Origin of the sequence: Fredinandcohnia onubensis, assembly GCF_002734215.1 — a bacterium.
Classification (GTDB): Bacteria; Bacillota; Bacilli; order Bacillales; family Bacillaceae_L; genus Ferdinandcohnia; species Ferdinandcohnia onubensis.
This window is the reverse complement of record NZ_NSEB01000018.1, coordinates 1-57,671: the sequence shown is the minus strand read 5'-3', so window position 1 is coordinate 57,671 and position 57,671 is coordinate 1. Positions and strand designations below refer to the sequence as shown.

Below are 57,671 nucleotides of genomic sequence, written 5' to 3'. Positions count from 1 at the left end.
ACTGGACAATTTTCATACTTGTTGTTTTTACAGCAATTATTACGGCATCTATCACAATGTATAATCTATACCTGCTTTTGGTGAGGATGCGCAGTCTCGAGCAGAGTTCCGATGGGGAACGATGCAAATGTTCATCTCAATTGCCGTATTAATTAGTTCCGCTTTATTAGCCAAAGGGTGGAAGCGTTTGTTTCCATTTAACGTTCCAATTGCAATCATCCTGCTTGGTTTTTGCTATTTTTTATTCTTTCTTATATTTACAACTGGTTGGGTTGGTTTTCAAGGAATGTTTGGTTTCTTTATCGCTTTCCTACTGGGGGTAATATTAATTATTTTTTATACGGTTGTTAATCGGATAGAAAGAAGAAAGGCTGTAAATAAGAATTAAAGGGTCTGGCTCAAAGTGGCGAGTGCGATAATTCAGGAAGAGTTATCGCTTATTTATGTTGAAGAGAATAAACTTACGAAACAGATTTCTTTAATAAGTCTTGAATGAAAATGAAAGTTTGGAATCCTTATAGGTAGAGTCCACAAATTCATTAATCTTATTTTTGAAAAAAATGCTTTTCTCCTATACTAATAGTCTATTCTTTTTTTACATCTCAGCATAAACTGTTAATAAATAAGGGAAAAGGAGGTGATATAAATGAATAGAAGAGAATCTGCCCCAAATTCAAAGAAAAGAAATACTCATATTTCTCGTGGCGAAGTCAGAGGTATAAGCACATCTACATGCCAACAACTTGCTGATATTATAGGGGGGGTGGTTGTTACAGCAACTCCAGTTTGTGTAGTTCAACGCCTCCGTAATATAAATGCAACCATTTTGGGACTTCGGACTCAATCCCCTTTAGCCCTTCCTTTTGCCCTTTCCTTTGAAAATAACGGTTTAAACTTAGGAGAATCGGTAGTTCTTCAAAGAGAAATTAACCCATTCCTGACAGAATTACGAAAAAGAGGGTTAATAGTCACTGCCGTTCATAACCACTGGCTATTTGATAGACCACGGTTAATGTACATGCACTGGGAGAATGCTGGAGACGATCCGTTTGATTTTGCAACAAAAAGCTTTGAAGCAGCAAGAGCAGCTGGGCTTTTCAAAAAATAAGCAGTAGAATAGATATTCAAACTCCTTAGGTCAAAAAGCGAAGCCTTTTACAAGTTAGTAGTTCTGAAAATGTGGAGAAAATCCAAAATCACAGGCATAAGCAATATAACTATTAAAGCTGCTTTTAAGATTAATGATTTAGCAGAGATACCTTTGAATGTTGATAATATCTGGAATACGGTTGAATCTTTAGAAATAACGTGAGCGATAATTCAGGAAGGATTATCGCTTATTTTGTTGAAGTTGTTAAACGATTGGATAGTTTAGTAAAAATAATGAGAATTGTATTTATATTTTGGTATTGGGATTACTTTAATACTATCAGGAATATTTGTAGAATTCATAATGGTATGTGGCTATGCTGATTTAACTCAAGAAAAACCTGAATCGAAGGCAGACATCGTGTTAATGTCAATAGTCCTTCTTCATATTCCTGAAACGAAAAAAATCGTACAAGAATTGTTCAATATTTTATTATAGATTTTGACAAAAACGATCAAATCTCTCACCCGAAAGTACATAACGGCTTTTCTCATGAAGAACTGAAAAAAGTATTATCCGAGGTTGGATTTACTTCAACTGATATAAAGACATTTTATCATGGAGAACGTATTTTTATAAATAAAGACGCAGCCATGTTTATATCTAGTAGTATAAAGTGAACTTCACAGATTTAAATACGACAAATACACCCGTAAATTACTGTATTTACGGGTGAATATAATAATGCACCATGTTATTAAAACAGGGGTGGAATAAACAACTATAAATAGCAAAATACTATCAAAAAACAGGAGGCCTCTTTGTGAACAAAGACCAATTGGATTTGATAGAGAAAATTAGAAAAGCAGAGATACAACAAAGTGAAAGATGGCTCAATTATTGGACCGAATTTTCCAATTTCCATACATGGCAGTTTTGGGTTGTCTTAGCAATGTTTGTTCTTCCTCTTATCGTATTGCTTCTTTTTATAGACCGAAGAAAAATCTTTCAACTAGGTTTTTATGGATACGGGGTACACATTTTTTTTGCAATTTCGGATGCAATTGGAATTACAAGGGGATGGTGGATTTATCCTTATAAATTACTACCGGGCATTCCGTCTAACGTGGCACTAGATTCTTCTTTCGTTCCAGTTGCGTATATCCTCATGTACCAATTTACCCTGAATAAAAATAAAAATTATTACCTTTGGCTACTCCTTCTTTGCCTTGCTTTTGCATTTTTCATTAAACCCCTATTGCTAGGGATTGGTTTATTTCGTTTTGGAGGAAAGGAGAATTTTTTCCTATTATTTATTTTTTACATAATCGTTGGACTGGTAGCAAAATGGTTAACAGATGTATTTCTGTTCTTAGGTAAAACAAATAAGTGGAGTCTCTTTCATAAAAAAACAAATATTTAATACCAAATTCTATAGGGAAGATTGGTGTGAAGTTGATGGTGCTTATGCTAGCTAAAATTGAGTGCTGGGATGTTATTTAATCTTTTTTGCAATGAGTTCGGTTGCCTTTTTCGGATTAAGCCGATATAAAATGTCCATGATTTTCGAATCGTTTCCGGCTAAGACTCGGTATTTTTTAGTTTCTATTCCTTTAATAATGATGGCAGCTGCGACGATGGGGCTAAGTAGCTTATAAGTAGAATTTTCAGCATCTTCTTTTTCCACTTTGGCTTTTTCTACGAGGTCTGTTTCGACCGCACCAGGAATCACAAGGGTCACACCTACATTGGTTTTTCGAAGCTCGGAGTGAAGGGATTCGGTTAACATCTTAACAGCTGCTTTTGAAGCGCAGTAGATTGTTTGTTGCGGAATCGGTAAGGATCCTCCCATACTCGCTACATTCGCAATATGAGCTTCCGGCCTAGTTAACAGATGTGGTAAAAACGATTTACACATATAAAGCGTTCCATAAAAATTGACATCCATTACCCATTGAATTTGTTCATACTCAAGATCATTTACACTAGTAAAAGGTTGAATGATGCCTGCATTATTGATAATCGCGTCTACGTAACCGTGACTGGCAATGACTTCATCAGGAAGCTTTAGGACATCCTCTCTGTTCGCGATATTTGCGGTGTGAATTGATATCCTTTCGCCATACTCTTCTTTGAATGCCTGCATTTTATCGAGCCCATTTTTGTGAATGATCGCTGCGACATTAGCTCCTTTTTCCAATAGCTGGCGAACTAGCTCACGTCCAATCCCACCCCCTGCACCCGTAACAACAATGACCTTATTGGCTACTTTCATTAAATAACCCCCAACGTATAAAAATGTGCACTCCATATCATATGTAGGTTGCGATTCTTGATGACTTAGTGAAAAAATAATAATTGATATAGTTTTTTGAGTGGTTAAGGAAAAATTTAAAGAATGTTATACAATAAAAGTATGAATCTTCAATGGAGGAGAGGGGAATTAGACAAGATGTTTACTATGAGGAAAGTTCAGACTACAGATTTAGAACAGTTGTTACATATTGAGAATGAAGGCTTTACGGTTGAGGAGGCAGCAACAAAAGAAGCTTTTATAGAGAGAATTCAGTTGATAGCGGATAGCTTTATTGTGGCAGAAGAGGAAGGGAAGATACTCGGTTATATTAATGGACCTGTTATAAATCAACCGTATATAACCGATGATCTTTTTACGGAAATCAAGCAGAACCCAAAAAGAGGAGGATTTCAGAGTGTTTTGGGATTAGCAGTATCCAAAAAGAATCGAAAGCAAGGGATTGCAAAGAGTTTACTAGATAAAATGCAAGAACTAGTAATAGAGAATGATAGAGAAGGAATTACTTTAACTTGTAAACAGGAATTAGTTTCTTTTTATGAAAAGCAAGGATTTGTTAACCATGGCTTGTCCGAATCCAAACATGGTGGAGTGAACTGGTATAACATGGTGAAATTAAAATAGGGACGCTTACGACTAGTCCTAGGTCTTTTGTTAGCAACGTTCCTTGAACATTTTATGAAAATAACGAAATTATGATCTGCTTTTAGGATAAGGTATTATATTTGTAACTATTCATTTGAAACCCAGTCGTTACAATAAGCGTGAAGGATAACAATAATGACGAAATGGGGTATTCTTTTGAGATTTCCACAATTAAAAATAGGTCATATGGCACCAAAGGTTCCAATCATGCAAGGAGGAATGGGGGTAGGTATTTCGTTAAGCGGTCTTGCTTCTGCTGTTGCAAATGCTGGCGGTATCGGAATTATTTCAGGGACTGGAATTAGTTTTGATGAATTGCGATTTCACATCAGGAAGGCGAGAGAATCCATTCAGGATGGCGGCTATATAGGTGTGAATGTTCTTTTTGCGATGAATGATTTTGCTGCAAAAATGAAAGTAGCGATTGAGGAAAAAGTTGATTTCATTATTTCAGGAGCTGGCATTTCAAGAGATATGTATAGTTGGGGCAGAGAAGCTGGAATACCGGTGATCTCCATTGTGTCTTCAGCAAGGCTTGCAAAAATATCAGAACGTCTGGGTGCTTCTGCTGTTGTTGTAGAAGGAAATGAGGCAGGTGGGCACCTGGGTACCGAAAGACCTTTGTTCGATATTTTGCCAGAAGTGGTGGAAGCGGTTAAGATTCCTGTAATTGCTGCTGGAGGGATTATGACTGGAGAAGATCTCGCTCGTGCCATTCGAATAGGGGCTTCCGGTGTTCAAATGGGAACAAGATTTGTTGCGAGTAACGAATGTGACGCACCATTATCGTTTAAGGAAAAATATGTACAAGCGAAGAAGGAAGATACGGTTATGGTAAAAACAACCGTGGGATTAGAAGGTCGTGCAATAAAGAATCATTTTACTGAACTAATATCTGATGATAAAAAAATAAAAATCAAAAAATGTATTGATTGCCTGAAAGATTGCTCTTATCGCTTTTGTACAATGGATTCATTGATCACCTCAATGGAAGGGGATTGCGAGAATGGTCTTGTATTTGCGGGAGCGAGAGTGCATGAAATAAACGAAATCCTTCCCGTCCAAACGATCATCCATAACATTATGAATGAATACAAAGCTTGTATTTAATAATTTGTTTTTAGGAGTAGATCCATGCTTGATTTGAGAAACGAAAAAACAATCTTTGTTGCGCCCACAGATGGAATTTGATTTCCCACTGTGGGCTCTTATTTGTATTAAAAAGAAGATAATAAGGGATGCCAACCCATCGATTTAAGTATGGACTGGGACGCGGGACCTGTCCCTTCGACCCTATTCTACGATAGTGATAATGGGTGGTTTGTGTAGGTAGTGGAAGAAGTTTGCACCGTCTTGTTCCGCTTGTTTTGCTTCTGGGCTGTTAAAGGCCTCCATTAATTTCTCCATGTTTTCGAATTCTAGTATGGTAACCAGATAGAGGTTTAAATCACTCCCTTGGGAATTCACTACACGATGAACAGAATCTTTCATGATATTTGGTATTTTTCTTCCTAGTGGAACATGAACATCGAAATAATGCTTATCAAACTTTTCCTTATCCTTTGGTTCCTCATACATAATGATCATCTTCGCCATAATCTTTCACTCCTCCATTCTAGTAAACTATATTCTTTTTTACTTTTTTATATACCAATGCGATTCATACACATTCTTGTGCTAACGGTGCAGGATAGTGGAAAGAAAATATCGAGGTAGGAGGATAGAGCAAAATAAAAAAGGCTAATCAATACAGATAACCCAAAAGAGAGAATAGAGAAAAGGATCCCTGTTGAGACCCTATTCTTGTGTATTAGATATTAATAATTGCTCAATTTAAGCGTCAAAGTTGTACTGGATTATCTGTTATTTCCTTGGTCGTTGTATTTCCTTCTTAATCCTAAAAGACCAGCTAACCCAAGTAATCCAATCCAGCCCCAATCCATGTCGTCGTCGTCATCATCAGCGTTAGCCGTGTCATTACCATTTTGTGCAAAATGAGTGACTTCGCTACCAGCGTTATCGCTAAAATCTGTGGCTTGGACAGTTGACATACCTAAAAGCATTGCAGTAAAAAGAAAAGTACAAAATGAAAAAAGAAATTTTTTAGACATGGTTTCCCTCCTTTCATATTTATTTACATTAATTTTTTTAATTGCATGAATAATTATTCAAGAGGTATTTAATGTTAATAGATATTGTGAAGCTGTACACTTAATGGGCCAAATTCAAACGTTTGTTATTTATGTAACGAATACATACGATTAGTAATTTATGGGGAAGTTAGTTTTTAGTATAACTTTTTTGGAGGTTACTTATGGAGGGAAAGGGAAGTCAGATCAGGCTAACAGCAGGTGAGATTGCTCAACTTTGGATTCAATACTTAAATGATAGCGCAAGCATATGTGTCCTTTCGTATTTTTTAGAAAAAGCGGAAGATGATGAAACTAAGCCTATCATTAAATTTGCTTTAGAGTTATCTGAATCACATATTCAACAAATCACCGCCATTTTATCAGAGGAAAAACATGTTGTTCCATGTGGTTTTAGTTTAAAAGAGGATGTGGACGTAACCGCTCCTAGGCTTTATTCAGACAGTTTTGCACTAAATTTTATAAACCAAATGTCTAAGGTTGGACTTACTTCGTATGCTGGGAGTGTGGCAGCATCTGTTAGAGATGATATTAAAAACTATTACATGGAATGTCTTAGTGAAGCCATGCAATTATATAAAAAGTCAACCGATTTATTATTGTCAAAAGGAATATTTGTTAGGCCCCCAAGTTTGCCCAATTTGGAGAAGGTTGAATTTGTGAAAAAGCAATGGTTTATGTTAGATGTGGTTGGAGAGAAAAGGCCATTAACGGCTGCTGAAGTAGCTAATTTATTCTTTAATCTCCAAAGAAACGCTTTGGGAGTAGCGACCCTTACTGGTTTCAGTCAAGTTGCAGGAGATAAGGATGTAAAACAATTCTTTTTAAAAGGGTTAGAAGTTGGGAATAAACATATAAAATTATTTAGAGGTAAGTTAGAGGAAAGTAAACTCCCGGCACCTATGGGGTGGGATTCTGAAATAACCAATAGTACAGCGCATACATTTTCCGATAAACTTATGATGTATTTCACATCTGGATTAATTACTTTGAGCGTAGGGTATTACGGTACAGCTGTAAGTCAAAGCCCTAGAGCTGATTTAAGTACCATGTATAACAGGCTATCCTTAGAGGTTCAGTTGTATGCTGAGGATGGAGCTAATATTATGATAAAAAATGGTTGGTTAGAACAGCCCCCGATGGCTTCCGATAGAGATGAATTAATAAGAAGAAAGAAACAATTATAACAACCATTTTAAGTCCTTATGCATATCAGCATAAGGACTTTTTAGATAGATTAGCCTTATCTCCTGATACCTTTGGAGAACTTCTCTTAAACTACAGGATTACCGTTTATACTTGGTAAGTTTCGAACAAACGTAGAAAGTTCGAATTTACCGTACCTTCACATGCCTTGTTTAAGTTTTTCTTTGTAGTATTGTCTAATGTTATTATCTTGGGTGGTTATCAGGATTTTTATGAATTGAAGGATCACTTTTCATTTAAGTATTTTAAACACCCATACAAATAAAGTATGGGTTGCATAGTATGAGTTATTAATGAATTTGGAGGTGACATTTCATGAGTTCAGGTGGATATGGATCAGGATTTGCTTTAATCGTTGTTTTGTTTATCCTTTTAATCATCGTAGGTTCAGCGTATGTTGGATCTGGTGGTTACGGAGGAGGTTACGGATATGGTGGAGGATTTTGGGGTTAATTCTCCATTAAGACAGATCATTTTTTTATGATCTGTTTTTTCTTTTTTGGGCAAGCAGGAGAGGAATGTTTATTTTGTCTTCCATAGTAGTGAAATTTAATTTAAGTGAGGGTAGATTTTGTTTATTCTAGTTGTGTATATCTATTTTACATACCGTGTTCAAAAAATAATCTAAAGAAGAAGGAACCAAGGTGGTTCCTTTGAATTTAATGATTATTTGGGTTTTTTAGTTGAGATTTACTTCCACGTTTGGAGTTATATTCAGTACCTTTATTATTATCACCGCTAGCCATATCTTGGCCAAATTCCGTTTCTAATTTTCCACCATTTCTCGGTGAAGTTTGATTCTGACTACCTTTATTTTTACGTTTTGTCATCATTTACACCTCCATTTCAAATGCATTATTATCATTCCAAGCTTTTTAATTTTCATGTAATAACCGATAATATCTCAAAAAATTAAGCCTTCATGCAAAAAACGCTCAGGTTTCTTGGCGTTTTTTCATTTCCTAAACATCGATCGGTCCAATTGAAAATGACTACTTCCTAAACTCCTTTTGTAAGTTTTTAGGAGATACATTATATTCCTTTTTAAAAAGTCTATAAAAGCTAGAGTAGTCTTGAAACCCACATTTGGTGGCAATTTCTTCGATTGAGAGCTCATTTTGTTTGATTAAGGCAACGGCGGTAGCAAGTCGTTTCAATAATACATAACGATAAAAGGGTACTTTCATGTTTTCTTTAAAATAATGGGAAAAATAATACTTGTTTAAATGAAAATGACTTGAGACGTTGTCTAAATTCATCTCTGAATCCGTCAAATGTTCTTCAATGTATTTGAGTATGGCATGTAGACGCTGATCTGCCTCACTGTTTAGACTACTCATGAGCTCACTACTAGCTGGATTTAAGATAATTTCCATCGCTCGAAATAATAAATAATGGGATGCAAATGAATAAGGGTCACTATTCCCTTTTATGCGATTACTGATTTCTTGGAAGAGCGAGAGAATTTCCTTCAAATTTTTGGTGTGGAGATGGACGACGTAAGAACCCTGCGTTTTATGATGTATGATGCTATCACTCATGAAGGGAGAAATAGATAAGAAATCAGCCAATAATGATTTGCTGATGGTCGATACGATTCTTTCATAGTTGTCGAAATCAAGTACTTCTGCTTTGTGTACAGCATAAGGGGGAATGATGACAACATCCCCTTTGGTTAGTGAATAAATTTGTCCTTCACAAAAAAATTCACATTCACCACCTAAGAATACGAGAATCTCCATTGCGTCATGACTGTGCAAGCGGAATAAAGGCTCGATATCAGAATAATTTTCTAAAGATTTGTCAGGCTTTCTGCCCCAATCATGGGATTTATATTTATTACTCCAATAATAAACCTCGAAATTCTCATTTAAGACTGGCATAAATGTCGATTCTTTCATAATATGCTCCTTTTACAATAGCAAGATATACAATATTATCAGCAAAAATAACAATTTATTTCATGTAATTCCTTGATATTATATCACTATAATCTAAGAAAAAAGAAGTCTTAGAGGAAATGAAAGCCCTATCTAGGCGTAAAATTTTTGCAAATGAAAGCCCTGTCTTTGGGAGATTTTAATAGAGGTACTAGAAATTATGTTTAGTTAGTCTGAATCTACTTCTTTTTATTCCTCTATGATGAATTTGAAATAGTATTTTTACTTAGCAAAGAAACACAACTAGGAGGACATGACCTTGAAAAACAATGATACTACTGTAGAGAAAAAGGAAACAGTCGTAAATAAACTATTAGGCGCAATTAGTGGAAGTTTTGCACCCATTTTAGGAGTGCTAGCCGGATCTGGCTTAATTTCGGCTTTGTTATCTATTTTAAAGTCATTAGGTTGGGTTTCCGCTGAAAGCGGTACCTATGCGATTCTTTCAGCTGCTGGACATGCTGTTTTTTACTTTTTTCCTATCTTCCTCGGTTTTACAATGGCAAACAAACTTGGGGCAAATGGATTTGTGGGAGCAGCAATTGGGGCAGCATTATTAGAACCAAATTATGTGAGTTTAGTCACTTCACAGGCTCAGGATGTTTCATTCTTAGGAATTCCGGTTTTATTGGCTAGTTATTCATCAACCGTGTTTCCGATTTTAATCGCTGCATCGATTTATGCATTTTTAGATAAGATCTTGAAAAAAGTGATTTATAAAGACTTACAGATGTTTATTAATCCGATGATTTCTTTACTGATTATCGTACCATTAACAATCCTTATTTTTGGTCCATTTGGGACGTATGTGGGTCAAGGCTTAGCATTCATTATTCAGTTTTTAAGTGGTCAAAGTGGATTAGTTACAGGAGCTGTATTAGGAGCGGCATGGTCTTTCCTTACGATATTAGGGCTTCATTGGGCAGTTATTCCAATCGCCATTGCCAATCTTGGTGCAACGGGTCTTGATCCAATTATCGCAATGGCAGCAGCGGCACCATTTGCCCAAATCGGTATGGGGCTTGGCGTATTCTTTAAAACAAAAGATAAAAAGTTGAAAACACTTGCTGGGTCAGGGCTTCTCCCAAGTGCTTTAGCAGGGACAACCGAAATTATCACTTATGGTATTCTCGTCCGTTATAAACGAACCATGTTATACGTTGGGATAGCTGGAGCTGTTGGTGGGGCAATCAACGGAGCACTAGGAGTATCAGCAACGGCATTTGCACTTCCAAGTTTCTTGTCGATTCCTGTATTTTCACCAATCGGAATTTTCGCAATAGGTGTGTTCGCTTCATTACTAATAGCAATGATGCTAACGATTGTATTTGGATATGAAGGCAAGCATGACCTAGCAGTTGTTGAAAAGACAAATAAAGTATTTGGGTTAAGAAATGTAAAAAAAGAAATCATTGCAAGTCCATTAACGGGTAAAATCGTTCCATTAAATCAATTAGCAGATCCACTTTTTTCAACAGAAGTTGTAGGAAAGGGGATTGCCATTGAACCAACAAAAGGGGCTATCATTTCTCCAGTAGATGGAGTCGTAACCACATTATTCGCAAGTAAACATGCGATTGGAATTACATCAAATGGTGGGGCTGAGATTTTAATCTATATTGGTGAAAATACGGTTCAGTTGAAAGGCAAATATTTCACTTCCCATGTAAAACAGTGGGATGAAGTGAAAAAAGGCGACATCCTTATTGAATTTGACATCGAAAAAATTAAAGCAGCTGGATATGATCTGAAAACACCAATCGTGATTACCAACACAGAAGAGTATGTAGAAGTGAAACCAATGAAATCGGGTAATGTTGAGGCAAATGATGATGAAGTTATGAGACTTGATGCTTAGCAAAAACCGATGGTTGAAACTTAATGAACCCTATGAGGAGGAAGTTACATGCAAAAGCAACCAGAATTACAAGTTAGAACGAAGAAACTGATTGAACATGAAGGTTTGAAATTTAAAGATTTAAATAACAATGGCAAGCTTGATCCTTATGAAGATTGGCGTTTAAGCCCGAAAGAACGTGCAGAAAATCTTGTTTCTTTGATGAATATCGATGAAAAAATCGGGATGATGCTGATCAATTCCAGGAAAATGGGACTTGCCCAGGAAGATAAAAGCAAGACAAGCCATGACGGTGTTCTAGATGAAAGTATTATCGAAAGAGGAGAAACGATTTTCGCTACCAGCAAGGTATACGGAACGACTCATACGATTGCAAACAGACATCTACGACACTTCATTTTAAGAGATAACTTTACTCCAGCTGAAATGGCGGAATGGGTTAACGCGATGAATGAAGTAGCGGAAGGAACACGCTTAGGGATTCCTGTACTTGTTGCGTCGAACTCGAGAAATGAGAATGGTGAAGCCGTCTTCGGTATGAACGATGCAATCGGAATCTTCTCTACTTGGCCAGGAACATTAGGGTTGGCGGCAGCCGCAAAGGGCGATATCCAAAATGGTGGCGATGCTTCTTTAATTAGTGAATTTGCGAGTATTGCCCGAAAAGAATGGAATGCCACTGGCTTAAGAAAAGGCTATATGTATATGGCAGATGTGGTGACCGATCCAAGATGGCAACGTACGTATGGAACGTTTGGAGAAGATCCAGAGTTTATTGCTGATGTAATCGGTCGTATCCTTGACGAGTTCCAAGGAGAAACATTAGGAAAAGATAGTATTGCGATGACAACGAAGCATTTCCCTGGTGGGGGAGCGAGAGAAAATGGCTTTGACCCTCACTATGAGGAAGGAAAATGGAATCTATACCCAACTCCGGGCAGCTTAGAAAAATACCATTTACCTCCATTTAGAGCAGCGGCAGAACATGGAACATCTTCCATCATGCCGTACTACTCGATTCCAAGTATTAAGAAGAGTGTGGTGCAGGAATTTGAAGGGGAAGAAATCCCATTCGAAGAGGTTGGATTTACGTTTAATCGTTATTTCATTGACCATATCCTTCGTGGAAAACTTGGATTTAAGGGCTATGTGAATAGTGATAGTGGAATTATTAATAACATGAGTTGGGGAATGGAAAAGAGCAGTGAAGGAGAACGCTTTGCGAAAGCGATTAATGCAGGTACCGATTTGATTGCTGATACGAACGATATTGAAAATTTGAAATTAGCGATTAGTAAAGGCTGGATCAGTGAAAAACGAATCAATGAGTCCAATGTACGTCTGTTAACAGAAATGTTCGCTTTAGGTCTATTTGATGACCGCACATACAATGACCCAGCAAATGCAACTGAGGTTGTAAACACAAAAGCACATTGGGATGCTGCATACGAAGCGCATAAAAAATCAGTGACCGTACTGAAAAATTCAAATGAAACCTTGCCACTCACAGCGGACAAGCTGGATGGAAAAAAGGTGTACATTGAAGTGTTCCATAAAGATCAAGAAAGAGCAACTTCTTTTACGGAAAAAGCAAGAAATGAAGCGAAAGAACTCGGCCTCTTTACGTTAACAGACAACCATGAAGAAGCTGATACAGCGATTCTGTTCTTACAACCAAAATCTGGTTCATACTTTAATGCAACACCAGGCTTACTTGAGCTTGATATATGTGAGGATAAAGTAAACTCAGCGATCGATGGTACATTGTATCAGGAAACGACTTTAAGTGGATTAGACCATCTAAAAGATGTAGTGGAAAGTGTGCAAGGCCGCGGCGGTAAAGTTGTGATGAGTGTCAATATTATCCTTCCTTGGATTTTAAGAAATGTTGAACCAATGGCCGACGCACTAGTTTCAGGATACGATACATTCTACAATGCACAGCTTGAAGTGATTGCAGGGAACCACAAGCCATCTGGTGTTTTACCATTAACCTTACCAGCTAGTGAAGAAGTAATAGCTGTTTACCAAAATGGCGATTGTGTATCTCCTAATGACGTACCAGGATATGACAAAGACAAATACATGCCAGCCGGAATGACCTATGCGTATAAAGACAGTGACGGCAATGTTTATAAGCTTGGGCATGGGTTGAAATATTGAAGAATTGTTCAAATGTAGGGCCTGTACCTTAGTACGAATAGGGACAGGCTTCCTACTTGCAAAATTAATAAGAGTAAAGAAAAGTTGATCGACAAATAATAGTTAAGACACAAGATAAGTTATTTTTAAAAATTGGAGGAATACATAATGGGTAAATTAGACGGTAAAGTAGCAATCATTACAGGTGCAGCACAAGGCATGGGTGCTATGCATGCTCGTAAATTCGTGGAAGAAGGAGCAAAAGTAGCGATTACAGACCTTAACGTGGAAGGTGCACAAAAACTTGCCGATGAACTAGGGGAAAACGCAATCGCTCTTAAACTTGATGTATCTAGTGAAGAGAATTGGATTGATGTTGTCGCAAAAACAGAAGAAGCATTTGGACCTATCAATGTGTTAGTCAATAACGCAGGGATTGGGATTTTCAAAACATTAGAAGAACTTACTGTAAAAGACTTTGAATTAACATTTAAAGTAGATGAGCTTGGCGTATTCTTAGGCATGCAAAAAGTTTTACCTTCAATGAAAAAAGCGGGTGTAGGTTCCATTGTTAATATTTCATCTGTAGATGGATTAGTGAGTGCACCAACGGCTATTGCATATAGTGCTTCTAAACATGCGGTAACGGGTATGACAAAAGGTGCAGCTACTGAGCTTGGCCAATTTAACATCCGTGTAAATTCTGTACACCCAGGAATTATCAAAACACCGATGGCGGATCAACCGGATGTAGAAGAGTATCTAAAACAACTTGAACAAGATATTCCACTAAGAAGAAGAGCAGAAGTAGTGGAAGTATCTAATTTAGTTGTATACCTTGCTTCGGATGATTCTAGCTATTCTACAGGAGCTCAATTTGTAGTGGATGGTGGAATGATTTCAGACTTATAATCGATTAGATTAGAGAAAAATCACAGGTGAGTGAGACCTGTGATTTTTTTTGTGATTAGGAAAAGGGTGTGAGAATGCCTAATAAAACGCCTGGAGTACTACCAATCTCCTAAAAACAGGAAAGTGGTGCTATTCCAAAGCTCGTGGAGTACCACCAACCTCTTAAAAACAGGAAAGTGGCAATCCTCCAGAGCTCGTGGAGTAGCATCAACCTCCTAAAAACAGGAAAGTGGTGCTATTCCAAAGCTTGTGGAGTACCACCAACCTCCTAATATCAGGATAGTGATATTACTCTAAAGCACCTGGACCACCATCACTTTCATCTGTTTGCACAGTTTCGATTAATAACAGTGCCATAAATCAGTATGAACTCCTTACTTCGATGCAGGAAGTAAGGAGTTTTTATTGAATAAGTAAAATTAGAACAATCTGGAATTTCATTTTGGGATAGGAGAGGTTTGGATGTCGTTTATGGTGGTTGATAAAGAATTTAAACTTGTTGGATTAAAAGGGAGTGGCGAGTTTGTTAATTTTGGTAATGAAGTACCCTTACTTGCAAAAAAACTATTAAGTCGCTCAAACGAAATTCAAAATCGAACGGATACAGAAATTGCATTATTTGAGCCTAAAAAGGATGAGGATCATAAGATAGGCCATTATTATGTAGGGTTAATTGTGAGCGAGAAATCAAATGACCTACCAACAGGAATGGATTATATAGAGACAACTAATCGTTACATAACTACACGAGGGAATATCTCAAAATTGGGAGAACTTCATTTGAATTTATTAAATTGGGCAGCAGAACAAGGATATCAAAGAGACCTCAATTCTTATATAATCGAGACCTATCACCCTATGGGTGAAACTGAAGAAGAAGTACAGATTTATTTACCAATTCAAGCTTAAAAGTACAATTCAAAAATCTACTAAAAAGACGGACAAATTTGTTGGTTTTACAAGGAATAAAAAAGTAATTTAAACGGAGGTAAAAATGAGATTGGAAAATGTTGAAGGTTTTACAATAAAAATTGCTGCAAATGACGATAGTAATGAAATTATAAAAATGTTAAAGCAGATAGCTCAATGGATGAAAGAGAACGAAATAAACCAATGGAGGTATCTATTAGATGGTGGTGATGATGAAGAGATTAAACAAGGTATTCAAAATCAAGAAACATACATTGTTTTGAAAGATATGGAATTAGTGGCTACCTTCACACTATTATCTAAACAAAGCGAATGGGATAAGCATATCTGGGGAAGTGACCATTCTTCAGAATCTCTTTATCTACATAGAATTGCCATTAAACCTACTTATATGAAGAAAGGTGTAGGTAAAAGTATATTGACGTGGATACAAGACACCGTAAGTGATAAAAAATATCTCAAGTTAGATTGTGTTGCAGATAATAGTAAACTAAATCACTTTTATAAGGACAATGACTTTGAACTAGTTGGAATAACCGATGGACATAGTAAGTATCAAAAGATCATAAAACAGTATTAAATATGCTTTAACTATGGGAGGAGAGAACAGTAAAAAATGAATAACTGTATAGGACTTTCTGGAAGTGTAATTATGACAGAAACGGATAAATTCCCTCTATTATTTAATAATGAAAATGTTAGTCATATTGAGATTGGTGAGTTTCCGAGCGAAGAGTCTTTACATCATTTCTTGGAACTTTTACATAAGAAAAATGTTACATTTGGACTTCATTCCCCTTTGTATAGAAATCAAAGTAAATATGATTTGGTGGAAAAGGTTCAATATGAACCAGAACAGGCTTGGGAACAGTTTGAATCTGAAGTTAAATATATGTCCCAATTAGGGGCTGAATATATATTAGTTCACTTTCCTTATTTTAAAGAAGGAACAGACATAGATACGACTGAAATGATTGAAAATGGCTTAAAACGATTTCGTATCCTACAAGAAAGATATTCCATAACAATTGTTTGTGAACCGAAACTAGGTCTTAATAGATCTAGGTTTGGAATTAGAGCACTTGATCATTTTTCGATTGAGGTTTGGGACAAGTATGGAATCAAACTTTGCATAGATATAGGGGATTACTTATTAGCGACTGGTGATATGGTGTTAGATTATATAGAAAAGTGGAAAAAGCATATAAAGGTCGTTCATTTACATAATGTAGAGTTTCATAGTAATAAATACATATGGGTACCTGTACACCCATCCCATGAAACTGACAATTCACATTTTAAGGTAAGGGAATTAATTTATAAGCTCTCGAAAAGTTCGGGTGTGTATTTTATTTTTGAACATACACCACATACAAATCCAACAGAAGCATTTGTTAATGAGGGAATTAGCTGGGTAAAGGATATAATTCGAGGCTGACCTAATAAGAAAAACTATGCTTTGTTGAAGTAAGCATTAATAGCATAGGTAAAAACCTATTGGAAAAAAACACTAGACTAATTGAAAAAAATATTAGCCAGTGTTTTTTAATAAATAAGCTGAATTATCTTTCTGGAGCTCCAGGTGGTGTATATTTTGGTGGGACTTTTAGCCAGCCTCGTTGTTTCATAAGGTTTTTAAATGGTGCAGCGTATCTCATGAGATTTACCTGCATCTCAAAAAACAATAAACCAACATCTGTCCTAACAGTTTTACTCATAGCTTGGGCACAAAATGTAATTGAAGCACCTATCTTCACAGCTATTAAATTTGCTATTTCATCATCAGTTAGTTTTACCCCTTCTGGAACGGAATCGGCTTTTGATACTGGCTTTGGTGAGCTTAAAGTTGGTAAAGGAACTCCTTCTTTCATTAGGAAATGTTCAATTTTTTTAGAATCTGCATTGCTGGAATTATAGGCAGATTGCAAGGCATGTTTTAAATCTGTATCGGTTGTTGTATTTAGTCCAACTTGATAAAGGACATGTGCTTCATTGAACGCAGTATATGCTGTCCATAAGTCCATTACTTCACCAACATGTAAAGGAGGCTTGGGTTCCTCATCAATAAAGTTCTTAATTATGGCAATTACTGACTCTAATGGATTAGTCAAATTATTATACCTCCATAATTGGGTATTACTTTTAGTTTATTTATTACCATGTACATAATACTGCATTCAAGTTTTTCAGTTTTTTATAACAGGGTTAGTACGCAGTTCAAAGTCATTAAGGAACACTTTCATTGTTGAAAATAGGTTTTACCTCGACTAACTTTTTCAAAAGTGATATTTTGTGTTGAATAATTTACTTTTTGCAATCACGTTTCAAAGCATCATGGGGTAAATTAGAAAACACTTTTAACATTCTATTAGTAATTTCATCTATGGACACCTTAATCACACTACCTTGGGCATTTTAATTATTTTAGTATTATCAAAAATAGACAAAGCATGTATTACGCAGTTCGATTTGTGGGTCTTAACGATCGTAGATAGTTTAAACAGTTTGCTGCTATGATAGTTTTCTTGGAGTTCCACAAACGAAGCAGGTATGTTTAATGATGGGGGAGATAAAAGATGGAAGGGAATAGGGTAAAAAAGCAGTTAATAATGGGATTTATTTTATTTGGGATTTTAATTATATCGGGAAGTATCCAAATTATTTTTTCCCCCTTCAACTTTGTTAGAGTTGTAGGGTTATTCATCGTTATTTTAAGTTCATTGTCTTTAGGTGCATTTATTAGAGAATTTTTTATTCTAAAAAAGAATCCTATAGAAGAAGATTTAAAACGTAAATAAGGGTGCGATAAGCCAATAGGTTAATTGAAGAGGTAACTTTTGATGGATCATTACCGTCTACATAAAAAGGGGGAGGTCATGAGGAAATCAGTTATTCTATTTTTATTTACGTTTGTGTCTTGCATTTTGCTTGTTAGCTGTAGTGCGGATGGTGGTAAAGTGACTGCGAGAGATGTTCTGAAACTGAATCATGATGCGGATGTTTTAAAATATAATGGTTTTATGTACAATAATGTCACTAATCTTGAGTGGTATAAGAAAGATAAGAGTAAATTTCAAAAAGGAAAAGAAATTGGGGAAATCAAAAAAGTAACAAATTCTTCTCTGTTCTTTACTAATTTCTCATCAACCAAGTTACCTAAGGGAACGACCCTGTTTGATACGAATGACGGGGGTGCTGGAATCATAGTAGTCGAAACGGAGAATGGTGAAATTTTATATTATATGCAATTACTCGAAGGCTAATTTTTACAAGCGGTGCAGGTTAGCCTCTGTTTGGTTCAGTTGCATAATCAGTATGAAATCCTTATTTCAATGCCGGAAGTAAGGGTGTTTTTATTGAATAAAATATATTGCAGGTGGTTAAAATAGGCCTTTTCTAAAAAGAGTTTAATAGACGCGAGCTTATATAAAAAAGTGTAAGTGTTTCCAGGAAAGTTAATGAAGTATATGGGTAATTTTTTATAGAAAACTATCCTGCTAGATGATGTGTTGTGGTATCTAAGCTACCTAAAGATGCAGGTGTAGTAATAGAGGTCATTACAATTTTAGAATAAAAATGATAAAAGGAGATTAAAAATGGCCACTTTCATAGATCTAAAAACAGATATTCAGTATTTTGTAAATGAAAATACAAGAAAAACAGATTCAGAGAAAGCATCTACAGCATTTATGAATAGGGAAGTAGTCGAAAAGGTAAGAAACTTTCATAAAAGTTTTCCAGAATATAAAGTAACGCCCCTTCACAGCTTAGCTGAGTTATCTACACAATTTGGAGTTAGCAATATTTGGGTTAAAGATGAATCTTATCGATTTGGACTGAATGCTTTTAAAGTATTAGGTGGTTCCTATGCTGTTGGTAAATATCTAGCAGAACGATTAAACGTTGATATTTCAGAACTATCTTTTGAAAAATTAAGGAGTAAAAAAGTAAAGGAGGAATTGGGTGACATTACTTTTGTAACAGCAACGGATGGAAATCATGGAAGAGGAATTGCATGGGCTGCAAACGAGCTTGGTCAAAAATCTGTCGTATATATGCCAAAAGGGTCTTCGGTAATCAGATTAACGAATATTCGCAAAGAAGGAGCAGAAGCTTCGATCACAGACTTTAACTATGATGATACGGTGAGGTTGGCAAGTCAAAAGGCTAAAGAAAATGGCTGGGTCTTGGTACAGGATACGGCCTGGGACGGATATGAAGAAATTCCTGCCTGGATTATGGAGGGTTATCTCACAATCATAGATGAAGCAATGGAGCAGATTGCTGAAGTTGATGATCGGCCCACTCATGTATTTTTACAAGCAGGAGTTGGTTCTTTTGCAGGCAGTATGCTCGGATATCTAGTCGAGAAATTTGGAGAAGAACGTCCTATGACAGTTATCGTGGAGCCAGATAAAGCGGATTGTTTATACCAATCTATGAGAGTGGGCGACGGGAAACCACATGCCGTAACGGGTACATTGGATACGATTATGGCAGGTTTAGCATGTGGAGAACCAAGTAAAACTTCTTGGGGTATTTTAAAAGATTATGCTCAAAGTTTTGTTTCTTGCCCAGACTATGCGGCATCACGAGGTATGCGGATTCTTGCCAATCCACTGGGCTGTGACCCTCGTATTGTTTCAGGTGAATCTGGTGCAGCAGTGGGTATCGGATTGGTTAGTTTAGTAGCTGAAAATACTAGGCTTATAGACATGAAAAATGAATTGAACCTTAATCAAGATTCAAAGATTCTTATTATAAGCACTGAAGGTGACACAGATCCCGATCATTATCGCAAAGTAGTATGGGATGGGGCATATCCATCTGTCTAATTAATGTTTAGTAATGGATTGCAAAGGCACTACAATTTAATAAAATTTAAATTAGGAAACCCGTTAACCCCTGTTGTTAGCGGGTTTTTTAGTTGCCGATAAGAAGTAGTTCTTTGTTCCAAGAAGGATTCAAGCACCATTTTGTTGAAGTTAATTAGCAAACGAAGCAGTGAGCCGCTTCCTGTACTAATATTTTTGGGAAGGTAAGGAGAACGTAAATGATAACTGAATTGAAAACCTCTGACTTCTATAAATGCAAAGACTTGTTATATGAGGAAGGTCAAATAGAAGCTAGAGCAGTGGTTGAAGTAAACCCAGGCCGTATTTTTGTAGATGATGTTAACTCTCCTACTTCGGGACTTATCTGGCTAGGCAATAACGATGGATTTATTTTTATTGGAAATGAAAGGAACGAAGGGTTCAATACCCAATTAAATCATTTTATTGATTCGGTAATTGTACCAGAGGCAAGAAAGGTAGGGTTAACTTGGTTTGAGGGTATTGGTAATCATAGTAAGTGGGATGAAACGATTAAAAAAGTATTTAAAGATCGAAACCTAGGAAGCTGGCGTCAGAGAGTTTATACGTTACGAAAAGAAGATTATAAAGGTACCTACGAACTTACTAGTGAAGAAGGATATAAGATTGTCAAAATGAGTGAAGTGCTTTCTAATAACTCAATTAAAAATAATGAATTTTTACATTCCAAAATTGAAGAGTTTTGGTCTTCAACAGAGGTTTTTTTAAATGAAGGCGTTGGTTACTGTGTTGTTTACAAGAATGAAATTGTAAGTGTCTGTTTTTCAGGTTTTGTTGTTGAAAATGTTCACTGTATTGACATTGAAACGTTGAAAGAGCATCAAGGTAAAAAGATAGCACAAAAAGTAGCTCGTACATTCGTAGAAGATTGCTTGGCTAATCATCTAGTCCCATATTGGGATTGTATGGATTCCAACAAGCCTTCGATTGGCGTTGCAGAGAAGATAGGATTCAGAAATGTATTTAACTATAAGGGATATGAATTTAAGTTAAAGGAATTGAACAAATGAATCAGTTTAAAGAAGGGAGCAAGTTTATTATGATGATAAAAGGTTTCGGGGGAATCTTTTGGAGAACTAAAAATGTAGATGCAATCAAAAAATGGTACAGTGAGGTTTTGAATTTAGAATTTGAAGGTTGGAATGGGACAATTATTAAACCACAATCAGGAAATGAAACGATTTTTTCTTTTTTTACTGAGGATGACCTTTACTTTCCAACAGAACAGCAAGTGATGTTAAATTTCCAAGTCGAAAATATTGATGATTCTATTAAACATCTTGAACAAATGGGTGTACCTCTTGAAAAGGAAAAAGAGACGGGTGATTATGGTACGTTTATTTGGATTAAAGACCCTGAAGGTAGATTGATTGAGCTTTGGGAGAAATAAAGGGTTGTCATTATTATAAACAAATGGAGTAGTTTAGTAACGTTTGTGAAAATTACATAAAAACATACAGGTGCGATGATCCAAGAAGGATTATCGCTATTTTTGGTTGGAGTTATTTGATTAACGTAGCAAGTTAGTTGCACAAGAAAGGAATCTCTAAAGGTATTTTTCTCCTTCATGTAGAACAAATAGTAAGTAACTTAAATAGAGGTGAAACCAATGGGGAATATCAATAAGTTAACCCCTATAGAAGCGGCACATGAATTTATCGATGAGTATTTTCCAAATTGTCAAGGAGCTTTATTAGCAGGAAGTGTGATTAGAGGAGAAACCACAGAAACCTCTGACCTTGATATTGTTATTTTCGATAAAAAACTGAGTTCCTCGTTCAGAGAATCTTTAATAGACTATGGCTGGGCTATTGAGGTGTTTGTACACAACTTAACCACTTATAAGTACTTTTTTGAATTGGATTATAAAAGAGCGAGACCCTCAATGCCAAGGATGGTTTCAGAAGGAATTGTCATAAAAGACGATGGAATAATGGATTCTATAAAAAAAGAGGCTAATGATCTATTAAATAAAGGTCCAGAAGAATGGTCAGCAGAGACGATAAATACAAAGCGATATTTTATTACTGATGCACTAGATGATTTTATAGGTTGTTCGGATAGAGCAGAAGAGCTATTTATAGCCAATACACTTGCGGAATTAATAAGCGAATTCGTTCTGAGAACAAACCGTCAATGGATTGGTGCATCAAAATGGGTCATTCGTTCATTAAGAAACTATGATTCAGAGTTCGCCACTCATTTTGTAGAAGCTTTTGATATGTTTTATAAGGATGGTCAGAAAAATCAAGTGATCGAATTAGTTGATTCTGTCTTGCAACCCTTTGGGGGACGATTGTTTGATGGGTTTTCTTTGGGGAAAAAGTGAAGGGAACGGTGAATAGACTGAATATGCAGGTTTTGTTGATTTTCCTAAGGCCAAAAGTAGATAAGGAGTATTCTAGGTGAAAAGAAAAAGAAAAGTAACCACTCTATTTATATCGATAACTCTGTTCATCCTTCTACTTCTATTGTTTCCTACTTGGACACCTAAGATAGATGGGGAAAACAGCATTGCTATATTAGAGAGCATAGAAATAAACGGAACAGAACTTGAAGTAATGATAAGAGGTGTAGACCGAAACAATCCAATTATCATTTTCGTACACGGTGGACCGGGGTGCTCTGAAATACCTTATGTGAGAAAGTATCAAGATTTACTCGAAGAGCATTTTACGATTGTTCATTATGACCAAAGAGGGAGTGGAAAATCATATCGATTCTTTGAGGATTATTCTACTATTTCCTCGGATCAACATGTTGAGGATCTATTGGCTTTAACAGACTTTGTAAGAGATGAATTTTCTCAAGAAAAGGTTCTATTGATTGGTCATTCTTTCGGTACCTATATAGGGATGAAGGCTCCAGATAAAGTTCCTGATAAATATGCTGCTTATATCGGGATTGGTCAAGTTTCAAATTATATGAATAGTGAAGTAGATAGTCTCAACTATACAATGAGTGAAGCAAATAAAGCTGGAAATCAAAAGGATGTAGATAAACTCAAGCTTCTTGAAGATTCTATTAAAATTGGAAGCACATACCCCAAGAGATATGGTTCGGAAGTATGGCGGGGCATCGCGGTTAATTAACGATAATATGGATTATTACATAGGATTTCTAACAAATCCCGAATACAATTTACTAGATGTTATTCGTTATATAAAAGGGATTTCAGCCACGCAAGGGATATTACTCGCTGAAGAAAAGGAGAATGATATTACAACAATCGTTAACAGCTTAGAAATCCCTTTGTATGTTGTTATGGGAAAATATGATTATATGACATCTGCGAAATCAGCAAAAGCATATTTTGATAGCGTAAATGCTCCTATTAAGGACTTTATCGTCTTTGAAAAATCTGCACATTATCCACAATTTGAAGAAAAAATTGTTTTTGAAGATTGGCTAGTTAAAACTTGGAAAAGCTTAGAGAAATAGGAAAGAAAATAAAAACAGAACGATTAAGTAAAAAGGTGAAAGGAAGATTGTTATGGTTTATATCGCACTTCTTCGTGGAATCAATGTGGGGGGAAACAATAAAATTGACATGAAGGTGCTTAAACAAACCTTTGAACGAGTCGGGATGAAGGATGTGGTGACCTACATCAATACGGGTAATATTATTTTTTCATCTGATGACCAATCAAAAACGGAGCTATCACGTATTTTGGAAGAAGCAATCCATGATGATTTCGGATTACGAATTAAAGTAGTCGTTCGAAGTATCGATGATGTCAGAGGAATCATTCACGCAATTCCTGACACATGGAAAAATGACAAAGACATGAAAAGTGATGTCATGTTTTTATCGGATGAAATTGATGATGAAACTGTACTTGAGAGTCTGGTTATCAAACCAACGATTGACACGGTGAAATATGTCCCAGGTGCGATTCTATGGTCCATTGAAAAGAAAAATGCAAACAAAAGTGGCATGTCAAAGATCATTGGAACAAAGATCTACAAGCAAGTTACTGTAAGAAATGTCAACACGGCTCGTAAAATATATGAACTCATGGAAGCTCAAAACAGATAGACAGCCGATTAAATCATTCAATTAATTTTTATGATTTTGGCAAGGTGAATCGGCAGGTAAGTTAAAGAATGGGTATTATAATATAAGTTGAATTATAATTAGTAAATAGATACAACAAAAAGGAGTAGATACATAATGGAAAAGGTCACACCATTTTTAATGTTTCAAGATGGCAAAGCAGAAGAAGCAATGAATTTTTATACGTCTTTGATTGAGGATTCGTCAATTACCAGTATTGTTCGATATGGTGCCAATGAAAGTGGGGATGAAGGAACTGTGATGCAAGCAACCTTCACTTTAAAAGGTCAAGAAGTTATGTGCATCGACAGTAATATCAAACATCAGTTTTCCTTCACACCTTCGTTCTCACTATTTGTTACTTGTAGTACGGAAGAAGAACTTGATAATCTTTATCAGAAATTGAACGAAGGCGGACAAGCACTTATGCCACTAGGAGATTATGGTTTCAGTAAGAAATTTGGCTGGTTAAATGACCGTTTTGGAGTTTCGTGGCAACTAAATCTACCTAAGTAGTAAGTATCTAATACCGTCTTCATAACAATAAAAAACATAATTTAAAACCAACAGGTGCGTTGATCCTAGAAGGATTAAGGCACCTTTTTTTAGGCAGTCGCTTTATTTATGAGCACGAAAATTGTATGTGGATTTGGAATATTATGTTAATATTAACTATGGGCTGTGAAGAAAAACAAATAATAAAAGGGGACCAATAGATGAATATTTTTGTTATGCTACCCGTAATTATTTCAATGATAGGTTTATATTTCATTACAATAGGATTGTGGGAATTAAGAGAAGGTGTAAATAGAAAGAAATATGTGACATATATGTTTACTGGTTTAGTTCTACTTTTATTCGTTGCAACATTATTTCCCTCACTTTTGATGATGTTTTTAAACTAACGAAACAGGTGAATTCTACTTGAGCCTCTGGATAAAACAAGCAATCATGCCCGATTGTCGCTTGAGGCAGGTGAAGGGGTAACGCAAGCGTCCGAATCGTGTCCGATTCCCAGAAGAGGAAGGTAAAAAGGAAACGAATAGAATCATAGAATCATGGCCGATGTATGTTCAATAGAAAAGGAGGAATTAAACCATGAAAATTGGACTGATAGGTGATAGTTTAACCGAAGGACGTCCTGGAGTATCTTTTGTTGAGATTTTAAAAGAAAACTATCCAAGTATTTCTTTTGATAATCTTGGCAAACCAGGGGAAACAGTTAAAAGTTTGCATGCCCGTATAACCAAAACAAAATTAGTAACAAACTATGATCTTATTTTCCTTTGGATTGGAGTCAATGATGTATATTCCAAATTGTTGAAAGTCCAAGCACAGCCTGTTGCAAAGGATCCCGAAGAATTTAGGGAGTATTATAACAAAGTTTTAGATATGGTTATGGCGTCTACTAAACAAGTAGTTACGGTCTCGCCAGCTTTAGTGGGTGAAACTTCACAAAATGATAAAGAAATAAAAAACTTAACTTCCATCATCCAATCCCTCTTAAGTGATCATCCCAATGTAAGTTTCTTAGATATGCATTCCGTATTTGAGAAACACCTTTCTAACGTCACTAGTTCAGATTACCTCAATATCAACGTTATGAGAGTGATGATGGATGTTCTCTTCTATAAAAATTCAGTTAACATCGACCGGTTATCAAAAAAAAGAGGACTTCACTTAACGTTAGACGGCATTCATCTAAATAGTACAGGTGCAGCACTCGTTGCGGCCCAATATTCAATTATGATAGATCAACTATTATTTAACGACGATAATTCCATTAAATAGTATTAGGGGTAACAAAACAATGTCTTTTCCTTAGTAGTATTAAAATAATTGTATAAGAGAAACGTGTTTGAGATAGATACCCGTAATGGACTATATTGTTTGAGCTACAAAAGCATGTATCGTGGTTTTAGTTATTAAGGGCGGGTTAGTGGAAATGGTTTTGGATTATTAAAATGAAATGAGGCGAAGTGATTGGGGAATAAAAAGGGTTTATTACTGCTTTTTTCAGTAGTGATTATGAGTTTTAGTATTATAGTAGCATCTAAGTTCATCTCAGAGGCTATTAATAATGTAGGGCATGGTATTTTAGTATCAAATACAACTACCCCTTCAAATGGAAATTATGAGTTACTTGTGAACGATGGTTGGGTGTACTTAATTGATACAAACAGTGGTCAAGTCTGGAAAAAGGCAGACAATGATGATCCAGAATCTAAATGGGAAGAAGTGAGGCATTTTACCGAATAAAACTTACAATAAATTATCTAAAAGCAAATCGCCTAGGTTAATGAAAAGCTTCTTTTTTTAGTGATTAACTACAGACTTCCTCCCAAGTTACGGTGAGTAATAGATAAAATCGAATAAGATAGATCTGGTAAATAATCAATTATTATATAACAAAACCAAGGGAAGGTTTTGAATGACTGTACTTACATTGCTTAAAAAGGAGAAGGTGGTTTGATGGAATCGACAGATAAATTTACAGACAAAGCTGAGATATATGCAAAATATCGTCCCAGTTACCCTCTTGAATATATTGAATATTTAATTTCTGAAGCCGGTCTAAATGAGGAAAGTATGATTGCAGATATTGGATCGGGTACTGGAATTATAAGTAGGCAGCTACTTGGTAGGGGATACACTGTAATTGGAGTGGAACCCAATGATGACATGAGAAAAGTGGCAGAACAAACGTTAAAGCCTGATTCCCGTTTTATTTCGGTCAAGGCCACAGCTGAAAACACAACTTTAAATGATAATAGTGTAGATTTAGTGACAGTCGCACAAGCATTTCACTGGTTCCACTTTTGAGCAGTTCAGATTGGAATGTCAGCGGGTTTTGAAAGAGGGTGCTAAAGTGGCCCTTGTTTGGAATAGCCGTGATGGGTCAAGTGATATAAACAAGGAAAGTGCTGATGTTTGCGAAAAGTATTGTCCGAATTTTAAAGGATTTAGCGGTGGTATGGAGGAAGCTCCGATTGCCTTTCATGAATATTATAAAGATGGGAAGTATGATCTTAACTACTTTCGCAATGACTTGCACATTACTTTAGAAGGATTTCTGGGCAGGTACTTATCTGCGTCCTATTCTCCAAAGAAGTCTGACAAAGAGTATGATCCCTTCATTACGGCATTAACAGAACTATTTGAAAAATATAGCAACAACGGTACCATCATTATGCCAAATATAACAAGAAGCTATTTGGGTAAGGTGTAACTATTAAGAACTAATTGTAAGATGATTACTAACAGCAGTTGAAATTTGATTTTCACTCTAAGTTCAATAAAGAACAACTCACCTGTGCTACCTCAGAAAAGAGAATTGCCTAGTAAAATAGTAAGCAGTTCTCCTTTGGAGTATCCCCTTAGTCAAGCAACTATATATGACGGACAATTTCTTTCATAATGTGTCCTTCTGCCTTTAAAAACTTTAATTTTTTCAGAAGGTTATAAAAGTTGATTACTAGAATATATAAAAATAATATAACAAAAACGAGACTTTAGTAGTAGGGTGGATGACTCCGCTTAATTTTTGGCTGTCATTTAGATGCAGTCGCCTTTTTATGGGAAAGAGAAAAGATAAACTTAAGATCAGTTCAAACAAAATAGAACTATGGAGGTATGTAGGTGAAAGCTGCTATATACAAAACTTTTGGTTCCCCTGAAGTTATGGGTATAAATGATGTCGAACAGCCATCTATCAAGGAGCAAGATAGGGTGTTGATTCGTGTACACAGTGCTTCTGTTAATACTTTAGACTATTTATACCGAAAGGGTTATTATCCTACAAGGATAGATAATGGACTATTAAAACCCAAAAACCACATACTCGGCATAGATGTTGCGGGTACGATTGAGGCAGTTGGTGATAGTGTTCGTAAATTTAAGGTGGGTGATCATGTTTTTGGGAGTTGCTTCGGTTCTCATTCTGAATATGTCTCTCCACGTGAAAGTTTACTTAGTCATATGCCAAAAAACATAACTTTTGAAGAAGCAGCTGCTATACCGTGTGCTGCCCAAACTGCTTTACAAGCATTGCGGGATGTAGCAAAGGTAAAGCAAGGACAAAGAGTCTTAATATATGGAGCATCTGGCGGAGTAGGGCATTTTGCTGTTCAACTTGCGAAATATTTTGGGGCTGAGGTCACAGCTGTTTGCAGTACATCCAATCTTGATTGGGTTAAAGATCTTAGGGCTGATTATGTTCTTGATTATACCAAGGAAGATTTCACGAAAAATGGAAAGAAGTACGATGTTATTCTGGATGCAGTTGGAAAGCGAACATATTTCAGTTGCATGAACTCTTTAACCGAGAAAGGGATTTATATTACGGAACACTTATTTTCCCCTAGATATCAACCCCTTCAATTGATGATTGGTTCAATAATAGGTCGCAAACAAGCAAAAACTCATTTTACGAAACCAAACGATAAAGATTTGGAATTCTTAAGTGATCTTGTGGAGGAAGAAAAATTAAAACCTGTAATTGAAAAATGTTTTCCTTTGGAACAGATTGTTGAGGCACACCGGCACATTGAAAGTGGACGTACAAAGGGGAAGATTGTTCTTAGGGTCAAATAGGATATATAAACATAGGGGAAAAGCAGAAAGGGAGATTTTTATGTACAATGTATTATATTTATACCCAGTCCTGAAACATAAAAAGGATAGATTTATAGAGATTAACAAAATGGCAGCTCTTATTTATAAGGAATATGGTGCTATTGAAGATGAGACGTTCCAGAGCACTTTTATAGATGCTAACTATGGTTGTAAAGGGATGGAGGCATCGGTAGAATTGCATGAAAATGAAACGTTGATGTGCTCAGTTTCTACATTTACTAATAAACATCATCACGAAATAGTTATGGAAAAAGTTGATTCGGATAAGCGAATTGAAGAATTATATAATGAAATGATTCAAGTTATAGATATGAGCCGAGTTGTTCGTGGTGAATTTGAGAAGGTTTAATATAAATAAAAATATTTTTCTTACAAAGGCAGAAGCAGTGGCACCTCCTTTTTTTAAAAAATTTATAAATCTTAATTTATCAGACACTGACGGGAAGGAATGACTTCTGAGGAGAAACAAATACTAAACTTATACTTTTTGTAAAAGGGAGTGCTATTCTTGCGAGCGGTTATCATAAATGAATATGGTAGTAAAGATGTGTTAGTAGAGCAGGAGCTACCGAAACCAGAAATAAAAGTAAACCAAGTACTTGTTGAGGTTTATGCAACCTCCATTAATCCAATTGATTGGAAGCTTCGTGCGGGCTATTTGAAGGGAATGCTTGATTGGACATTCCCTATAATCCTTGGCTGGGATGTGGCTGGTAAGATAGTTGAAATTGGAGATGAAGTGAAGAATTTTCAGGTCGGGGATGAAGTTTTTTCGCGACCGGATACAACCCCCAGAGGTACATATGCGGAATTTACAATAGTGGATGAAGAATTACTTGCCAAAAAGCCTAGTAACTTAACATTTGAAGAAGCTGCCTCTATTCCATTAGCCGGCCTAACCGCTTGGCAGTGTTTAGTGGATAAAACAAAAGTCAAGCAAGGAGATAAAGTACTCATACACGCAGGAGCTGGTGGTGTAGGTAGTTTGGCCATTCAAATGGCAAAACATCTAGGTGCCTATGTTGCTACAACAGCGAGTGAGAAAAATGAAGCATATGTAAAAAATCTCGGTGCGGATGAATTCATTAATTACCGTGCACAACAATTTGAAGAAGTATTAAGTGATTATGATGTGGTCATTGATACAATGGGTGGCGATATTTTAACTAAAAGCTTCAAAATATTAAAACCTGGTGGCAGATTAGTAACGATTGCCGGACAACCCGATCCAGTATTAATAGAAAAGCATCAAGTAACAGCAAGCTCCTATTGGTTAACGTCAAATGGTAAACAACTAGGTGAATTAGGCGAATTACTCGAGAAAGGAATACTTAAACCTCAAGTGGGTAGTGTATTTGGTTTTTCAGCAGAAGAGCTACAAAAAGCACATGAGTTAAGTGAAACCAATCATGCCAAAGGGAAAATTGTAATTAAAGTTAAATAATTGGTGGACAGTACAAGCTATTTCATTAGAAAAAGAATATTTAACTTTCAGGTGCGTTGATCCAACAAGGATTAATGCACTTTTTTGTAGAAGTAATTATACTAACGAAGGAGTTTAGTGAATAAAGATGAAACAAATTATAGAGTGAAAATATTGTTGTTTTATAATCAAGAACATTAAGATGTAGGACAATGGTAGAGGGGTGATTTATTGAATGCTTTAAAACTGATTGAAACATTTAAAAGCGATCTACAAAACTATTCACTTGAGCAACTAAGATATATATCGGCTACAGGGGTTTGGTCCATTGGTCAAATGTACGACCATGTGATTCTAGTTGCCATTGAGTACCTTGACAATGTGGAAGTTTGTGCTAAATCAAAGGAAGAGCAAAAGCTTGGAAAAACGGATTTTGGTGAGGAAGTATATAAAATTGGAGGGTTCCCACCAATTAAAATCAAGTTACCGGACGAGCTAAATACTCCACCAAGCAATTCAGATAGTAAAGAAGACCTTATGAGTAGGTTAGATCAGGTAATGCAGAGGTTGAGGCAATGGGAATCTAGAGTAGATGCTATTAATCCCAATTACAAAGTTAAACATGAAGGTTTTGGCTGGCTGAACGCAAGGGAGTGGTTCGAGCTTGTGGGTATGCATTTTCGCCATCACTTACGTCAGAAGTGTGAACTAGAAATAAAAGTTATTAATTTATAAGTTTTACCTACTTACAAAACTAGAAAAATTAATAGAAACTATAGTGTCTTCAACAATGGGAGTGAATTACTTTAATAAAACGCCGTATCCAACAAAAGGGACAGATGAGTGAAGAAGGATTATATTGAGTAGTTGAAGAAAATAAGTTAGTAGATCGCTTAGTTGATTAGTTTAAGAAGTGAGGGTAAATATAATGAATTTACGCATTGAACAGTATGTTGCTATTCTACTATTAATATCATTTGGATCGTTCTTCATTTTGGCATCATTGATTGGAGGAACAAATGAGCCATATCGAGATTTATTACTTACATTTGCGGTGGTTCACTTTGTTATGTGGAAGCTAATAACTATAAGTAAGAACGAAGAGAAAAAAGACAAATAAATTAATGGAGCAATTTGCGAATAAAAAAGAAGATGAACCCTACATATTTGTAGTAGAGTTCATCTTCTTTTTCGTTTGAAGGGGTATAGTATTTGTGTTTAACATCTTAGATCTTAATATCGATCTTTGCATTTTTCTTTAACTCTTCTACATGCTGAGCGAGTTTTTCTTGCTGTTTTTGCTGTTGAAGAGATTGTTCGATTTGCGGTTTTACTTCTTCAAGCTTTGGAATTTCTTGTCCAGTAGTCTTACCTTGTTCCGCATATTGGTTATACGTTTTTTGAATTTCTTCATCGGTTATTTTACCAGTAGGAATTTCTTTCTCAACGTACTGATTAAGTTTAAGCCCGTCAGCTATTTGAGTTTCGAGAGTTTTCATATCCATGCCGGATTTTTTTAGAGCGGATTCGAATTCTTTTTCTGTTTTAAACTGTTTTTTTACTTCGTCTAGCCGCTTCTTAATATCTGCTTCTGAAACTTTATAGCTTTTTTTATCTGCCTCTTGAAGAAGAAGCGTTTGTCCAACTAAGCTGTCAATGGTTTGTTTTTTCACTTGCTCTGCCGCTTCTTTAGAAGTCGGATCTTGTCCCATCTGCTGCATTTGTCCTTGTATAGATGATAAAATGCCATTATAGTCGCTTCCTAAAATTTTTGTATCATTTACGATGGCAACCGTTTTCTTTTCATCTATTTGCTGTGCTTCTAATTTCTTTTGCATTTCTTCCATTTGCTGTTGCGGTTCCGTTTCCTCTGTTTTTGTTTTATCATTATTTTTAGCTTCTGTACGTTCTTCATTTCCTCCACAGGCTGCTAATACAACAACCATTAGACCGGTTATTAATGTAAACATCAATTTTTTCATACTCAATCTCCTTCCTAAAGCTACAAGAATCATTTTTTATTAAAAATCATCTTGTCCGCCATTATAAAGTTAATCGTACGAAAAAGAAACCTATGTACTTTTTTTTAATATTTATAACAGGATTGAAACATTTGGTAATGAATCATTAAATCCTGTAATAATAAACATTTTGAAATGAATAATTGTAAATATCTTGAAGAAGGGGATGTCTGCATTTACGAGGGGCATTGAAAGTTTTAATGGGATTCTTAAATATCATGATGTAAAATGTAATTAATGGAAAATTTGTGAAATAAAAGGGTGTGACTTATGAGAAAAAAACGAATCATTTACTTTACTTTAGCTATTATTCTATTTTTTCTAATTCTACCATTATCAAAACCCTCACCAGAGACTTTTAATAAGTGGTTAGCGAGCAAATACGATACAGAATGTGTTGGAGATCGTTGTCTGTACGAAAATTCGAAGGAAAAAGTCGTTCATAGAACGATAGACGATTATTTTTTTATAAATAAGATGGGCGTTATCCTTGAAGATGAAGCAGGTACGAGAACATTAATTGAAGGTATAGGGATTTGTGGAACCTTTCTTCCCTTTACATTTAATCCAGGATATAGTCCGGTAGTAGATATTTACAAATATTAAACGATAACGAGGTAGGAGTTAGAATTATCCTTAAAGAACCTAATAGTATAGCAACAAGGGGGATTAAATTGGGCTCGAGAATTATGCACCTGGTTATTGCGAATAGAATTGCGGATAACCTATCGATAAAAGATAAAACATCATTTCTATTAGGAGGCATTGAAGCGGATGCAGTTTCACCTAAAGACTTATCTCATTTTTACAAAGGTGATGTAAATAACTATTCTCGCTATATTGACTACAAAGAATTCATACATAAATATAGCTCAAATATAGATTCGCACTTTATACAGGGTTACTATACTCACTTAATTGCTGATGATATTTGGCTAAAAGGCTTTTATTTGCCATGGTTAAAAAACAGAATGGAGGCAGATAAAAGCATTTTTAATCAGTATCACAACGATTTTCGATTATTAAATGGAAGATTATTAGATTACAATGGCTACACTCAACAATTAAGTGCTGCAATTAGTAAAAATGGTACTATCATTGAAACGGAAGAAGTAAAATTCGACGACATAAAAAAACTTGTCCCCTATGTAATAGGTTATATGGATTATGGTAGGGAAGAACTTGAGCAGCCGCTAGCAGTGTTTACACTTGAACAGATTATTGGTTATATTGAGACTTCCGTTGATTAGGGTTTAATTTGCATTAAATCTTTAAATCGATAAGATTGGATGTCAAAATTGTTTTTTTGAATTTAACTTAAAAAAGGTAAATTTCTTAGCGGAAGTAGTGGATGTGATCTCGCTTTTGGGGAAAACATGAAAAGGTCATAGCATAAGTAGCCTATAAGACGTGGGTTTTGGATAAAACAGGAAAAAATAATACTCGTAGTAATCTTCAAGTTCTGGAAAAGGTGAGGATGAATTTCTTTATTCATTCCGCCCGATCGGGACAGATAGTTTAAGTAGAGCAGGGGGAATAATGATGGAAATTAAAGTGCTACAACCCAAAGATGCAGTAATTTATAGAGAGATAAGATTAGACGCATTAAAAGCAAACCCTGAAGCTTTTAGTTCCAGTTATGAAGAGGAAAAGGAATATTCTCTTGAAAGTTTTAAAAACCGATTGAATATTGAACATATCTTTACATTTGGAGCTTTTGTTGAAAACAAACTTGTCGGGGTTGTCACTTTACTAGTAGAAACAAAAATCAAAACTAAACATCGAGCAAACATTGTCGCTATGTATGTGTATCCAGAGAATCGTAAATTTGGAATTGGTAAACAATTAATGACTGCAGCTATTTCAAAAGCTCAAGAAATAAAAGAGGTTGAACAAGTTTATTTAACAGTAACTTCAAGTAATGAACCTGCAAAAAATCTATATCATTCTTTAGGATTTAGAACCTATGGTATTGATAAAAACGGATTAAGAGTTGAAGATAAATATTTTGACGATGAACTAATGGTTTTAGTTTTATAAATCTAATTCAACTAATGCTAAGTGTTCATAAGAATCAATGCAAAACATGCTATGATATAACTTGAAAACTATGAATAATAACAAAATAACAAGTCACCAAGGAGAACCACATGTTAACGATTTTACAAGAAGAACAATTTGAAAGCCTTTATCAATTATTTGAGGATTCTTTCCCTAGTGATGAATATAGGCCTTACCAAATGCAACGTTCTTTACTTTCTCATCCTCATTATAAAATATACGTGTATGAAAAAGATCATGAGCTTGCTGCTTTTTTTGCCACATGGGAAGGACCTGATTTTATCTTCCTCGAGCATTTTGCTGTTAAATCAAGCTTTCGCAATGGCGGCTTAGGGTCGAAACTACTCCAAGCATTTCTCGAGCAACAGGAAAAGCCTATCGTGATTGAAATCGAACCAACAGAGGGAGAAATCGAAAAAAGACGAGCTGGTTTTTATGAACGAAATGGCTTTAGCCTTAGTAAGTGGGGTTATGTTCAACCAGCACTTGCAGAAGGGCAAAGCCCCGTTTCACTTGTATTAATGTCTTACCCGAAGCCATTACAAGAACAAGCATATCAATCCTTTAAAAACTGGGTATTCAAACACGCCTACTCATAATATTGGCTTTTTTGTTCGTAGTGGTTTACATTCATAAGGCTTTTTACACTAAAGGGTGCGTTGATCCAAGAAGGATTACGTACCTTTTTATTGAAATTGTTAAACTCTCAGTGCAGATTAATAGATTACATTTTGGGGAAGTTGGAAGGTAGGGACGAAACGATGGTATTTATGCTTTTACTTGTCATACCGTTATTAGGAGTTTTGTGGTTTATTAATTTTACTACTTTTTTAAAGAATTTAAAGCATGGAAAAAGTACTCATAGACAAGATGTATTAGGACCAGTCATAACATTTATTTTTATCTTTGCTCTCATGTACTGCTTTCTTGGAACCCTCTAAAACAAATTCAAGGTATCGTATTGATACAAAAGAGATAAAAGAAATGGGTGGAACTGGGAGATGGAAGAATTTATCGTAGTCGGTGTGCTCATTACTATATTTGTTGTACTTTATAAAAAGGGACTTATTCGTTTTAAAGTGAATACTTACGGAAAATATGTGATGAAGCGGTCCGAAGACCATGTAGATGTATCTTATAAGAAGTTTGATGGGATCGAATATTATTATTTTGCTTTGAGCAAAGGCAGCGATTCACTTTAACATATTCGGTCGTTGTAGAAAGAGGATCTTTAACAATCGAGTTGAGAAGTATGAAGGGAGAATGTTTTTCGAAAAGCTTTAGTTCCGGTGAAACAGGTGAATTCAGCTTTGAAGCAGAAAGCAATAAGAATTCGGTTAAGCTGATAGGTGTAGATACGAAGGGTAGTTGTAGAATTACCATAAAATAAGGATCGCTCAATAAGCGGGGGAAACCTTTGCCGAGTAAAGTGAAAAGGCACTTCTAGTAATCACACTAGTAGTGCCTTCTTGCAAACAAAGCTTCGATTGGCCCTATATGACCAGTCTAAGACTCTTTATTGTATATCTTGAATGACTTTCTCTAAGAATTCACCCATTCGCTTCACAGCAGGTTCTGAAAAATCAAAATTGACACCAGTTTCTTTGTAAATAGCTGCGATAGATTGATTGTAATCCGCACTTGCCCCTTTTTTAAAGGATTCGACAGCTTGCTTAGGGTCTTTCTGATAATTCTCAAGTAATTCGAGAGCACCAAGCATCGAGATGGAGTATTCAATGTTATAGAAAGGAACTTCAAAGTAATGAAGGGTGCCAATCCAACTCATCCCAATTTCTTCCTCTAGCCCAGTAGTATCAACAGGGTTTAACCCATAACGTTTTGCGATTTCAAAGTATTTTTCGTCACGCTCTTTGGCAGTATGGTTAGGATTTGTATACATCCAATGCTGGAAGAGGTCTCCTGATAATGGTCCATATAACATTGTAAATGCTCGTCTTAACTCTTCACGCTGTGCGCTATGAAAATCCTCTTCCTCTGGATAAAACTGATCTAGCTTATCCAACAAGAGTAATTCCATTCCATGAGAATACAGTTCAGCTACTTCCATACGGTGCTGGTAGTCTTCTGTAGGTCCATGTTCAGAAAATTGGAGGTATCCATTCACGGCATGTCCCATTTCATGAATTAATGCAATCAGTGAGAAAAAGGATGGACTAAAGTTCGCAAATACAAAGGTATCTCCTGAAACAGGCAAGGAGGTACAGAAACCACCTGGGCTTTTCCCTTTTCGATCTCCAAGATCTAATAATCCATTTTCTCTCATGTAATCGAAACGTTCTGAAAAATAGGGATCTGTCTTTCCTAACATTTCAGAAACACCATCCATAAGTGTAGACACCTCAGCGTATGGTGGCTTTTTCATCAATTTAGCAGTGTTGTCCCAAGGGCGGTATGTATCAACACCAAGCTTAGACTTAAACACATCGGCGAGTCGATTCCAAGCAGGGATAATATGTTTTTCTACATTTTCATGAAAGTCATAACAATCTTGGACACTGTACTCACGGTTTTTGGCGACAAACATATAATCACGATAATTTTCAAACCCTGCATTTAACGCGATTTGATGGCGTAATTGAATGAGTTCGTCCATGATAGCATCCATATCCGGCTTAATTTGACGAAAGGCAGAACCTATCTTGTAATAAGCTTTTTCTCGCACGCTCCTGTCAAGATTATCAAGTTGAGATTGGATAAACGGAAAAGGCTTTTCTTCTCCCTCCCATTCAACAGTTAATCCTCCCATAATTTCACTATACTTCGTACAGAGCTCTTGTTCTCTAACCATTAATGGGATGTTTTCTTCTCTGAATAGTTTCACTTTGGACTCGCGAACTTGACGCATTAAGCCGTAGCGTACTTCATCTAATTGATTAAAATAAGAAGACTCACAACATTTCTCATTTAGTTTTGCTTCGTATTTCATCAAAAGTGGTTGAATGACTTGTTGGTCGTGAAGATAGGTCGACTTAATTTCTGGATCCTCTGTATTCCGGTAAAAGTCGACTTGGTGACCTGTCATCGCCTCCGCGATCTTAATCATTAAATTCTTTTCCTCTTGTAACCACTTTTCAAGGTCAGAAACGGAATTGATTGAAACATCTAGTAAACTTTGAAATTGAGCTTCTATCAATTCTACATCTTTTAAATCAATTAATTCTTTATAATAATTTTGACCTACATCTTTTTTCATGTGTAATTCACCTTCCCTTTTTATTATCTCTATCATTATATTATCGAATCTTAGTACTTAAATCTAGTTTTTTCCAAAAGGGTGGAGCGGGTATTTCTCAAGCTTTCCTTTTTGTGTTCATTAAAGCATCTCCAGTGGATATGGGAAGGTGTATCCACATTTAGTTTTTCTTTGAATTTTACACTTTCAATGGAGTTAACTACTGTAGCAGGAATGAGAAAAAAAGTTATACATAAATATAAGTATTGGCGGAAATTAGAGTTTATTATTTTGGGAGAGTGATATCGTGTTAACAGCATGGATTGGAAGTATTGCTTTTCTGGCAGTGGCTATTTTGTATGTATTATTAGCTTTAGGGTTGCCTTATGGAGATCTTGCAATGGGGGGAAAATATAAAATTATGCCGAAGCAAATGCGAGTCGCTTGTCTGATTTCCGTTCTTATTCAGTTGGTTGCAATCATGTTTATATTACAAGTTGGAAATGTAATTTCGTTAAGCTTAATTGCACCTATTGCAAAAGGAGTCTGTTATTTTTTTGCATTCTATTTATTCCTAAATACGGTCATGAATGCTTTTTCAAAGAGTAAAAAGGAGAGGCTTATCATGACACCATTATCTTTTATTACGGCGCTATGTTTTTTGATAACGGCGTGGAATGGATAATAAATAATCAGATTATTATAAATTATAAGCGAACGAAAAGACATTGGATAACCAATGCCTTTTTTACTATGTTGGTTTCTATCTTACTAGTTGCTTTTTTACTTCCTCTCCATGTTTTTCAACCTGCTTCTTACTGTATGAGTGTCATACTGCTTTTCATTCCTTTTCAATTTTCCGTTTACCATCCTCAAGCTTTGGAATTTCTTGTCCAATACTCTTTTCTTTGTTCCGCATAATCATTACCAATAGAATAAGTATTAGAAACTTTTAAGAAATAGGTCAATGAAGTTGTGCGATGATCTATGAAAGATCATCGCTTTTTTTCTGTTAAAATTAGGGAACGGACTGGATAGCTTTGTGAAGGTTAAAATGGGATACTTAAATTTCATCGTGTAATAAATAAATCGATTTAAGGATAAAAGCCAATAATATGAAATTTGTTAAATAAATGTTTTTAAAATTGAACCCTATATGATTTGATAATCGTCTAATAGCATTGAAGTAGGTTGAAAAGGAGGGTAGTAGATTGGACAGAGAAGAAAAAGATTTTATATTAGAAAAAATGATGATTGAATATGGTAATGAGTTAGTACGATTGGCATTTTCTTATGTGAAAGATCCAGAGATTGCTAAAGATATGGTGCAAAATACATTTATAAAATGCTACAAAAACCTGGATTCGTTTCGATACGACGCACAAATAAAAACCTGGCTTTATCGCATAACAATTAATGAATGTAAAGACTATTTAAAAAGTTGGAATTACAAAATGGTACAAGTTAGAAGTTTTATTAACGAAACCACGAGATCAATCTTACCATCACCAGAAAAAACAATTATTGATAAATATAATAACGAAGAAATGAAAGAGAATATCTTTTCTCTTCCGAAAGTGTATCGGGAAGTGATTTATCTATATTACTATGAGTCTTTAAAAACCGATGAAATTTCAAGTGTTTTAGATATTTCTATTAATACAGTGAAGACTCGATTAAGAAGAGGGAAACAACGATTAGAGTCAGTGATAAAGGAGGCAGAATTTTATGGAAGATAAACGAGTAAAAGATAGATTTATGACTATGTCTGATCAAGAATTAAGATTTACGAAAAAAGACCGTAATGAAGTGTTTGAAAAAATTAATAAAATAGAGAATCACACAAAAAAATTAAATCTTGTTTCTATTACAAGACAACTCGCCATTCCTACAGCTTCTTTATTAGTGATCGGCTTGTGTATATTATTGTTTATTCCAACGATCTTTCAAGGAAACGTTACGAATGATAACAACGGAATACATGCAAGTGGAGTAGAATCTCAAGAAAACGAGTCTTTTACCACGCTATTTATGGTAAAAGATGAGAATAACAGAATACCAATTAACCTATTACTTAGTTTTAATGAAGATAAAAAGATGATGAAGGTTCTATCTATCCCTCGTGATACTTATTCTCCGATAGTGGATAAGAAAAATGGAACTACTTTATATGATAAATTGACACATGCTTATATTTACGGTTCGGGTGGAGCTGAAAATGCAAGAACAACAGTTTCTAAGCTATTTGATTTACCAATTGATTATTACGCTGTTATGGACCTAGAGACCTTTTCAACAATGATTGACTCTGTGAATGGTATCGATTACGACTTGCAGGAAGATATTGAAGTAAGAGCTTTGTCGAGAGTATCATTTGAATTCAAAAAGGGGAAGAATCGTTTGAATGGAGAAGAGGTCGTGGCATTAATGATGGCTGCTACAGTAGGAAGATTGGGTGAAGAAAACCAAGTAAACCTTATTCATGCAGTTATTAATCAAATAAAAAACGCTGTACCACAAACACTATTAAAACAATCTACTACTAAAATAGAAGGGAATGCTCCCGTTGAACAAATAGTAGAGATGGAAATTGATTCGATACAATCGGTATCATTAACCGAAGGTATGATAGATGAAATGATAAATGGGGCATACTATATTAAATTTGAAAAAGATTTTTTACATTCTGTTTCAGAAGAGTTAACCACATTTAATTAGTTAAAATTCTTAGTAGAGAAGGTTTTTATAATAAGAACTGGACAAAAGGAAATCCTTGGTGATTTTAAAAAACTTACATGGAGTATGTGTAAATAATAGATTGGAGCTCTTAGAATGGGAAAAAACAAAATTTTTACAATGGTAACTTTAGTAGTTGTTTTATTAGTCGGAATGTCTGCTTGTAGCAAATCATCAGATGATGCTGCGTCAATCAATAAAGGTTCGGAATCTAATAATCTATCAAAAAGTACAATAGATTTGTCTACTGACAGTACAGAGAAGTCTAATAATAATCGCATAAATAATTCGGAAAGTAGCGACTCTGGCGATAAAATAGAAGAAGAGAAACAATCACAGAAACCCAATAATCCTGATAATAATACATCAACCCAAAATCAGGCTAAACTAGATAGTAAATCACAAAATACAGATGCTTCTCCATCAAATGATGTATCCGGCGAAAGCACACCAAAAACCGAAAGCAGTGAAGGAAAGCCTATTATAGTCATTTCAAGTGGGGAAAAAGCGATCCAATATCTAAAACAACAACTTTCTGAGGGAAAAGATGATGATGTTTCATTCGGTGTTGATGAGACACTTGCGACGGATGATCACGGTTCATACTATACGGTACAACTCGTTTCCGTATCTACGCGTGTATCTGGCAAAACTGGTACCTTAGGTTATTATAAGGTTTATCAAGATGGTGTTTATAAGACCTTTTAACATTGTACGAACGGGGTACTTAGATAAAGGAGATCCAGAATGTATACAAAGAAAACTCGTCAAATTTGAAGTGAACCAAAAAAGTGTTCTGTAGGATATACCTTTAATTATATAAAATTCATTTAAAAACAAATAATTAGTAATTCGATCTGAAGTTGAAAATCCCTTTATTCGTTTATCCGACTCGTCCCATGCTTTAGATAGTTACCCTTGGTATTAATGGGTACGGGATTAACAAGGTCATTTATGAATAACAACCGGAGTACCAACCTGAACTCTAGATGACAAATCTAGAACATCATGATTAAACATTCTAATACATCCATGTGAGACATTTTTACCGATTGAAGCAGGATTATTTGTTCCGTGTATACCGTAATGAGGTTTTGACAATCCCATCCATAGCACTCCAAATGGTCCTCCGGGATTATGTTGTTTATTAATAATCGTGTATGTCCCAGCAGGTGTTGGTGACAATATCTTTCCAATTGCAACCGGGTAAGACTTTATGAGCCTGTTTCCATCAAAAAGTTTTAATTGATGCTTTAGTGTAGATACGTTAATCCATTTCGCCATAAAGATCAACTCCATTTTTGAATATTGTATGAAGTAACCCAGGCATTTGTTAATTAATAGAAAATAATTGAACAAATCACTTATGTTGACCCGTTAACTTTTTGATCACAGAGTGGAATGGATAATTAGTAAGTCTCAAGATAGGGATTTTAGTTTTGAATAAAATTGATAAATGTATTTTACAATATATGGATAAAATAGTAATCAGAAAAATGTGGAGCTGATTACATGCATTTAATTTTTAATGGAATATTCCTTGGTGCGTCACTAAGATGGGGTGATTGGCGAAACTGGAGGGAGTACCATTCTACAATTTTGTTTTTATGGTTTGGCGATTTACTTTACAACGTTCTTTGTCATGACTATAGAATGTGGGAGTATAAAGAGAGTATATTTGCTGAAAATCTCCTTTCAAACCATACGATTATTTCTTTATTAATCATGTTTGTTGCCTACCCAGCAACAGTTTTGATATACCTAAGTAAATTCCCAAAGGGGATTTATAAAAGTATTAGTTGGATTCTATTCTGGGTAACTTTATATTCATTAATAGAATATATAAATTTACAATATTTAAATTTAGTCACTCACCAAAATGGTTGGACAATAGGATGGTCAGTACTTTTTAATTTTATCCTTTTTCCAATGCTTTGGTTGCATTACAAAAAACCAATCATAGCCTTACTCACTTCTATTCCTATAATATTATTTTTTGTTATTTATTTTAATGTTCCGATACTCTAACTTACAGGTTATCTTTCGTTTTCTAGTTGAGCTAAAGGGTGCGGTGTTCAAGAAGAATTATTGCTTATTTTTGTTGAGTTATTTCTTTGTTTTAACGTAGAAACTCCATCAGACAGTTAACTTTATGTTCATGAAATGAATATTATCATGGACATTTTTTGTGTCAAAGTTTCATGAGATAAATGGTATTTAATAGTGAAGCTTACCTTTTAATATTTATTGCAAAACACCGAATTTATAAATTTCTACTTGACCTAGAGTTAACTATAAGGATTAACATGTTGTTTAAAGAGAACAGTAAAGTTAATTTAAAGAGATAAATGAAAATAAATTTTGGCTATTGATTCATTTGCGGAGTGAAAAAATTGAAAAAAGTAAAAGTTACAGAAAGGAAAGTTTTCTATAGGGTACAGCCTCTTGCCTTATGGTAAGAGTGCCTACATGAATGATTAGATTTATAATGCATTACCTAATATGACATTACTCACTAAAGATAAAATTGTCTGTCTTCCATCCCAGATTCGGAGATAGCCGAATTAATTATACTTGATAAATCTTATTGACTAGGAGGATTTTAATGGATATTCATGACTTTTTAGCGCACTTGAACCAAGGTGAAGCAGTTGAGGGAGGTTCGGAGATGCATCAGGTGATGCACAAAGTCTCGCAAGAAGCATTGAAGTTAACCGCTGAGTTGAACGGACATTATCATACTCCCCAAGAAGTTCAGGAACTGTTTTCCCGGTTGATTGGCAAACCGGTAGATAAAACATTTGCCATGTTCCCTCCTTTTTATACGGATTGTGGAAAAAACATTAATGTGGGCAAGAATGTCTTTATCAACTCAGGTTGCCGCTTTCAGGATCAAGGTGGAATTACAATTGGCGATGGTGTTCTCATTGGACACAATGTAGTTTTGGCTACTCTTAATCACGACATTGATCCTAAAAAGCGTGGCACAATGCATCCTGCACCCATTACGATTGGTAATGATGTCTGGATTGGTGCAAATGCCACAGTCGTTCCCGGTGTAACCATTGGTGATGGAGCTATTATTGCGGCTGGTGCAGTTGTGGTAAAAGATGTCCCTCCTAATGTTATCGTAGGAGGGGTGCCTGCGAAAAGGTTAAAGGAAATTGAAGCCAGTCAGGAATAATTCTATGTAATTCTTGAAATTTTGGATATAGTTTAGTATTAATAGTAAGGAATAGTACCATAAGTAATGAGTTTTTTTAAATAACTAGTAACAGCACCTTTCCTACTCGTTAGGGTAGGTGCTGTTGCTTATTTATTTGATTAGATGAAGAGGGTAGTTAGTTGGCTCTCTGTTTTCTCTAGATGAGAAGTAAGTGATATCATCATAATATAAGGAGGGCAATGAGAATGGATACGATCATTTTTGATGTCGATGATACACTATATGATCAAGCACAATCTTTTCATAAAACGGTGAGGAAGCTTTTTCAAGAGCCATTTTCTGACGAAGAGATCGACCAATTATATAAAGCGAGTCGTAAGTATAGCGAGATTTTATTTGATCAAAGTGAAGCAGGTGAAATATCTCAATTTGAATGGCAAACCGGACGAATCATAGCTGCCTGTAAAGATTTTAACATCCCTATAGATACGGAAAAAGCGACTATTTTTCATGAAACGTATGTGCACGAACAAAAAAACATTACCTTGTTTCCGGAAGTCGAAGAACTACTAAATGTACTTTACAAGGAAGGGAAACAGCTTGGGATTCTTACAAATGGTGAAGAAAAACATCAAGCGATGAAAATCAAACAACTCAACCTTAGTCGGTGGATTCCGGCGGAGATGACATTTATTTCTGGTACGATTGGTCATGCAAAACCGAAAAGAGAAGTATTTGATTTTATTGAACAGAAACTGGATCTTGACCAAACCAAAACCGTGTATATCGGAGATAATTTCGAAAAAGATATTATCGGAGCAAAACAAGCAGGCTGGCAAGCGATCTGGATGAATCATCGTAAGAAAGATTTACCGACTAATGCTACCTATAAACCAGATAAAGAAGTACATAGTGCCAAGGAGTTATTAGAGTTATTTGTGAAATAGGCTTAGATCGTTATGGTAGGAATCAGCGATTGTCATCCTGGTTCCTATTTAAGTTTCAATGAAAAATTCTTATTAGCACTGAGCGGGTTTTTAAACAAAACGGAAGTATTAGTTTTACAAGAACTGTCATTTATAAAAGGATCTTTACTGCGCAGTACAATGATACTGCGCTATAGAAAAATGTATTTAAAGTAACCAATGCTTTACTTCAATAGGGGTAAAGCATTTTATTTGTACTAATAAGCTAGTTTGAAGAGATATAATCATAGTAAATGGAGAAAGCATAATGATGAGAAGGAGGAGTTGTATGCATTTTAACATGAAAGAAGCTATAGAGGTGCTTGAACGTACTCCACAAACGCTGGAGTATTTTTTATCGGGTTTATCGGAAGGATGGTTACATTGTAATGAAGGTAAAGGTACTTGGAATGCCGTTGAAGTGATAGAGCACCTCATTGAGTGTGAGAAAAATAATTGGATACCAAGATTAGAATTTATCCTTCAGGAAGGTTGCAATCAACCATTTCCTTCATTTGATCGATATTCACACTTAAAAGATAAACCTCAACTGTCAATTGACCAAAAGTTACAAGAATTTAAAGCAATAAGAATCCAAAACATAACAAAACTTAAGTCTCATATTAAACCTGATCTTCATCTTGAGTTGAAGGGATCACACCCTGCTTTGGGTAAAGTTAAGATAAGAGAGCTACTTTCAACTTGGGTTGTTCACGATCTTACACACATTGCCCAAATTGTAAGGGTAATGGCTGAGAGATAAAGGGCAGACGTAGGTCCGTGGAAAGAATATTTAGGTATTTTAAAAGAGCAGGGGAATAAAAATTAGGTGTTTTTCAACAAAGAGAGATTGTAAATTTAATAGATACAAAAATAAAGTTCTTCTTATCTTCAAGTCACTTTTCGTATAGTTTGTGGTTTATAGATATAGAGAGGAAAATTGAAACTTTTCCCAGAACTTCTCGTCTTAAAATAAAAAGGGGAAAATGCCTTGAAGAAAATGCTGTATGTAATAGCCTTTATAGGAGTAATTTCAATGTTTATAGCAGGTTGTTTAAACCAAGAACAAAACATTGATGTTCAGAAACGTACTGGTGATGAAAATAATTATGAAGACTTCAAAATAATTACGAATAATGAACAAGTTCAAAAGGTCAGGAAGATAATCGATAATATTGATTGGGAAACAGCAAAGGTGCAAATGATACGTCCTGCTGATTACAGATTTGCATTTCAATTTAAAAATGAAGCAAAAGCCGTGTTGTATGAACTTTGGATAAGTCCAAATAAAGACAAGGTAGAACTCATAATAGTCGCTGGAAATAAGTATGTTCAATTAGACAAGAATACGTCTGCAGAACTATTTGAAGCTCTTACTGGCGAAAAATTATCTGACCAAAAATAGGTAATGTAAGAAGGAATCATGGTTGGAGGGAGAAGAAAAGTTGAATATTAGACTTGCTGAACTAAAGGATATTAATCAATTAATCAATATGAGATGGGATTTTACAGTTGAATATGATGAAAGGAAAAAACATTCATCATTCGAGGATTTTGAACAGGAATGCCATTCTTTTTTAGAGAAAGCAATTAATAGTGATCAGTGGTTTATATGGGTTACAGAGATTAATGAAAGAATTGTATCACATATATACATAGAATTGATTCAAAAAGTACCCCGTCCTGGTAGAAAAACATACCCATTTGCCTATATGACAAATGTATACACAGTTCCAGAATATCGAAATAAAGGCATTGGAAGTGACATGCTTCGTATGATCAATCAGTGGATTAAAGAAAATAAGTTTGAATTTGTGATTGTTTGGCCAAGTGAAGACTCTATTCATTATTATAAGAAAAACGGTTATGTTTCAAGTGCGGAGCCTATGGAATATTTCCCTTCAAAAGACTAGTGCATTATACTATGTATGCAGGATTAATGCGTTTTTAGTGTATTAAAAGAGCAGCTTAGCATTCCTGTAGATCGTTAAATATCAGGTTTGAAAAAAATAGAGCCCCTCAGTAAGATTATGGAGCATTAACTACACCTGTAGCAAAGTTACTAAAAATTGAAGAAACCATAGAGAAAGTAAATGTTATTAGTTCTAACTATGAGGAAAAGTTGAACAAAATTAGGGTGTTTTAGACGTTCAATTATTTCATTAAAGGGTGTTTTCCTTTAAGAAAGGAGCATTCTTTTTTGTAGAAGTAATTGTACGAACAGGGCAGTTTTGTTAAATAAGAATATGGCTGTATAATCCACCAGAGTGTTAAATTGATTTAATTCTAACATAGACCAAGAGTTGCGTTAGAAAGCTCCATTTTATCTTATGGATTCAGCATATGTCATTTAAAATCTAGACATCAAGACAAATACCCAAGAACATTTACCCAAAAATGCATATGCTGTATTGTAAAATGAAATGAGGAGGATGAATGTTTTTATGTATAATAATAGAAATTACCCAGGTATTGGTTTAGGTGGACCAGGTTCAGGTTTTGGTTTTTCACCAGGAATAGGGTTTGGAGGTCCAGGGTTTGGATTCGGCTATCCGCACCACTATCCGCACCATTATCCGCACCACTATCCACATCACTATCCGCACCATTATCCGCACCACCATCATCACTACCCTTACCAGTATCACCACCATTATTAATAAGTATAAGTATAATTCATCACAATCTTACTGCAAACCAAAAGGATAGGTTGGAATCAATTAAAAGCATTGGTGGTAAAAGTTAATTCAGCGAGGATTTTATTGGGGAATTAATAGTTTACACACATATTTATAGATTATATTCCTAGTTGAGCCTTACCACTAAGGTAGTTAGCCTCAACTAGGAATACCTAATTTAATTAGTACCCATGATGAACGAAGGATACCCCAACAAATAATTAACAGAATGAATAAAACAAAGATTAGGGCGAAATTCATACCATATCCACCTCCACTAATTGCTTACACCTCCTCTTATTGGGTGCTTAAGAATGAAGAAGCGTATATGTATGGACTGTGCAACTATTTTTATTTAGGACTGTACATCTAAACCAAATGGAATTATGAACACTTTATAAGTCGTGGAGTTGTACAAATAACGGGTGCGTTGATCCAAGAAGGATTACGCACCTTTTTTGTTGAGTAATTGAACTAAACCAGCTAATAGATTGTCAATATTTTTCAATAAAAACTTAAAATACATCATGCTATACTAAAAATAAGCATGCCAAATAACCTTCCTTTAACCTAATTTTGAAAGGTTTTGTGTTATTTAGTTAGATATAGTTTCTAAGCTATATCTTGGAAAGTTATCTTGTTCTTTAAAAGGGCAAATATCCAATGTAAGAGTTTATTCACACAAGCAATTACTGCTACTTTAAACGGTTTTCCTTCATCCCGTTTCTTGTCGTAAAACTCTCGCATTCTTTTGTTTCGAGGTATGATTTCATCGTTTGTTTTCTTTTTACGACAATCACGAATAGCACAACGAACGGCCATATACAGGGCGTGTCTAAGTCTACTAGAGCCTCTTTTAGAGATTCGATTTTTAGTGGCAGAAAACTTACCAGATTCAAAGACACTGGGATCTACGCCGGCGGAAAGCTACAAGCTTTTTGGGGTCATTAAATCAATCTATTTCTCCAATCTCAGAGATAATCGTTGCCGCGATTTTTTCTCCTATACCAGGGATAGATTTGATAATATTATATTCTTCAATCTCTCTTTAGCGAGGGCATCTATTTCTGACTCTAACTTTGATAGGTGCTCTTTGTATTGAAGAATCATATTAATATACATATTAAGGCTTAAAATATGACTTTGATAGACAGTCTTTTCAAAAGGATTACGTGTGGCTGCAGCTTTAAGCTTTATAGCTTTTTCTTTTGCCCACCTGATTGATCGACTCTTACATACTCCAAATATCTTGTCTGTAATTACTTCTTCACTTGCTTTCAAAATATCCTCGGAAGAGGGGAACTCTGTATGAGTTAATAGTGACACCACCGAATACAAATCTCCAAAGACACCTTTATATTCAGGAAATACTTGTTCGAGGACAGCCTGAAATTGGAGTTTTGTTTGAATCATAACTCCAGTTATATTCTCATGTGTCTTGTAAGATTACGAAGGTTTAATAACTGGACTCCACGCTTTTTATAAGGCTCTAATTCCTCTTTATAAAACAACTCACATAGAAGATATGCATCAATTACATCTGTCTTACTTTTCTTAAACTCGATGTTCGAGCCTTGTATGAAATCAAAGGATTAATGATAATTAATAAATAACCTCGTTCTTCCAAGTATTGAACAACTGGAGTTTGATAATGCCCAGTAGCTTCTAGAACTATTGATGGCTTCTTGCCGGAATCTCTTTTCACATCCTCAAGAAATGAAACAAGTGAACTAAGCCCCTCCAAAGTATGAGAAACTTTAAAACTCATACGGTAGGGTTTGCCTTTATCTAAAAATGCTTGAACCTGACTTTCCCCTTTTGAAATATCCAGACCAACGACTGGATTCATTCTAAATCTCCTCCTCCTAAACTAGTAATTGCCAGTAACCCCTAATTCCTCCATGCAGTGTCACAGCTTCGCTTGTTATACGAGATCTATGTCCCAACCAGCCTCAATCATGTTTCTACAAGTAGGGGGCGAACTGTTTAGTTGACGGGATCGAAGTCCCACGAGCAGTTACGTTCTACCCTGGCTACTGATATAATAAAACCATATAAAAAATGGTCAACCAGAAATATTTAGCATTCTGGCTAACCTTATAATACGAACGGAGCAGGATAGTGGAACAAGAAATCGTTATGTTCGTTTTGGAAATTAGTCTAATTACAGAAAAAAGAACGCTAACCGAAATGACTAACGTTCTATACATGATGAAAGGGCACACGCAGTGTTTTAATATAGAGTTGGAGTTGGAGGAGAACAATGGAAGTTAACAATATCTCTTAAAGCAACCGAATATTGATTCCATCTTCCTCCGAAAAACCTATAGCCATAAACTCTTTGATTCCCGATTGTCGTCAAAAAAAACCAGAAATTGTCTCCGTTTCTAAGCCATAGATACGTGAACCGATAAATACAATTTTGAAGACCCCAGGGACTCTGTGCATAGAGTGGCATTTGTCGTATATTTTCCATATTTCGAAGTTCACTCCTTATTGAAATTAGACTAATAACCAGTTTATGCTTAGGATCAAAACTGGATTGGATGAATGCCCAGTAGCCCACCTAAATTTTATATGAATGGATTGGGTAACTATTTTTAATGAGAACAGTTTCTCTAAACCAAAGGAAATTATGAACGTTTTATTAGCCATGGAGTTGTTCAACTACCATGAAAATAAACTTCTCTAACCTCGAAAATAGACAATACCAAAGAGAACCCATCTCGCTTGTTCTAAAAGCTTTTTGTACTTCAAAACCGAACTACTTAAATAAATTTGTGATGTTTCTTTTTCCCTAAATCCTTAAAGGTGGAAAGTCAATCCGTGAATAAGATTCAACTTTTCTTATCAACTTAAGTAATATACAAATTAGAAGAAGGTGTATTATGTCGAAGAATAATTATCGGTCAATCACCATCATTTCTTTAAGCATGGCCTTAATACTAATTTCATCGTGTAGTCAGGTACATAGAAAAGAAGAACACAAAAATGATAAAACTCCTCGTGAAGTTTTAGGTTTCTATACAGAACAGGAAGGAACATATCCAGGGTCTCAACCTACAGTTGACTCGCAATTCGCCAGTTTAAGCAGCATTGCACCTTTTTGGTATAAGCTTGATGATAAACGTCCAGGCAACCTTATAGATTCTGTTACATCAGATCATAAAAGAAAGGTTATTCAGAGTGCCCATGATAAGAACCTGAAGGTATATATGGTTGTACATAATCTCTTCTATGAAACCGTGGAGAAGGGCAAGCAGGTAGCGAGTAATGTACTTAATAACGATAAAAACCGGAATGTTTTTATTCAGAACCTACGCAATGAAATGACTCAGTTTAAATATGACGGTATTAATATCGACATGGAAAATTTGAATTTGACTGACCGAGATTCCTTTAGTCTGCTGATTAAAAAATTGTCTGATGCTCTGCATCGTGATGGAAAAGAAGTTACGGTTTCAGTCCCGGCAAACACAGGTGATTCCCGTGCTAATCCCTGGTCACCTTGGTTTGATTATGAAAAACTTGGTCTATATTCTGATGGGTTAATGATTATGACATACGATGAACACAACCCAAGAACAACACCCGGTTCAACAGCATCAGTCGATTGGACAGAAGCAACAATTCGTTATGCTTTAAAACAGGGAGTACCACCATCAAAAATTCTACTTGGAATCGCAGGGTATGGATGGGACTGGGATACAACAGCAGACAAAGCCGTGTATAGCTCCTATGTACAGATTATGGATCTGAAAAAGAAATATAAAGCTAAAGTTATATGGGACTCCCGTTCACAAACACCTCATTTCAGTTACGTAGATAAAGAACAACACAGCCACCAGGTATGGTTTGAGAATAGCCAAAGTCTGCGGTATAAGCTAAACCTTGTAGAAAAATATAACCTACGGGGAATCGGGATTTGGCGACTAGGCTTAGAAGACCCAATGTACTGGACAACCATACCTGAGAAAATAAAAGTAAAAAAGTAATAGAATGGTCATCCCAATCCTGAATATGGGTTCTGAAACAAGGAATATTTCAGATCGAATTTAGAGGTTTGAATTCGACCTAACGAGGACAAGAATCAAAGATCAAGCTGCCAATAATCATTGGGGGTTTTCTTATTCTGGTGCCGGACCCTCAGCACGTAATGCTTTATTGTGGTGAGGGTCCGGCCCTTTTAATAATGTAATACAAATTGGACTTCTTAAAGGGGCATTGGTCTGCCCCACTTAACTTCTTTCGGGGGGATTATAGGTGACATATGTGCCGGCTACGAAGTCATGGATGGCTCTTTTATCTTCTCGGACGGCCACCATTACTACACTTACAATGAATCCGATTCCTAAAGTCAAAGCGTATATTAACCCTGCTACTACAATCCGAAGTAGCATATTCCCAATGTGTAACTTTTCACCATCAACCCTCGCAATTCGAATTCCACATATTTTCTTTCCAACTGTGTACCCGTACCATAAGACTGGTAGGCTAAGAGCATATAAGAATTCTAGAAGGCCAGATTGCCAAGAATCATCATATACTGGAAAGTTAAAAATGAGTGAAAACAGAAAAACAACAAAAGAAACGACAACACCATCTATAAGTGAAGCACCAAGACGAATCCAAAATCCAGCTGGATCAAAAGTACCATGCATGTAAACACCCCCAATAGAATATATTCATCTAAATGACTCCTGATTACCTTATTTTACCACCACTAGAATATCGGTCATCAACCAGATGAATTAAATTTATATGTAAAAGAACTGAACTTTTTAAGAGATTTATGTTGAAGTTGTTAAGATAACTGGCAGTTTAGATTAAGAAGGATTTTGTATTAACTATCTAGAAGATATGATTATCTTGAAGTTGGGGAGAGTGTCATCAAAAGTGATAAAAGCTGTCTTATTTGATTTAGATGGAACTTTATTAAATAGAGATGAGTCAGTAAAAATGTTCATTGAGAGGCAATATAACAGGTTATATAAACTAGTAGGTCATATTCCCAAAGAGAAGTATATGTCACGATTTATAGAATTAGATAACCGAGGGTATGTTTGGAAAGATAAAGTATATCAGCAATTAGTTGCTGAATTTAACATTGCTGATATAACTTGGGAAAAATTACTCCAAGATTATATTAGTGAATTTAAGAATCACTGTGTTCCTTTTCCCAACCTTATTGCTATGTTGGAAGAACTGAAAAGTAACCATCTCGTTTTAGGAATGATTACAAACGGATATGGACAGTTTCAAATGGATAATATTAAGGCATTGGGTATAGATAAATTTTTTAATACGATTTTAGTGTCTGAATGGGAAGGAATTAAAAAGCCAGATCCTCAAATATTTATCAGAGCATTAGAGAAACTTAAGGTTTTACCTAGTGAAAGCATATTTATCGGAGACCATCCTGTGAATGATGTAAAAGCTTCTCAAAATGTAGGAATGAAAGGAATTTGGAAACGAGATTTTCAATGGGACCATGTTGGAGCAGATTTCATAGTTAATGATTTGTCGGAGTTACCTTTAATCATCGAAAAATTAAGCAAACAAAATGTTGAGTCTGTTAAACTAATGAGTTGAAGTAAAGACCTGCCATTTATGGCCGCTTTTTTTATTGCAATAACGAAGCAGTTTAGTTAAAGTGTGAAGGCATTATGAGCATCAAAATTAAGGGATTTGATATTGAAATTTATACAAACTCTTATAGATTAAATCATATTTTAAGTAATTTATTTGATGCGAGGTTACAAGAAGGTTTTTTGCCTTTTATCGTTGAAGTTATAAAGGGTTACATAGAAAAATAAAGAAACAATTACAAAAGATAACAATTCATAAAATTAATTAATAAATAGGAGAATCATACATCACGGTCTTATTAAATAAAATATTGGGTGCGTTGATCGAAGGAGGATTACGCACCTTTTTTGTTGAAGTAATTGAACTAACGGCACAGTAGAGTTGAAGAAGGATGTTAAAACAATAAGGGGGGAATTTATGAAAAAGTCTTTGATTACTTTAATCGTGTTAGTTTTATTAGGTGTGGGGATTTACTTCATTATCGGATTAATTAATATTAATCCACCAGAACCAACCATAACTGTTGAAGGTAAAAAAGTAGAAGTGGCACAAGGTTCATATTGTTGGAAGGGACTTATTAACTCTAGGTGTGTTGATATGATTTCTCCACCAGGTATTATTGAACATCAAGAACTTAAACCTGTTGTTATATTACCTGAATCTGAATTAAAAATAGAATTTGAAAAAGAACCTAATGCAAATACATTGGGAGTTAATAGATGGCTTAACAATAACGAAGTGGAAGACGTTTCGTTAAACAATAATGTTTTGATGGCACCAAAAGAAAAAGGTGTATATATTTACGATGTAAATGCAAGTTGGGAAAATGGAAGTTCGAGTTATGCTTTTGTAATTGAAGTTCAATAAGCAGTCGTTCTTGTTTTAACGAGCAGTTTAGTTTAACAAAGACTAATTTAATCTTACAGAATTACCCAGTTTGGTTTATTATTAACTTAATAAACAAATTTAAGTAGGTGTAAAAATGGATTTACTGGTTGGATTCTTAGTATTTGCGGGAATTTTTGCGGTTTATGATGCTTAAAGGAAAGTTAATAATAATATCTTAGACCAAACAGAAGAGATAAAAAAACTACGTGAAGAATTAGCAAAAGGTACTAAAAATTAGAATATCCTCTTAACTATCGGGTGCGATGATCCAAGAAGGATTACGTACCTTTTTGTTGAAGTTATTTAACTAACGAAGCAGGATAGTAGAAGAATAAAAAACAGCTTTATAATTAAGTAGACAGAAAATGCAAAACAAAAAAGCAAAGTCAGAATATCTCTTCCTTTGCAAGAATCTAAATAAACTTTTATTTTGAAATCCTTTCTCCATATTTACTATTTGATAAAATCTCCTCCGCAGATAATAGTGTCCAGTCTCTGACCGGGGTGGTGGGATTCTTTTCTAAAAAGGAATTCACTATTTGGTATCCAATCTTGTAGTTGGTCCAATGGGGGATTCCTTTGTTTGGATTTCCAAAATAATCGTTTATTATTAATGAGTCGATTGACCATAAATCATCTTCTAAATTTTTCCACACCTCTTTTTCTGTTTGGGCTGAAAGTGGTTCAATCCACGGTATATTAATATCGGGGTAAAGACTTTTGGCAAATGTGTCCGCTTTACCTTCATGTATTATTGAATCTAATAAAGTGTTCTTCCAGTTTACATTTTCGCCCTCCATATAAATAGTATGATGATATTCATGTGCAACACTATACTCCAACAAATCCAAATTAAATGAAGATGGATCAATCTGTATTATGATTACATCCTTAACTGATAGCCCAGCAGTGCCACCCATTAGATTGATATCATACATGTCATCCGGATTAGGAGGAAATAAATAAACAGTCTTATTCTCGCCTGGAAGGGTATTAGATGATTTAATCAAGGCTTGTTCTATTGTTTTATTTATTTCATCTTGATTATTAATTAGAGAATATACAAATTCCTCCAAAGTTTTAATGTCTTTAGGAGTTGCAAAAGCCCAATGGTCCTTTAGCCAATACCCCTCTCCTTTACCTAAAGTATCTAATTGAAATGGTTCGACAACTTTTTGATAGTAATGTTCTTCCATCTTCTCGTGTTGTTCAGTTTCTGAAACGCTTTCTATGTAATCTAATATTTGACTATAAAAGGGTATAATTCTAAACTCCTGATTGCCATTCTTCACAATGAAGGGGTTCTTAATATTTAGATCTTTAGGTGATTCAACTTCAATTGTTTTATTAGTACAACCGATAAGTAATACAACAATAACGGAAAATATGAAAAAAGGAATTAGTCTATTAATTTTAATCACCACCAAATTCAAAACTATTTTTAGTATACTCTAAATTTTCCTTTTCTTCCAATTATTTTCAAGTAGATTATTATTTTATCGCCTACTTACATGCCTGTTACTTTTAACTCATTAGACCACCTTTACTGAAGAAAAGTGTAGACGGGTGGATAAAATTAGCCCATCACTGCATAATTTTTTTCAATTATAACCTTTCCTGTTTATATTTAACTCACTGGAAAAGCAAATAATGAAAAAACGTGTTAAAGTTTGTGAAATAGTGTACTTAAACTATTGGGTGCTTATGTTTAACAAGAAAAATGAAAAACAAGAGATCTAGTTACTGCGTAGTACAACGATACTATGAAATTTTTAAAAGTGTTACCGCTTTAGCAAAGGAAATTTGTGAACTATTGTACTTATACAAACGGGAGCGAGAGTTGAACAACAAACAATATTGATATTGTGGTAAATGAGGTCTTTTGTTGTATAAAAAGGATAGATGTATACAGGTGATCATCCTGTTCATTTATCCTTTTTCTTTTACACCTATAAAATGTGTGACATTCTAATCAAATATTTAGTTCTAAGGTATCCTAAAGATTTAATAAAAGCAGATGATTTAGCAACCTATTTTGTAGGCAATTGAACGATCATTTGCCAACAAAATTCTATAAAGTATAATATGAGGATAGACAAATACAGCAAAAGGAAGACTCTTTGATTATTTTTAAACAAAAGTCACCAGTCCCTTTTATAGTTGAAAAAGATTAAGTTAAATAGTAAGTCGAACTTCTTAACAGGAGGGGAAAGATGAAAATTTATGTGGATGCAGATGCTTGTCCGGTGAAAGATATTATTATTGCAGAAGCAAGGTATTTTGAGATTCCGGTTATCCTAGTTACAAGCTTTTCTCATTTTTCTAATGCAGAACAGCCATCAGGAGTGAAAACCATTTATGTTGATTCTGGAGCAGATGCTGCAGATTATCGGATTGTGAAGTTAGTGGAAAAAGGAGATATTATCGTGACGCAAGATTATGGTCTTGCGTCACTAGGTTTAGCAAAAGGAACTATCGTCCTCCACCATAAAGGATTTAGATATACAAATGAAAATATTGACCAATTATTACAAACACGTTATTTAAGTGCAATGGCAAGAAAAAGTGGACAGCGAACAAAGGGACCAAAGCCTTTTACAGCAGAAGACCGGGAGCAATTTAGGGATCTTTTTACACAGGTTATTTCTCGTAAAAAATTAAGATAAACTCAGAGATTCAAAAAGGAGTTAAATATTTTGAAGTATTTAAAATCGCAAATGCAACAACTAATTAAGGAAAATAAAGAACTGCATACACGCTTTAAAGAACTGAAGGCTGAGCATGGTCTTGAAAAAAACAATGCCCTCAAGGCCTTGTACCATTCAGAAGTTGCGGATGGAGGAAAGTATCAGGTAGCTTACCAAGCACTTGATCAGCCCAAAAAGTAGACTCTTATATCTTATTTATAATTACTAAAAATTCTTTTATAAATGCTGGATGGTTATAAGTGGATTAAGTTAGTGACCAAAATATGAAGTAGGTTGCTACGTAGTACAACGATAAAGTGCAATATATGTAGTAGAAAAGTGGTAACCAATTAAATGCTTCCCACTTTTTGTTTTCTAGTTTAAAAGTAATACGTTATTATGTCTAAGAAGAAACTTAGTTTTTGGAACACCGATTATGAGTACCTAATCATATTACAATAAAGAGGGAAAGAGGATTATAAGAAGTATTTTAGAATAATACTCTATAATGTGAAGAAATTCACTTAAACTATCGGGTGCGATGATCCAAGAAGGATTATCGCTTATTTTTGTTGAAGATATTGTACTAACGAAGCAGTTTAGTGTAACAAGCAAGTAGCTAGAAGTAAATGAAATAATACTATAATATAATGTTTTAAAAATAGATAAAGGGGAGCTTTTTATATGATTAAAGGTATTTATGAAGCACACTTACCAGTGAGTAATATATCTAAATCGATTGAATTTTATATTAACTTAGGCTTAGAGTTAGCCCACAAAGGTGAGGCAGTAACTTTTTTTTGGATTGAAAAAGGTAAAAGTTGGCTTGGACTATGGGAAACAGATAAGGTTGAAACACCTTATCATCCTTCTTTGAGACACATTGCATTTTACGTAGAATTAAATGACTTAATGGAAGCTAAAGAATGGTTAGATAAAAGAGGTGTAAGTGTTAGAAAAGCCTTTGGTTTTGAACCAGAACAACAACCAATTGTCCTTCCAAACAACCCCCAATCTCACGTAGCTTTATATTTTAATGACCCTGATGGAAACTCATTAGAATTTATTACCCCTTTAAAATTAGATGAAGAAATTGACTTTAAAATGATGGAATTTAGGGATTGGAGTAATAGAAAATAGATTTTATAATAGCCTTTTTATTTTGCTAAAGGCTGCGATTCTTCAATAACGAAGGATCGCTTTTTTTTCTAGTAACGAAGCAGTTTAGTTAAACAAAGACCAATTTGATATTACAGAATTAACCAATTTAGTTTATTATTAATTTAATAAACTAAATGAAGTAGGTGTAAAAATGGATTTACTGGTTGGATTCTTAGTATTTGCTGGAATTTTTGCGGTTTATGATGCTTTAAGAAAAGTGAATAATAATATCTTAGACCAAACAGAAGAGATAAAAAAACTACGTGAAGAGTTTATTAAAAGATACTAAAAATTAGAATTTCCTTCAACTATTGAGGCAAGTTAGCATTCCTGTAGATCGTTAAATTACA

Annotated in this window: 63 protein-coding genes and 5 pseudogenes; 55 read left to right on the top strand and 13 right to left on the bottom strand. The window is 35.1% G+C overall.

Annotation, left to right across the window (positions count from 1 at the left end):
- Nucleotides 1-127 precede the first annotated feature (127 nt).
- From CKK03_RS24040 to CKK03_RS19685, 4 genes and pseudogenes are all read left to right on the top strand, one after another.
- The gene (locus tag CKK03_RS24040; RefSeq protein WP_245864218.1) at nt 128-388 is read left to right on the top strand and encodes a hypothetical protein; all 261 of its coding nucleotides are present in this window, start codon (nt 128-130) and stop codon (nt 386-388) included.
- 258 nt (nt 389-646) lie between these two features.
- On the top strand, nt 647-1,108 hold the full coding sequence (locus CKK03_RS19695; RefSeq protein WP_245864216.1) for a DUF1259 domain-containing protein: 462 nt from the start codon (nt 647-649) through the stop codon (nt 1,106-1,108).
- Nucleotides 1,109-1,465: 357 nt separating this feature from the next.
- Nucleotides 1,466-1,770, top strand: a pseudogene (locus tag CKK03_RS24035) (hypothetical protein); the annotation flags it as partial.
- A gap of 143 nt (nt 1,771-1,913) precedes the next feature.
- Nucleotides 1,914-2,513 carry a CBO0543 family protein gene (locus CKK03_RS19685; protein WP_099364218.1) on the top strand — a complete coding sequence of 200 codons (600 nt, stop codon included), beginning with the start codon at nt 1,914-1,916 and terminating at the stop codon, nt 2,511-2,513.
- 72 nt (nt 2,514-2,585) lie between these two features.
- On the opposite strand, the gene CKK03_RS19680 is transcribed toward CKK03_RS19685, so the two are convergent.
- Nucleotides 2,586-3,365 (bottom strand): SDR family NAD(P)-dependent oxidoreductase, encoded by a 780-nt coding sequence (locus CKK03_RS19680; protein ID WP_099364217.1) that lies wholly within the window; start codon nt 3,363-3,365, stop codon nt 2,586-2,588.
- Nucleotides 3,366-3,551: 186 nt separating this feature from the next.
- On the opposite strand from CKK03_RS19680, the gene CKK03_RS19675 reads away from it, so the two are divergent.
- Together CKK03_RS19675 and CKK03_RS19670 are read left to right on the top strand one after the other, a co-directional pair.
- Entirely contained in the window at nt 3,552-4,028 is a 477-nt protein-coding gene (locus CKK03_RS19675; RefSeq protein ID WP_425432887.1) for a GNAT family N-acetyltransferase, read from the top strand.
- Nucleotides 4,029-4,184: 156 nt separating this feature from the next.
- Nucleotides 4,185-5,159, top strand: a complete 975-nt coding sequence (locus CKK03_RS19670; RefSeq protein WP_180271320.1) for an NAD(P)H-dependent flavin oxidoreductase — start codon at nt 4,185-4,187, stop codon at nt 5,157-5,159.
- 183 nt (nt 5,160-5,342) lie between these two features.
- Here CKK03_RS19670 and CKK03_RS19665 read toward each other — a convergent pair whose 3' ends face one another.
- Together CKK03_RS19665 and CKK03_RS19660 are read right to left on the bottom strand one after the other, a co-directional pair.
- Entirely contained in the window at nt 5,343-5,645 is a 303-nt protein-coding gene (locus CKK03_RS19665; protein WP_099364216.1) for an EthD family reductase, read from the bottom strand.
- Nucleotides 5,646-5,905: 260 nt separating this feature from the next.
- Nucleotides 5,906-6,160 (bottom strand): WGxxGxxG family protein, encoded by a 255-nt coding sequence (locus tag CKK03_RS19660; protein WP_099364215.1) that lies wholly within the window; start codon nt 6,158-6,160, stop codon nt 5,906-5,908.
- 203 nt (nt 6,161-6,363) lie between these two features.
- On the opposite strand from CKK03_RS19660, the gene CKK03_RS19655 reads away from it, so the two are divergent.
- Both CKK03_RS19655 and CKK03_RS24030 read left to right on the top strand, forming a co-directional pair.
- Nucleotides 6,364-7,386 carry a DUF3231 family protein gene (locus tag CKK03_RS19655; RefSeq protein ID WP_099364214.1) on the top strand — a complete coding sequence of 341 codons (1,023 nt, stop codon included), beginning with the start codon at nt 6,364-6,366 and terminating at the stop codon, nt 7,384-7,386.
- A gap of 334 nt (nt 7,387-7,720) precedes the next feature.
- Nucleotides 7,721-7,804: pseudogene (locus CKK03_RS24030) on the top strand (YjcZ family sporulation protein); the annotation flags it as partial.
- Between the two features lie 260 nt (nt 7,805-8,064).
- Here the strand turns inward: CKK03_RS24030 and CKK03_RS19645 are convergent.
- On the bottom strand, nt 8,065-8,235 hold the full coding sequence (locus tag CKK03_RS19645) for an imidazoleglycerol-phosphate dehydratase (RefSeq protein WP_099364212.1): 171 nt from the start codon (nt 8,233-8,235) through the stop codon (nt 8,065-8,067).
- Between the two features lie 162 nt (nt 8,236-8,397).
- A complete protein-coding gene (locus tag CKK03_RS19640) occupies nt 8,398-9,306 on the bottom strand; it encodes a helix-turn-helix domain-containing protein (protein ID WP_099364211.1) in 909 nt (302 codons plus the stop codon).
- Nucleotides 9,307-9,604: 298 nt separating this feature from the next.
- Here CKK03_RS19640 and CKK03_RS19635 point away from each other — a divergent pair, with 298 nt between their 5' ends.
- The 6 genes from CKK03_RS19635 to CKK03_RS19610 all read left to right on the top strand — a co-directional run bounded on the left by CKK03_RS19635 (nt 9,605) and on the right by CKK03_RS19610 (nt 16,625).
- Nucleotides 9,605-11,203, top strand: a complete 1,599-nt coding sequence (locus tag CKK03_RS19635) for a glucose PTS transporter subunit IIA (RefSeq protein ID WP_245864214.1) — start codon at nt 9,605-9,607, stop codon at nt 11,201-11,203.
- A 48-nt stretch (nt 11,204-11,251) separates the two neighbouring features.
- A complete protein-coding gene (locus CKK03_RS19630) occupies nt 11,252-13,366 on the top strand; it encodes a glycoside hydrolase family 3 protein (protein WP_099364209.1) in 2,115 nt (704 codons plus the stop codon).
- A gap of 147 nt (nt 13,367-13,513) precedes the next feature.
- Nucleotides 13,514-14,257: an SDR family NAD(P)-dependent oxidoreductase gene (locus CKK03_RS19625; protein ID WP_099364208.1), complete on the top strand. Its 744-nt coding sequence runs from the start codon at nt 13,514-13,516 to the stop codon at nt 14,255-14,257.
- 462 nt (nt 14,258-14,719) lie between these two features.
- Nucleotides 14,720-15,166, top strand: a complete 447-nt coding sequence (locus tag CKK03_RS19620) for a GyrI-like domain-containing protein (RefSeq protein ID WP_099364207.1) — start codon at nt 14,720-14,722, stop codon at nt 15,164-15,166.
- A gap of 91 nt (nt 15,167-15,257) precedes the next feature.
- Nucleotides 15,258-15,767 carry a GNAT family N-acetyltransferase gene (locus tag CKK03_RS19615; RefSeq protein WP_099364294.1) on the top strand — a complete coding sequence of 170 codons (510 nt, stop codon included), beginning with the start codon at nt 15,258-15,260 and terminating at the stop codon, nt 15,765-15,767.
- Nucleotides 15,768-15,803: 36 nt separating this feature from the next.
- Entirely contained in the window at nt 15,804-16,625 is an 822-nt protein-coding gene (locus CKK03_RS19610; RefSeq protein WP_099364206.1) for a TIM barrel protein, read from the top strand.
- 124 nt (nt 16,626-16,749) lie between these two features.
- Here CKK03_RS19610 and CKK03_RS19605 read toward each other — a convergent pair whose 3' ends face one another.
- Nucleotides 16,750-17,298, bottom strand: coding sequence for a DUF3231 family protein (locus CKK03_RS19605; RefSeq protein ID WP_099364205.1), 549 nt, complete (start codon nt 17,296-17,298; stop codon nt 16,750-16,752).
- 465 nt (nt 17,299-17,763) lie between these two features.
- Between CKK03_RS19605 and CKK03_RS19600 the strand changes: the two genes are divergently transcribed.
- The 18 genes and pseudogenes from CKK03_RS19600 to CKK03_RS19515 all read left to right on the top strand — a co-directional run bounded on the left by CKK03_RS19600 (nt 17,764) and on the right by CKK03_RS19515 (nt 31,296).
- Entirely contained in the window at nt 17,764-17,985 is a 222-nt protein-coding gene (locus tag CKK03_RS19600; RefSeq protein WP_099364204.1) for a hypothetical protein, read from the top strand.
- 78 nt (nt 17,986-18,063) lie between these two features.
- Nucleotides 18,064-18,450, top strand: coding sequence for a hypothetical protein (locus tag CKK03_RS19595; protein WP_142354041.1), 387 nt, complete (start codon nt 18,064-18,066; stop codon nt 18,448-18,450).
- 333 nt (nt 18,451-18,783) lie between these two features.
- A complete protein-coding gene (gene dpaL, locus CKK03_RS19590; RefSeq protein WP_099364202.1) occupies nt 18,784-20,022 on the top strand; it encodes a diaminopropionate ammonia-lyase in 1,239 nt (412 codons plus the stop codon).
- A 218-nt stretch (nt 20,023-20,240) separates the two neighbouring features.
- On the top strand, nt 20,241-21,071 hold the full coding sequence (locus CKK03_RS19585; RefSeq protein ID WP_099364201.1) for a GNAT family N-acetyltransferase: 831 nt from the start codon (nt 20,241-20,243) through the stop codon (nt 21,069-21,071).
- Nucleotides 21,072-21,103: 32 nt separating this feature from the next.
- A complete protein-coding gene (locus CKK03_RS19580) occupies nt 21,104-21,451 on the top strand; it encodes a VOC family protein (RefSeq protein WP_099364293.1) in 348 nt (115 codons plus the stop codon).
- A 219-nt stretch (nt 21,452-21,670) separates the two neighbouring features.
- Nucleotides 21,671-22,390, top strand: a complete 720-nt coding sequence (locus CKK03_RS19575) for a nucleotidyltransferase domain-containing protein (protein WP_099364200.1) — start codon at nt 21,671-21,673, stop codon at nt 22,388-22,390.
- A gap of 232 nt (nt 22,391-22,622) precedes the next feature.
- Nucleotides 22,623-23,502 (top strand): annotated as a pseudogene (locus CKK03_RS19570) (alpha/beta fold hydrolase).
- A 52-nt stretch (nt 23,503-23,554) separates the two neighbouring features.
- The gene (locus CKK03_RS19565; protein ID WP_099364199.1) at nt 23,555-24,100 is read left to right on the top strand and encodes a DUF1697 domain-containing protein; all 546 of its coding nucleotides are present in this window, start codon (nt 23,555-23,557) and stop codon (nt 24,098-24,100) included.
- 135 nt (nt 24,101-24,235) lie between these two features.
- Entirely contained in the window at nt 24,236-24,634 is a 399-nt protein-coding gene (locus CKK03_RS19560) for a VOC family protein (RefSeq protein ID WP_099364198.1), read from the top strand.
- Nucleotides 24,635-24,834: 200 nt separating this feature from the next.
- On the top strand, nt 24,835-25,023 hold the full coding sequence (locus CKK03_RS19555; protein WP_099364197.1) for a hypothetical protein: 189 nt from the start codon (nt 24,835-24,837) through the stop codon (nt 25,021-25,023).
- Nucleotides 25,024-25,216: 193 nt separating this feature from the next.
- A complete protein-coding gene (locus CKK03_RS19550; RefSeq protein WP_099364196.1) occupies nt 25,217-25,909 on the top strand; it encodes an SGNH/GDSL hydrolase family protein in 693 nt (230 codons plus the stop codon).
- A 192-nt stretch (nt 25,910-26,101) separates the two neighbouring features.
- Entirely contained in the window at nt 26,102-26,377 is a 276-nt protein-coding gene (locus CKK03_RS19545; RefSeq protein WP_099364195.1) for a hypothetical protein, read from the top strand.
- Nucleotides 26,378-26,590: 213 nt separating this feature from the next.
- A pseudogene (locus tag CKK03_RS19540) lies at nt 26,591-27,347 on the top strand (class I SAM-dependent methyltransferase).
- 410 nt (nt 27,348-27,757) lie between these two features.
- Nucleotides 27,758-28,711 (top strand): NAD(P)-dependent alcohol dehydrogenase, encoded by a 954-nt coding sequence (locus tag CKK03_RS19535; protein ID WP_099364194.1) that lies wholly within the window; start codon nt 27,758-27,760, stop codon nt 28,709-28,711.
- A gap of 40 nt (nt 28,712-28,751) precedes the next feature.
- Complete coding sequence (locus tag CKK03_RS19530) at nt 28,752-29,102, top strand: DUF1428 family protein (protein WP_099364193.1); 351 nt, start codon at nt 28,752-28,754, stop codon at nt 29,100-29,102.
- Between the two features lie 159 nt (nt 29,103-29,261).
- Entirely contained in the window at nt 29,262-30,197 is a 936-nt protein-coding gene (locus tag CKK03_RS19525; protein ID WP_099364192.1) for an NADP-dependent oxidoreductase, read from the top strand.
- 210 nt (nt 30,198-30,407) lie between these two features.
- Entirely contained in the window at nt 30,408-30,911 is a 504-nt protein-coding gene (locus CKK03_RS19520) for a DinB family protein (protein WP_099364191.1), read from the top strand.
- A 193-nt stretch (nt 30,912-31,104) separates the two neighbouring features.
- A complete protein-coding gene (locus CKK03_RS19515; protein WP_099364190.1) occupies nt 31,105-31,296 on the top strand; it encodes a hypothetical protein in 192 nt (63 codons plus the stop codon).
- A gap of 106 nt (nt 31,297-31,402) precedes the next feature.
- On the opposite strand, the gene CKK03_RS19510 is transcribed toward CKK03_RS19515, so the two are convergent.
- Nucleotides 31,403-32,158 (bottom strand): SurA N-terminal domain-containing protein, encoded by a 756-nt coding sequence (locus CKK03_RS19510; protein WP_099364189.1) that lies wholly within the window; start codon nt 32,156-32,158, stop codon nt 31,403-31,405.
- A 309-nt stretch (nt 32,159-32,467) separates the two neighbouring features.
- On the opposite strand from CKK03_RS19510, the gene CKK03_RS19505 reads away from it, so the two are divergent.
- The 5 genes from CKK03_RS19505 to CKK03_RS19480 all read left to right on the top strand — a co-directional run bounded on the left by CKK03_RS19505 (nt 32,468) and on the right by CKK03_RS19480 (nt 35,460).
- Nucleotides 32,468-32,803: a hypothetical protein gene (locus CKK03_RS19505; RefSeq protein WP_099364188.1), complete on the top strand. Its 336-nt coding sequence runs from the start codon at nt 32,468-32,470 to the stop codon at nt 32,801-32,803.
- Between the two features lie 68 nt (nt 32,804-32,871).
- The gene (locus CKK03_RS19500; RefSeq protein ID WP_099364187.1) at nt 32,872-33,447 is read left to right on the top strand and encodes a hydrolase; all 576 of its coding nucleotides are present in this window, start codon (nt 32,872-32,874) and stop codon (nt 33,445-33,447) included.
- A gap of 292 nt (nt 33,448-33,739) precedes the next feature.
- Nucleotides 33,740-34,237 (top strand): GNAT family N-acetyltransferase, encoded by a 498-nt coding sequence (locus tag CKK03_RS19495; RefSeq protein ID WP_099364186.1) that lies wholly within the window; start codon nt 33,740-33,742, stop codon nt 34,235-34,237.
- Nucleotides 34,238-34,347: 110 nt separating this feature from the next.
- Nucleotides 34,348-34,857, top strand: a complete 510-nt coding sequence (locus CKK03_RS19490; protein ID WP_099364185.1) for a GNAT family N-acetyltransferase — start codon at nt 34,348-34,350, stop codon at nt 34,855-34,857.
- A gap of 402 nt (nt 34,858-35,259) precedes the next feature.
- Nucleotides 35,260-35,460 (top strand): hypothetical protein, encoded by a 201-nt coding sequence (locus tag CKK03_RS19480; RefSeq protein ID WP_099364183.1) that lies wholly within the window; start codon nt 35,260-35,262, stop codon nt 35,458-35,460.
- 314 nt (nt 35,461-35,774) lie between these two features.
- Here CKK03_RS19480 and CKK03_RS19475 read toward each other — a convergent pair whose 3' ends face one another.
- Nucleotides 35,775-37,472, bottom strand: a complete 1,698-nt coding sequence (locus CKK03_RS19475) for a M3 family oligoendopeptidase (RefSeq protein ID WP_099364182.1) — start codon at nt 37,470-37,472, stop codon at nt 35,775-35,777.
- 286 nt (nt 37,473-37,758) lie between these two features.
- Here CKK03_RS19475 and CKK03_RS19470 point away from each other — a divergent pair, with 286 nt between their 5' ends.
- The 4 genes from CKK03_RS19470 (at nt 37,759) to CKK03_RS19455 (ending at nt 40,895) form a co-directional block, all read left to right on the top strand.
- On the top strand, nt 37,759-38,136 hold the full coding sequence (locus tag CKK03_RS19470; protein WP_099364181.1) for a hypothetical protein: 378 nt from the start codon (nt 37,759-37,761) through the stop codon (nt 38,134-38,136).
- Nucleotides 38,137-38,662: 526 nt separating this feature from the next.
- Nucleotides 38,663-39,190, top strand: coding sequence for a sigma-70 family RNA polymerase sigma factor (locus tag CKK03_RS19465; RefSeq protein ID WP_099364180.1), 528 nt, complete (start codon nt 38,663-38,665; stop codon nt 39,188-39,190).
- Nucleotides 39,180-40,169, top strand: coding sequence for an LCP family protein (locus CKK03_RS19460; RefSeq protein ID WP_099364179.1), 990 nt, complete (start codon nt 39,180-39,182; stop codon nt 40,167-40,169). Before CKK03_RS19465 ends, CKK03_RS19460 begins: the two co-directional genes overlap by 11 nt.
- A 114-nt stretch (nt 40,170-40,283) precedes the next feature.
- Complete coding sequence (locus tag CKK03_RS19455; protein ID WP_099364178.1) at nt 40,284-40,895, top strand: hypothetical protein; 612 nt, start codon at nt 40,284-40,286, stop codon at nt 40,893-40,895.
- Between the two features lie 240 nt (nt 40,896-41,135).
- Here the strand turns inward: CKK03_RS19455 and CKK03_RS19450 are convergent, their stop codons facing one another.
- Nucleotides 41,136-41,471, bottom strand: a complete 336-nt coding sequence (locus tag CKK03_RS19450; RefSeq protein ID WP_099364177.1) for a L,D-transpeptidase — start codon at nt 41,469-41,471, stop codon at nt 41,136-41,138.
- A gap of 228 nt (nt 41,472-41,699) precedes the next feature.
- On the opposite strand from CKK03_RS19450, the gene CKK03_RS19445 reads away from it, so the two are divergent.
- The 7 genes from CKK03_RS19445 to CKK03_RS23840 all read left to right on the top strand — a co-directional run bounded on the left by CKK03_RS19445 (nt 41,700) and on the right by CKK03_RS23840 (nt 47,027).
- Complete coding sequence (locus CKK03_RS19445) at nt 41,700-42,215, top strand: CBO0543 family protein (protein WP_099364176.1); 516 nt, start codon at nt 41,700-41,702, stop codon at nt 42,213-42,215.
- 577 nt (nt 42,216-42,792) lie between these two features.
- Nucleotides 42,793-43,371 (top strand): sugar O-acetyltransferase, encoded by a 579-nt coding sequence (locus CKK03_RS19440; protein WP_099364175.1) that lies wholly within the window; start codon nt 42,793-42,795, stop codon nt 43,369-43,371.
- A gap of 227 nt (nt 43,372-43,598) precedes the next feature.
- Nucleotides 43,599-44,300, top strand: coding sequence for an HAD family hydrolase (locus CKK03_RS19435; RefSeq protein WP_099364174.1), 702 nt, complete (start codon nt 43,599-43,601; stop codon nt 44,298-44,300).
- 307 nt (nt 44,301-44,607) lie between these two features.
- On the top strand, nt 44,608-45,081 hold the full coding sequence (locus CKK03_RS19430) for a DinB family protein (RefSeq protein ID WP_099364173.1): 474 nt from the start codon (nt 44,608-44,610) through the stop codon (nt 45,079-45,081).
- Nucleotides 45,082-45,354: 273 nt separating this feature from the next.
- Nucleotides 45,355-45,723: a YhfM domain-containing protein gene (locus CKK03_RS19425; RefSeq protein WP_245864212.1), complete on the top strand. Its 369-nt coding sequence runs from the start codon at nt 45,355-45,357 to the stop codon at nt 45,721-45,723.
- 40 nt (nt 45,724-45,763) lie between these two features.
- Complete coding sequence (locus CKK03_RS19420; protein WP_099364291.1) at nt 45,764-46,231, top strand: GNAT family N-acetyltransferase; 468 nt, start codon at nt 45,764-45,766, stop codon at nt 46,229-46,231.
- Nucleotides 46,232-46,856: 625 nt separating this feature from the next.
- Nucleotides 46,857-47,027: a hypothetical protein gene (locus CKK03_RS23840; RefSeq protein ID WP_180271318.1), complete on the top strand. Its 171-nt coding sequence runs from the start codon at nt 46,857-46,859 to the stop codon at nt 47,025-47,027.
- A gap of 128 nt (nt 47,028-47,155) precedes the next feature.
- On the opposite strand, the gene CKK03_RS19410 is transcribed toward CKK03_RS23840, so the two are convergent.
- On the bottom strand, nt 47,156-47,278 hold the full coding sequence (locus CKK03_RS19410; protein WP_281254540.1) for a YjcZ family sporulation protein: 123 nt from the start codon (nt 47,276-47,278) through the stop codon (nt 47,156-47,158).
- Nucleotides 47,279-47,608: 330 nt separating this feature from the next.
- Nucleotides 47,609-48,845 (bottom strand): annotated as a pseudogene (locus CKK03_RS19405) (IS110 family RNA-guided transposase).
- A 1,039-nt stretch (nt 48,846-49,884) separates the two neighbouring features.
- Here CKK03_RS19405 and CKK03_RS19400 point away from each other — a divergent pair.
- On the top strand, nt 49,885-50,991 hold the full coding sequence (locus CKK03_RS19400) for a glycosyl hydrolase family 18 protein (RefSeq protein WP_099364170.1): 1,107 nt from the start codon (nt 49,885-49,887) through the stop codon (nt 50,989-50,991).
- Nucleotides 50,992-51,234: 243 nt separating this feature from the next.
- Here the strand turns inward: CKK03_RS19400 and CKK03_RS19395 are convergent, their stop codons facing one another.
- On the bottom strand, nt 51,235-51,657 hold the full coding sequence (locus CKK03_RS19395) for an RDD family protein (protein ID WP_099364169.1): 423 nt from the start codon (nt 51,655-51,657) through the stop codon (nt 51,235-51,237).
- 235 nt (nt 51,658-51,892) lie between these two features.
- Between CKK03_RS19395 and CKK03_RS19390 the strand changes: the two genes are divergently transcribed.
- Both CKK03_RS19390 and CKK03_RS19385 read left to right on the top strand, forming a co-directional pair.
- Nucleotides 51,893-52,588, top strand: coding sequence for an HAD family hydrolase (locus tag CKK03_RS19390; RefSeq protein ID WP_099364168.1), 696 nt, complete (start codon nt 51,893-51,895; stop codon nt 52,586-52,588).
- Between the two features lie 414 nt (nt 52,589-53,002).
- On the top strand, nt 53,003-53,452 hold the full coding sequence (locus CKK03_RS19385) for a hypothetical protein (RefSeq protein WP_099364167.1): 450 nt from the start codon (nt 53,003-53,005) through the stop codon (nt 53,450-53,452).
- A 446-nt stretch (nt 53,453-53,898) separates the two neighbouring features.
- On the opposite strand, the gene CKK03_RS19380 is transcribed toward CKK03_RS19385, so the two are convergent.
- Nucleotides 53,899-54,894: a DUF2268 domain-containing putative Zn-dependent protease gene (locus tag CKK03_RS19380; protein ID WP_142354040.1), complete on the bottom strand. Its 996-nt coding sequence runs from the start codon at nt 54,892-54,894 to the stop codon at nt 53,899-53,901.
- A 792-nt stretch (nt 54,895-55,686) separates the two neighbouring features.
- Between CKK03_RS19380 and CKK03_RS19375 the strand changes: the two genes are divergently transcribed.
- From CKK03_RS19375 to CKK03_RS23835, 4 genes are all read left to right on the top strand, one after another.
- Complete coding sequence (locus tag CKK03_RS19375) at nt 55,687-56,139, top strand: YaiI/YqxD family protein (RefSeq protein ID WP_099364165.1); 453 nt, start codon at nt 55,687-55,689, stop codon at nt 56,137-56,139.
- A gap of 30 nt (nt 56,140-56,169) precedes the next feature.
- Nucleotides 56,170-56,361: a hypothetical protein gene (locus CKK03_RS19370; protein WP_048008527.1), complete on the top strand. Its 192-nt coding sequence runs from the start codon at nt 56,170-56,172 to the stop codon at nt 56,359-56,361.
- A gap of 483 nt (nt 56,362-56,844) precedes the next feature.
- Nucleotides 56,845-57,300, top strand: coding sequence for a VOC family protein (locus CKK03_RS19365; protein ID WP_099364164.1), 456 nt, complete (start codon nt 56,845-56,847; stop codon nt 57,298-57,300).
- 172 nt (nt 57,301-57,472) lie between these two features.
- Complete coding sequence (locus CKK03_RS23835) at nt 57,473-57,610, top strand: hypothetical protein (RefSeq protein WP_180271317.1); 138 nt, start codon at nt 57,473-57,475, stop codon at nt 57,608-57,610.
- Nucleotides 57,611-57,671: the final 61 nt, after the last annotated feature.

Bases quoted from the DNA above. Each gene is read 5' to 3' on its own strand.
- CKK03_RS24040 (WP_245864218.1), top strand. From the start codon at position 128: ATGTTCATCTCAATTGCCGTATTAATTAGTTCCGCTTTATTAGCCAAA.
- CKK03_RS19695 (WP_245864216.1), top strand. From the start codon at position 647: ATGAATAGAAGAGAATCTGCCCCAAATTCAAAGAAAAGAAATACTCAT.
- CKK03_RS19680 (WP_099364217.1), bottom strand. From the start codon at position 3,365: ATGAAAGTAGCCAATAAGGTCATTGTTGTTACGGGTGCAGGGGGTGGG.
- CKK03_RS19675 (WP_425432887.1), top strand. From the start codon at position 3,552: ATGAGGAAAGTTCAGACTACAGATTTAGAACAGTTGTTACATATTGAG.
- CKK03_RS19670 (WP_180271320.1), top strand. From the start codon at position 4,185: ATGACGAAATGGGGTATTCTTTTGAGATTTCCACAATTAAAAATAGGT.
- CKK03_RS19665 (WP_099364216.1), bottom strand. From the start codon at position 5,645: ATGGCGAAGATGATCATTATGTATGAGGAACCAAAGGATAAGGAAAAG.
- CKK03_RS19660 (WP_099364215.1), bottom strand. From the start codon at position 6,160: ATGTCTAAAAAATTTCTTTTTTCATTTTGTACTTTTCTTTTTACTGCA.
- CKK03_RS19655 (WP_099364214.1), top strand. From the start codon at position 6,364: ATGGAGGGAAAGGGAAGTCAGATCAGGCTAACAGCAGGTGAGATTGCT.
- CKK03_RS19645 (WP_099364212.1), bottom strand. From the start codon at position 8,235: ATGACAAAACGTAAAAATAAAGGTAGTCAGAATCAAACTTCACCGAGA.
- CKK03_RS19640 (WP_099364211.1), bottom strand. From the start codon at position 9,306: ATGAAAGAATCGACATTTATGCCAGTCTTAAATGAGAATTTCGAGGTT.
- CKK03_RS19630 (WP_099364209.1), top strand. From the start codon at position 11,252: ATGCAAAAGCAACCAGAATTACAAGTTAGAACGAAGAAACTGATTGAA.
- CKK03_RS19625 (WP_099364208.1), top strand. From the start codon at position 13,514: ATGGGTAAATTAGACGGTAAAGTAGCAATCATTACAGGTGCAGCACAA.
- CKK03_RS19620 (WP_099364207.1), top strand. From the start codon at position 14,720: ATGTCGTTTATGGTGGTTGATAAAGAATTTAAACTTGTTGGATTAAAA.
- CKK03_RS19610 (WP_099364206.1), top strand. From the start codon at position 15,804: ATGAATAACTGTATAGGACTTTCTGGAAGTGTAATTATGACAGAAACG.
- CKK03_RS19600 (WP_099364204.1), top strand. From the start codon at position 17,764: ATGGAAGGGAATAGGGTAAAAAAGCAGTTAATAATGGGATTTATTTTA.
- CKK03_RS19595 (WP_142354041.1), top strand. From the start codon at position 18,064: ATGAGGAAATCAGTTATTCTATTTTTATTTACGTTTGTGTCTTGCATT.
- dpaL (WP_099364202.1), top strand. From the start codon at position 18,784: ATGGCCACTTTCATAGATCTAAAAACAGATATTCAGTATTTTGTAAAT.
- CKK03_RS19585 (WP_099364201.1), top strand. From the start codon at position 20,241: ATGATAACTGAATTGAAAACCTCTGACTTCTATAAATGCAAAGACTTG.
- CKK03_RS19580 (WP_099364293.1), top strand. From the start codon at position 21,104: ATGATAAAAGGTTTCGGGGGAATCTTTTGGAGAACTAAAAATGTAGAT.
- CKK03_RS19575 (WP_099364200.1), top strand. From the start codon at position 21,671: ATGGGGAATATCAATAAGTTAACCCCTATAGAAGCGGCACATGAATTT.
- CKK03_RS19565 (WP_099364199.1), top strand. From the start codon at position 23,555: ATGGTTTATATCGCACTTCTTCGTGGAATCAATGTGGGGGGAAACAAT.
- CKK03_RS19560 (WP_099364198.1), top strand. From the start codon at position 24,236: ATGGAAAAGGTCACACCATTTTTAATGTTTCAAGATGGCAAAGCAGAA.
- CKK03_RS19555 (WP_099364197.1), top strand. From the start codon at position 24,835: ATGAATATTTTTGTTATGCTACCCGTAATTATTTCAATGATAGGTTTA.
- CKK03_RS19550 (WP_099364196.1), top strand. From the start codon at position 25,217: ATGAAAATTGGACTGATAGGTGATAGTTTAACCGAAGGACGTCCTGGA.
- CKK03_RS19530 (WP_099364193.1), top strand. From the start codon at position 28,752: ATGTACAATGTATTATATTTATACCCAGTCCTGAAACATAAAAAGGAT.
- CKK03_RS19515 (WP_099364190.1), top strand. From the start codon at position 31,105: ATGAATTTACGCATTGAACAGTATGTTGCTATTCTACTATTAATATCA.
- CKK03_RS19510 (WP_099364189.1), bottom strand. From the start codon at position 32,158: ATGAAAAAATTGATGTTTACATTAATAACCGGTCTAATGGTTGTTGTA.
- CKK03_RS19505 (WP_099364188.1), top strand. From the start codon at position 32,468: ATGAGAAAAAAACGAATCATTTACTTTACTTTAGCTATTATTCTATTT.
- CKK03_RS19495 (WP_099364186.1), top strand. From the start codon at position 33,740: ATGGAAATTAAAGTGCTACAACCCAAAGATGCAGTAATTTATAGAGAG.
- CKK03_RS19490 (WP_099364185.1), top strand. From the start codon at position 34,348: ATGTTAACGATTTTACAAGAAGAACAATTTGAAAGCCTTTATCAATTA.
- CKK03_RS19480 (WP_099364183.1), top strand. From the start codon at position 35,260: ATGGAAGAATTTATCGTAGTCGGTGTGCTCATTACTATATTTGTTGTA.
- CKK03_RS19475 (WP_099364182.1), bottom strand. From the start codon at position 37,472: ATGAAAAAAGATGTAGGTCAAAATTATTATAAAGAATTAATTGATTTA.
- CKK03_RS19460 (WP_099364179.1), top strand. From the start codon at position 39,180: ATGGAAGATAAACGAGTAAAAGATAGATTTATGACTATGTCTGATCAA.
- CKK03_RS19455 (WP_099364178.1), top strand. From the start codon at position 40,284: ATGGGAAAAAACAAAATTTTTACAATGGTAACTTTAGTAGTTGTTTTA.
- CKK03_RS19450 (WP_099364177.1), bottom strand. From the start codon at position 41,471: ATGGCGAAATGGATTAACGTATCTACACTAAAGCATCAATTAAAACTT.
- CKK03_RS19445 (WP_099364176.1), top strand. From the start codon at position 41,700: ATGCATTTAATTTTTAATGGAATATTCCTTGGTGCGTCACTAAGATGG.
- CKK03_RS19440 (WP_099364175.1), top strand. From the start codon at position 42,793: ATGGATATTCATGACTTTTTAGCGCACTTGAACCAAGGTGAAGCAGTT.
- CKK03_RS19435 (WP_099364174.1), top strand. From the start codon at position 43,599: ATGGATACGATCATTTTTGATGTCGATGATACACTATATGATCAAGCA.
- CKK03_RS19430 (WP_099364173.1), top strand. From the start codon at position 44,608: ATGCATTTTAACATGAAAGAAGCTATAGAGGTGCTTGAACGTACTCCA.
- CKK03_RS19425 (WP_245864212.1), top strand. From the start codon at position 45,355: ATGTTTATAGCAGGTTGTTTAAACCAAGAACAAAACATTGATGTTCAG.
- CKK03_RS19400 (WP_099364170.1), top strand. From the start codon at position 49,885: ATGTCGAAGAATAATTATCGGTCAATCACCATCATTTCTTTAAGCATG.
- CKK03_RS19395 (WP_099364169.1), bottom strand. From the start codon at position 51,657: ATGCATGGTACTTTTGATCCAGCTGGATTTTGGATTCGTCTTGGTGCT.
- CKK03_RS19385 (WP_099364167.1), top strand. From the start codon at position 53,003: ATGAAAAAGTCTTTGATTACTTTAATCGTGTTAGTTTTATTAGGTGTG.
- CKK03_RS19375 (WP_099364165.1), top strand. From the start codon at position 55,687: ATGAAAATTTATGTGGATGCAGATGCTTGTCCGGTGAAAGATATTATT.
- CKK03_RS19365 (WP_099364164.1), top strand. From the start codon at position 56,845: ATGATTAAAGGTATTTATGAAGCACACTTACCAGTGAGTAATATATCT.
- CKK03_RS23835 (WP_180271317.1), top strand. From the start codon at position 57,473: ATGGATTTACTGGTTGGATTCTTAGTATTTGCTGGAATTTTTGCGGTT.